Raw genomic sequence first — 57543 nt, forward strand, 5'->3', positions numbered from 1 at the left:
AGGTGCGGGTTGGGTGAGCGGCCGATGTCGAACGTGTCGGGCTCCGTGAACACCCCGGGATCCCGCGCGGCGGCGCCCAGCAGCGCCGCGATCTTCTGGCCCTTCGCCACCCGCTGCCCCGCGATCTCCACGTCGGCGGTGGCCGTGCGCTCGAAGAGCTGCAGCGGCGAGTCGAACCGGATCAGCTCCTCGGTGGCCGGCTCGACCAGCTCGGGGTCGGCTACCAGCCGCTCCCACTGCTCTCGGTGGGTCAGCAGCGCGGTGGTGCCGTTGCCGATCACGTTCACGGTCGCCTCGTGACCCGCCATGAGCAGCAGCACGCCCGTGGCCACCACCTCGTCGCCGGTCAGGTCGGCCGCGACCAGGTGGCTGAGCAGGTCGTCGCCGGGCCGCTCGGAGCGCTCGGCCGCGAGTCCCCTCAGGTACCCGGCGAACGACTCCGCGGCCTCCTCCGCCTCCCGGCGCCGCTGCTCCGGCAGGCCGTACTCGTACATCTTCACGATCTGGTTGCTCCAGCCCACCAGTTGCGGGCCCATGTCCTCGGGCACGCCCAGCAGCTCGGCGATCACGGCGACCGGCAGTGGCTGGGCGACGTGGTAGAGCAGGTCGGCCTCGCCGTTCGCGGTGAGCTCGTCGGCCAGCGTGCCCACCAGGCGTGCGGCGAGCGCCTCGACCGTGGGGCGCAGGCGCTGGACGTGACCGCGCGCGAACGCCGACGACACGCGCTTGCGCAGCCGGGTGTGCGCGGGTGGCTCGTTCTCCAGCAGCGAGTTCCGGTGCAGCAGGTTGAACGACGCGAACTGCTCCACCGGCGTCGCGTCGGTCCAGATCCGGCCGAGCGAGCGGTGCCGCAGCACCGCGCCCGCCGCGGCGTGGGAGACGGCGATGAACTGACCTAGTCCCTCGTGCCAGTGCACCTCACCCTTCTTGCGCAGCTCGGCGAAGACCGGGTAGGGATCGGCGAGAAAACCGGGGTCGCGAGGATCGAACACCCGCCGACCTTAGCGCCGGACGGAGTCGAGTAGCGTTTTCGCGAGACGTGACGCGGGAGGCGAGAACGTGGGCAAGGGTGCGCGGAAGAAGGGCCCCAAGAAGGACCGCAGGCCCAAGGTCAGGGACGTGTTCGTCGCGCGGCCGTTCGAGGGGCTCGCGGCGGAACCCGAGCTGATCGCGATGCGTGAGTTCGTGCCGTCGGCCACGGCGACGCTCCAGCTGGCGGGCGAGCCCGAGCGGAAGGTCACGCTCGGCACGGTCCTGCCGATGGCCGCAGCGGCGTTCGTGCGCTCCGACGGCGAGGTGTTCATCGGGATGCAGGTGCAGACCCGGTCCTCCGACATCAGCCGTGACCTCGGCCGTTCGCTGCGCTGGGCGCTCGATGCCAAGCCGGGCGACGTCCTCTCGGTGCCCGACACCACGAGCGAGCCCGCCGAGGGCGAGCGGCTGCAGGACCTCCTGGTCGCCGACGCCGAGCTCGAGGTGACCCTGCACAAGGACTTCTCGTGGTGGCTGCCCGAGGACAGCGACGCCACCGGCGACGTGGCGATGTCGCTGGAGCGGGCCAACGCCGCGATCATGCCGACCGAGCGGCTCAGCACGGGCGCCTACTGGGTGCTCGCCGGCGAGAAGGCGCACCTGCGCTGGGTGTGGCCCGCCGACGAGAACCGCCTGTTGCAAGCGCTTGCGCGGCTGTCTGCGGCGGGTGAGCTGTCGCTCGGCGAGGAGTCCCGCTACGCCGGTTCGTTCCGTGCCCACGGCCTGCTCGTGCCGGTGTGGGACCTCGATCCCGAGGCGCACGCGCGCGAGTGGATCGAGCCGGCGAAGGAACTCGGCACGCGCCTGCAGCGGGCGCTGGAGTCGCTGGACGACGAGCCGCTCAACGCCGCCGAGCGGCGGTCCCGTGACGGCCTGATCGGACGCCAGCTCACGCTTCGCTGATGATCCTCCACATCTGCCCCGAGGCCGAATGGGCGGTCGTGCCGGACGGCGGGGCGTACCACGCGGCGTCGCTCGACGACGTCGGGTTCGTGCACTGCTCCGATCCGGGCACCGTGCACTTCCCGGCGACGGCCCTCTACCGCGGCCGTACCGACCTGCTGTTGCTGCGCATCGACCCGGAGCGCCTCGACGTGCCGCTGCGCTGGGAGCCCGCCGTGCCGCCCTCGCCGGGTGCGCCCTGGTTCCCGCACGTCTACGGGCCGATCCGGAAGGACGCCGTGGTCTCCGTGCACCGTTTCCCGCCGGAGCAGGATGGTTCCTTCCGGCTGCCCGCCGAGCTGGCCGTGATCAACGCCTGAGCCTGCCGGGGCAACCTCGCGGGCCCCTGCGACGTGGACACGTCAGCCAGCTACGGGCGGCGCGGAGGGAGACGTTACGGTGACCGCAGTCTTGCCTGCCATCCTGAGGGGGGATGGCTGGGCGGCCACCGCGCGCCAGGAGAGGGGATCGGCCGTGCCGGGCGACCTCACGGACTTCGCTGAGTTCGTCGAGGCCAACCTGCCCGGGTTGCTCCGCTACGGCCACGCGCTGGCGGGCAACCCACACGACGCGGCCGACCTCGTGCAGACGGTGCTGGAGAAGATCGGCTCCCGCTGGTCGCACGTCCTGCACAAGACCGGAGACCCGCTCGCGTACGTGCGCCGATCGATGGCCAACGCGCACATCAGCCGGTGGCGGCGGCTGCGCAGGGAGAACCTCGTCGCGGACATCCCCGAGCCCAGCGCCTTCACGCCGGCCGACCCGTTCGAACACGAGCCGCTGTGGCAGGCGCTGCGGGACCTACCGCCGAGGCAACGCGCGGTCATCGTGCTGCGTTACTACGAAGGATTGTCCGAAGCCGAGATCGCCGCGTCCCTGGGCGTCAGCCCCGGCACGGTGAAGAGCCAGGCCAGCAAGGCCATCGCCTCGCTGCGCGGCAAGCTGCGCGGTGACGAGGAGACCGAAGGGAGGGAAGCGGTGTGAGCGACCGGAGTCCCGACGACGACGCAGTCGGCGCCGAGTTGCGCAGGCTGTTCGACGACGACCGGCTCGACGTGCGGCCTGTCGCGGGCGCGGGCGACGCGATCGTGGCCGGAGCGCGGAGGCGGCGCCGGCGCCGCGCGGCCGTGGCGTCCGGTGGCGGCACGCTGGCCGTGCTGGTGCTCGTCGGCGGCGGGCTCGCGCTGACCACCCTCCGCGGCGGCGACGACCAGCCGCAGCCGCCCGTCGCGGCCATGCCGCAGACCACCACCACGACCTCGGCTCTTGGCTCGCCCTCGGCGAGCTCAGCGTCCCCGGAAAGGTCCGAGCCGACGCTGGGTGAGTCACAGGCGCCGCCGAGTCCAGAGCAGCAGTCTCCGCAGTCCCCGCCGACGCGCTCGTCCACGAGCGCGGCGTCCACGAGCGCGAGCGTGTACATCGACCGCCCGATGCTGCGCCCGGACGGCTACCGCCAGCTCACACTGGGCATGAGCTATCAGGAAGCCGCCGCGACCGGGCTGCTCGGACCGGCGGAGAGCACCACCCCGCCCGCGGAGAACGCGTGCGCGACCTATGCGGTAACCGACGGCACCAATGCGATCGACGACGTCACGATCTCGCGTGCCAACGGAATCGTGCGCTTCCGTGCCGCCGACGCGGCCACACCCCAGGGAATAGGCGCCGGATCGTCACTCGATCAGTTGCGGTCCGCTTATTCGGATCTCGCTGTAGAGTCAAACGGCTACTCAGCGTCGGCGAGCGCCGGTGCGCGTTATTCGTTCGTGGTAGCCACCGAGACGGTCACCGAGCTGCAATTGGTCGCTCGCGACAGCGACTGCTGATTCGGTGACGCACGAGAAACCCGGGCTGCTCCACAGGGGGAGAGCCCGGGTTCTCCGTGTCCGCGCGCGTGGGTGGGTCAGAGCTTGCCGCCGGCCACCGGGGGCATGCCGGAGTCGTCGCCGTCTCCGGTGCCCTCGCGGTCCAGGAACTTCTCGACCTCGAACAGGTCACCCTTGGCCCGGTCGTAGATGTTGAGGAGCGTCGTCATCTTGGAGATCTCCTCGACCTGCTCCTTGAGGAACCACTGGATGAACTGCTCGCTCGTGTAGTCGTCCTCGTCGCGAGCGGCCTTGGCCAGCGCCTTGATGTCGGCGGCGACCTCCTTCTCCTGCTCCAGCGCGAGCTCGATGAGCTCGCGGGCGTCGGCGAAGTCGTTGCGGACGTCGCCCGTGCCGGGGATGTCCACGTGGTGGTCGGTGTCCATCATGTACTGGACGAGCGCCATGGCGTGGTTGCGCTCCTCGATGGCCTGAGCATAGAAGTACTTGGCCAGCTGGGGGAGGTCGTCGTTGTCGAACCACACGGCGAGCGCGACGTACTGCTGGGACGCGTTGAACTCGTTGCGAACCTGCTGCTGCAGCAATTCGTAGAACTTCGAGCGCGGATGCTTCTTGATGGTGGGCATGTATTCAGAATAGGTGATGCCCCGCCTATTTTTCCAGCCGGGGCTGGTGATCTGGACCCTATTTCTCTACAATTCATTAGCGAAGGTTTCACTTATTTCGATTAGCCTCACCTAAGAAATTCCCCATTCCTTAGGTGAGGCTTGCTTCGCTTATTGTCGATCGTGCATTGGTTGATTTGCCGGAATCGTGCTTCTCGCGATCGGGCAGGACATGCACCTCGGCCCGCCCCGACCGGAGCCCAGCTCCGAGCTGGCCAGCCGCAGCACCTCGATGCCCGCGTCCTCCAGCCGCGCGTTGGTCTCGACGTTGCGTTCGTAACCCACCACCACGCCCGGCGCGAGCGCCAGCGTGTTGTTCCCGTCGTCCCACTGCTCGCGCTCGGCGGTGACCGGGTCGAGGCCGGTGTCGATCACGTGCAGCCGGTCGATGTCCATGGCCCGCGCCGCGGCGGTGAGGAACGGCTCGGGTCCGTCGACGCGCAAGACGCCGTTGTCGCCGGGCCGCAGGGTGTAGGCGAGCAGCGAGTCCCTCGCGAGCGGGTACATCACCACGGCGTCAGGGCCGATCATCGTGCACACGGTGTCGAGGTGCATCGTGGCGCGCGTCTGCGCGATGGGCACGGCGAGCACGGTGTGCGCGATGCCGTCGGCGAACGCGGAGCGCGCCAGCGACTCGGCGCCCGCCGCGGTGGTGCGCTCACCGACTCCCACGGCCAGCACCCCAGGCGACAGCAGCAGCACGTCGCCGCCCTCGACGGGCGCCGAGTGGGCGCCGTACGCGCGCACGGTGCCGTGGAAGCGCGGGTGGTAGGCGTAGATGATGTCGAGCAGGGCCGTCTCCCTGCGCCGCGCGGGCATCGCCAGTGAGGAGACCGCGACGCGATCGGCGATCCACACCGACGAGTCCCTGGTGAACAGGAGGTTCGGCAGGGGGTCCACCGCGAAGTCGTGTGGATGGTTCATCTTCCGCACGAGCGAGGCGCCCTCCGAGGCCGGCAGCTCCTCGAACGTCATGCCCGACATGAGCACCTCGGCCATCGTGGCCGCCCCGACGCCCGAGAGGTGCGAGCGCAGCGAGTCGGCCAGGTCGGTGCCCAGCCGCCGGTCGTCAACGGCCGCGTGCAGCCCGGCGGCGTAGGCCCTCGGATCCGCCAGCGCCTCCCGGAGCAGGTCGGAGAGGAGCAGCACTTCGACGCCGCGTTCCTTCAGCACGCTCGCGAACGCGTCGTGTTCCTGCTGCGCGCGGTCCACCCAGGGGATCGAGTCGAAGAGGAGCTGGTCGTTGTTTCGCGGGGTGAGCCTTTTGAGCTCGTTGCCGGGGCGATGCAGCAGCACGGAGCGCAGCGGCCCGACCTCGCTGTCCACGCCCGGGTTGATGGTGTCTTCCACGGACGTGAGCGTAATGACTCGGCCAGGCCGCTACCCCTCACGCGCGAGGGATCAGCGCCGTGCCGCGCCTGGCGCCGCCGGCTTCGGAACGTGCGGCCACGCCGGAGCCGAAGTGGCGGGCACCGTGGCGAACTCCCAGTTCTCGACCCCTCCGCCCATGATCTCCGCGTACCGCTCGGCGGCGTCGCGGTTGGCGAACCGGATCTGCTGGTCGTTGAGCCGGTGAGTGATCTTGCAAGCCATGTGCCCCTCCTGGCCTCGTCCTGCGTCGTCGGGCCCGGCTCCTCCGCATCCCCTGCGAACCAGGCCCTCTCATTAGAACATGTGTTCGAACACTCCCGCAACCATCACGGGAGCCACGAGACATGATCACGCAGGAACGCGTATCCGACGAACGCAAACACGTCCAAGAGGGTGTGAGCTACGACCAATGGCCACAGCCGGTTGGTCCGCTGCCAGATCCGGCCGAAGACGAGGCCCATGACGAGGTTGCCGACGAAGCCGCCGATGCCCTGGTAGAGGTGGTACGAACCGCGCAGCACGGCAGCCACGAGCAGCCCGGAGTTCTCCCGGAGGCCGAGTTGGCGCAGCCGGGTGAGCAGGTAGCCGACGACGAGGACCTCCTCGGCGAAGGCGTTGCCGAACGCCGCGAGGGTGAGCGTGATCGGCCGCCACCACGACTCGCCGAGCGTCGAGGGCTGCACCGCGAGGTTGAGCCCGAGCTGCCACAGGGCGAAGTACAGGGCCAGCCCGGGGATGCCGATCAGCGCGGTCAGGCCGACGGCCCACTTGGCGTCCCTGCCCTTGCGCCTGCCGTCCAGCCCGATCTCGGCGAGCTTGATACCGCCCCGCCACAGCAGGTACAGCCCGAGCGCGCCCCAGCCGACGAGCTGTACGACGCTGAGCAGCTGTTTGAGCAGGTCGAGCACGCCGATCGCCGCCTGCGAGACGTTGATGGCCACCTGCTGCTCGTTGAGTGGCTCGGGTCGCAGCAGGGAGTCCAGCAGCGACAGCAGGCTGCGCGCGCCGGAGAGGCCCAGCGTGATGGAGAAGACGAGCACCAGCTCGAGTACGAGCGCGCGCCGCTCCGCGGGTTCGGCGACCACGGCGGGCCTCGCGGGCGCGGCCGGGTTCAGCCAGTCACGGCCTATCGACACCGGGGCACGCTACCCCAGCCGGTGAGAAGCGCTGGTCAAGCCTGAGGCAGGAAAGGGCAGCCCACGAGCCTGCGCAGTTCCATCGCGAGCTGCGGTTGGCTGTGGATCGCCTTGGAGAACGCGAGCCGGACGTCGTGGTCGCCGTAGCAGGACTCCACGCGCAGCCGCAGGCCGTAACGGTCGAGCCCGAGCGGGCGGATGCGGCCGTCGCGCAGCTCCTCGGGCAGATGCCTCGCGAGTTGCCCGACGACGTCGGCGTGCGCGGTCTCAAGGTGCCGCAGCCACTGCTCCTCGTACTGGCAGAACGGGTCGGCCTTGGCGGAGCTGAAGCTCGGCGCGCTCAGCGAGTGGGTGCCCTCGGAGTCGGCGAGCACGATGGAGGCCGGGTTGAGCCGGAGGACGGCGACGCCGTGGCCGACGTCGAGCAGACGCGGGTCCGGGCGCGTGCTGGCGATGGAGACCGCGCGGGCCCTCGCGGCGCGCTCGTCGAGCGGTCGCAGCCAGCCGGTGATCCAGAGCAGGCCCCTGATCGGCTCGCGCAGGTCGACCGGTGCCTGGTCGGCGAGCTCGATCATCATCGCGAGTTCGCCACTGTCGGCCGCGCGGGCCGAGGTGACGATCGGGTGGTCGTCGGGCAGCAGGATGCTCACGCTTCCGCTGGCGTGCACGTGCTGCAGGACGGGGACCACGCGCTCGTCGTCGCCGGCCCTGCGGTCGAGGGCGGGCATGAGGATCGCCGGCCCGTTGCGCAGCGCGATGGTCTTGGCTCGCTCGGCAGGCTGCGGGGTCTGCGGCCGGCGGGACTGTGTCTCGGTCACCACTCACCTCCAACTTAGGTGAGGCTAACCTGTTTTCCTGGTCGGGGGAAGCCGTTCTTCCGAGTAGGATCCTCACGTGCCCTGGTCACAGCTGCTTCCCTTCGCCGGTGTGGTGTTGCTCGGGGCCATGTCGCCGGGACCCGATTTCGCCGTCGTGCTGCGGCACTCGGCCGTCGGCGGGCGCGTCTCCGGCATGGGCGCCGCGCTCGGCGTCGCCACGGGAATCCTGGTGTGGTCGGTGGTCGCCGCCGTCGGTGTAGCCGGTCTGCTCGCCGCCTCGGCCGTGGCGTTCACGGTCGTCAAGCTGGCCGGCGCGGCCTACCTGCTCTACCTCGGCGGCAAGGCGCTGTGGGCGGCCCGCCGCGGTAGCGCCGGGCAGCCGGAGCAGCCCGCCGCGCCCCCGGATCCCCGGCGGGCCTTCCGCGACGGCCTGCTGTGCAACGTGCTCAACCCCAAGTGCGCGGTGTTCTTCGTCGCGCTCGTCCCGCAGTTCCTGCCCGCCGATCCGACGGTCGCGGACACGGTGCTGACGGCGGCGATCCCGGTGGTGCTCACGGCGCTGTGGTTCGGCGTCGTGGCCAACGTGGTCGGCGCGATGCGCAGGCTCCTGGCGATCCCGCGCGTGCGCAGGGCCCTCGACGCGGTCACCGGCACGCTGCTGGTCGCGGTCGGCGTGCGGCTCGCGGCACAGGCGCGCACGGTACCTTGACCGCGTTGAGGCGTCCGGTGGACGGCCACTGTCGTCCTTATTTCGGACGCTACTAGCGTGTGTCTCGTGTCAAGCGCTGTGGAACTCACGCCCCCCGGCCCTCGTGGAATCCCTCCGCTCTTCGCGAGGCTGGTCGACGACTCGGCACTGTTCCCTCCCGGCGACGCCACGATGCCGGAGGCACTGAAGGGCCACTTCGAGACGCGGGCCGGTGAGCACGCCGGTGTGCTCGGGGTGTTCCTGTGCCAGGCGTCCCGGTTGCCGGAGCTGATCACCGAGCTGATCAAGATCAGGCCGAAGGAGCCGCTGCCCCTCTCGCTGATCATCGACACCGGCCTCGGCGGGGTGCCCAAGGCGATCTCGATCGTCGAGTCCCGCAACGAGCTGCTCGCGCTGAGGATGGTGGAGATGCCGGCCCCGTCGGACGTCGACGAGGTGTGGCTCGAACGGGTGTCGGAGTTCGTGCCGGAGGACGTGGTCCGCGTCGTGGAGCCGCGCAGGGGCGTCGGCTGGCTCGACGGAGTCCGCAAGGTGATCGAGCACGGCAGCTGGCCGAAGATCAGGTGCGGGGGTCTGTCCAGGGAGAACTTCCCCAGCGTCGACGAGGTCGCGGACTTCCTCTCCGTGGTGAGCAGCTTCTCCGGAGCGGCGTTCAAGGCCACCAACAGCCTGCATCGCGCCGTTCGCCACGTGGACGCCGACAGCGGCTTCGAACACCACGGGTTCCTCAACCTGCTCGTGGCGTCGGCGAGGTGCCTTTCCGGCGGCAACGTGCGCGACGCGCTCGCGTCGACCGACGGCGAGGCGCTGGCGAGCGAGGCCGCCGAGCTGTCGGACGAGGCGGCGAAGGCCGTAAGGGCTGTGTTCGCGTCGTACGCCTCGGCCACCTTCGACGAGCCGATCGCGGACCTGAAGGGACTGGGCCTGCTGTGAGCAGGGAGAGCTCGCTGACACTGGATCGCGGGCTCGCCCTGTTGCAAGCCGTGGCCGACGCCGGGGGCGAGGCCGCCACCATCTCGGAGCTCGCCGCCACCATCGGCACGAGCAGGCCCGCCGTGTACCGGCTGCTCGTGCCGCTCGCGGAGCGCGGGCTGGTGTGGCGGGACGGCAGCAAGGTCCGGCTCGGCGCCGGGGTGCTGCGGCTGGCCGGGCAGATGCTGCCCCAGCTGAGGGAGGCCGCGCAGCCGGTACTGCGAGAGCTCGCCGAGGCGGGCGGCACGACAGCGCACCTTTCCGTGGCGGAGGGGGATCAGCTGCAGGTGATCGCCGTGGCGGAGCCGTCGTGGACGGCGCTGCACGTGGCGTACCGGATCGGCAGCAGGCATCCCGTCTCGCGTGGCGCCGCGGGCAAGGCGCTGGCACTGCGGGCAAGGGGGAGGGGCTGGGCGGTGGCCTCGGGGGAGCCGCAGCCTGGCACGTACGGGCTGGCCGCGCCGGTGCGCGGGGTGCTGGGCCTGCGGGCGAGCATCGGCGTGGTGTCGCTGGAGCCGCTCGAACACGCGACGGTCGGGCCGAGGGTCGTGGAGGCGGCCGCCGCTCTCGCGACGGTGCTCAAGGGCTAGTGCCCCCGCCGGAAGTTCGCCACATAATTCGGCGGCCCAGCTTCCCGCCGGCTGCGTTGCCGGTCCGCCCAAGTACGGCCCAGTACGAACCCGCGCCTTGCCAGCGGGAACCTGGATCCACCGGCTCAAGCAACAGACTTCCGGCGGAGGGCACTAGGTCGCGGCTGATGATCCTCTGCCGGGCGACCGGCAGCCGGGCGGTCGGATACGACCTAGCCCAGTAGCGCCGAGCCAAGGGCGAACACCGAGAACGCGGCGAACACGAACCCCGCGCAGCGCTGGATCAGGCGGGGCCGCAGCCTGCTGCGGATCTTGCCGCCGAGGAACACGGCGAGCGCGGCGACCGCGACCAGGCCGAGGAACGCGCCGAGGCCGACCGCGACCGGCTCGCTGTAGCGGGCGGCGAGGCCGGCGGTGGCGAGCTGGGAGGCGTCGCCCCACTCTGCCGCGAAGATCACCGCGAACGACGTGAGCGCGGCGCGGTGGAACGGCACCGGGGCTTTGCCGAGCCGGGCCGCGTCCTGCCCGGAGTCCTCGCCCTGGCGGTAGCCCTCGCGCAGCAGCATCGCGGCGCCGACACCGAAAAGGACGCCGACGAGGAGTGAGACGACCTGGTCGGGAAGCAGGGTGAGCACGCTGCCGAATGCGACCGCGATGACGGCCTGCATCGCGAACGCGACCGATACGCCCGTGAGCACCGCACGCGCCCGGTAACGCGTGGTCAGCACCAGCGTCGCCACCGTGGTCTTGTCTGGCAGCTCCACGGCCACGACCAGCGCGAACGTCGCGATGAAGGCCAGCAGTGCGGAAGACATCGGAAATTCTCACCCCTTTTCTTCTTCCACGATAAAGGGGAGGTAGCCAAATGCCTAGCTGATCGGGATTGCGAATCGCCTTTTTCGGTGGCGGACGAACAATTTCCAGGCGTGTCTCATCATTTTCTTCGGTGCACCGAAAAGCAATTCGCGGCGCGCCCTCGTCTCCGGGTGGGACCAACGTCCCATGCAGGTCAGGACCACGGGACCTGACAAGGAGGGGGTCAGCGGGAGGAGAGTCGGATACGTGGAGGTCCTGGATCTGGCGCGGTGGCAGTTCGGCATCACGACCGTCTACCACTTTCTTATGGTGCCGCTCACAATCGGTCTGTCGATTCTGGTCGCCGGCATGCAGACGGCGTGGGTTCGCACCGGTAACGAGCGCTATCTGAAGATGACGAAGTTCTGGGGCAAGTTGTTGCTCGTCAACTTCGCGATGGGCGTGGTCACCGGCATCGTCCAGGAGTTCCAGTTCGGCATGAACTGGAGCGCGTACTCACGCTTCGTCGGCGACGTGTTCGGGGCGCCGCTGGCGATGGAGGGCCTGGTCGCGTTCTTCGTCGAGTCGACGTTCCTCGGATTGTGGATCTTCGGCTGGGACCGGTTGCCGAAGCGGGTGCACCTGGCGTGCGTGTGGGCGTTCTCGCTGGCCACGGTGGCCTCGGCGTACTTCATCCTGGCCGCCAACTCGTGGATGCAGCACCCGGTGGGCGCCGAGTTCGTGGACGGCAGGCCCACGATGACCTCGATCTGGGCGGTGCTGACCAACAACACCGCGCTGGCCGCGATCCCGCACACGATCGCGGGCGCGTTCTCGGTGGTGGCCGCCTTCCTGGTGGGCATCGCGGCGTGGCGGCTGTGGCGCAAGCGGCGCGAGCAGGACGAGGACCGCCAGGTGTGGCGCTCGTCGCTGCGACTCGGCGCGTGGACCGGCGTGGTGGCCTTCGCAGCGCTGGCGGTCACCGGCGATGTGCAGGGCAAGCTGATGTTCGAGCAGCAGCCGATGAAGATGGCCTCGGCCGAGGCGTTGTGCCACACCGAGCGGCCAGCGAGTTTCTCGATCCTCGCGGTGGGGGACGTGCGGGACGCCAACTGCGAGAACGTGAAGACGTTCTCGGTGCCCGCGCTGCTGTCGTTCCTCGCGCACAACGACTTCGACACGGAGGTCAAGGGCATCGAGGACCTGGTGGGCGAGTATCAGGAGCGGTACGGCACGCACTACCCGGACGACCCGGCGCTCGGTGAGCTGGCCGGCCAGCCGATCGACTACGTGCCGAACCTGCCCGTGACGTACTGGGGCTTCCGGATCATGATCGGCTTCGGCGCCTTGTCGGCCGCCGTCGGAGTGTTCGCGCTGTGGCTGACGCGCAAGGGACAGATCCCGGACACGAAGTGGTTCCCCCGCGTGGCCCTGCTGAGCATCGCGACGCCGTTCATCGCCAACAGCGCGGGCTGGATCTTCACGGAGATGGGGCGGCAGCCGTTCGTGGTGGTGCCCAACCCGACGGGCGTGGACGGCGTGTGGATGTTCACCGCGCAGGCCGTGTCGAACGTGTCGATTGGCGAGGTGTGGACGTCGCTGATCTCGCTGACGGTGCTTTACGCGGTGCTCGCGGTGGTGGAGGTGTTCCTGATCGCCAAGTACGTCCGCGGCGGGGTCGAAGGAGTGATGCCGCCGAAGAAACCGGAGCCCGATGAGGGCGAGGGAGCCGACAAAACCGACGACGACGCGCTCGCGTTCGCCTACTGAGGAGGAGGGAAACGATGTTCGGGTTCCGTAGGCAACCCCCCACCCTCCCTGGGGGGCGACCCCGCTGCCAGCCTACCCAGTTCGAAGGTATCCACGGGGTCTTGCCAGCAATTTGTGGACAACTCGGGCTGTTGTGCACAACTTGGGGAAATCTGGTTTCACCTGAAACATCGGTCGGAGGGCCGCGCTGATGGACCTCGAGACGGTCTGGTTCTGCATCGTCGCCCTCTTCTTCGCCGGGTACCTCTTCCTCGAGGGGTTCGACTTCGGCGTCGGGATGCTGCTTCCGATCCTGGGCCGCGACAACACCGAGCGGCGCGTCATGATCAACACGATCGGCCCGGTGTGGGACGGCAACGAGGTCTGGATCATCGTGGCGGCCGGCGCGATGTTCGCCGCGTTCCCCGCCTGGTACGCGGGCCTGTTCTCGGCGGTCTACCTGCCGCTGTTGCTCGTCCTGCTCGCGTTGATCGGGCGAGGGGTCGCGTTCGAATACCGCGGCAAGGTCGACTCCGTTCGCTGGCGGCGCAACTGGGATCGCGTGATCATGATCGGCTCGTGGATCCCGCCGTTCGGCGTCGGACTGCTGCTCAGCACCTCGGTGCTCGGCCTGCCGCTGGACGCGGACGGCGACCGCGTCGGCACGGCGTTCGAGTCGGTCCGCTGGGACACCGTGCTCGGCGGGCTCGCCGTCGTCGGCTTCTCGCTCGTACACGGCGCCGCGTTCCTCGCGCTCAAGACCGACGGCGACATACGCCAGCGCGCTCGGCGCCTCGCCGTCCGTATCCTGCCCTTCGCGCTGCTGCCCGTGGTCGCCCTGATGCTGCTCGTGCAGTGGCGGGAAGGGTCGGCGTGGACCCTCGTCCCGCTCGCCGTCTCCGCCGCCGCCGCGTTCGTCGCGTGGTGGCGCCTCTCCCTCGGCAGGGAGGGGCAGGGCTTCGCGGCGCTCGGCGTGGTCATCGTGTCGGCCGCGGTCGTGTTGTTCGGCGCGCTGTACCCCGACGTGCTTCCGTCCACACTGGACGCCGCGAACTCGCTGACGGTCGACAACGCATCCTCCAGCCCCTACACGCTCACGATCATGAGCTGGGTCGCGTTGTTCGGCGCGCCGGCCGTGCTCGTCTACCAGGGCTGGACCTACTGGGTGTTCCGCAGGCGCATCGGCACCCAGCACATCCCGAAGGTGCACGTGCCCCGATGAACTTTCCCGTCCGCACACCCCTTTCCGCCTATGTGTCCAGAGTGGACGCACTGCGGACGGGAAGAGGTCCGCTCGGCGCGCTGCCGGCCCTCTCGGCCTCGGCGCGCCGGGCGCTGGCCTTAGCGGGGGTGCTCGCACTGCTCAACGCCACCGCACTCGTCGCGCAGGCGTTCCTGCTCGCCTCAGTGCTCGCGGCCGTCGTCGCCGGAAGGACCGGCGGCCACGCCGGCGCGCTCGCCGCACTGCTCGGCGTGGTACTCGCCCGCGCGCTCGTCGGCTGGGGCATCCGCGTGGTCGCCGCCCGCGCCGCCGCGGGCGCCAAGGAGGAACTGCGCTCCAAGGTCGTCGACCACGCGCTGCGCCTCGGTCCCGAATGGATCGCCCGCCGGGGGCCAGGCCAGCTCACGGCGCTCACCACCAAGGGCCTCGACGCGCTCGACGCCTACTTCACCGAGTACCTGCCCGCGCTCGTCACCGCGGCCGTGATCCCGGTCGGCGTCGGCGCCGCCGTGCTCGTCGCCGACTGGCCCTCGGCCGTCCTCATCGCACTGACCCTGCCGCTGCTGCCGATGTTCGCCATCCTGATCGGCAAGTACACCGCCGACCAGGTCTCCTCGGCCACCGACGCACTGCAGCGTCTCTCCGGTCACCTGCTCGAACTCGTGCGCGCGCTGCCCGTGCTCGCCGCCTTCCGTCGCGCCGAGGCACAGGCCGAGGCCGTGCGCCGGGTCAGCGACCGGCACCGCAGGACCACGCTGTCCACCCTGCGGGTCGCGTTCTCGTCGGCCTTCGCGCTCGAACTCGCCGCGACGCTGTCGGTGGCGCTCGTCGCCGTGGTCATCGGCGTCCGGCTGGTCTCCGGCGATCTGTCGCTCGCCATCGGCCTCGGCGTGCTTATCCTGGCGCCCGAGTGCTACCAGCCGCTGCGCACTGCAGGCGCCGCCTTCCACGCCAGCGAGGACGGTGTCGAAGCCGTCCGCAGGGTCGCGGACGTCCTCGCCGAACCCGCCGCACCCGAGGGAACTGAGCCGCCGCGCCGCGGGGAGGTCCGCGTCAGCGGCCTGCGCGTCCGCAGAAGGGACGACTACGCGCCAGACGGCGAGTCGTTCACCGTCCGGCCCGGCTCCACCCTCTGGCTCCGCTCGCCCAGCGGCGCGGGCAAGACCACCACGCTTTCCGTGCTCCTCGGCTTCACCAGGCCCGACGCGGGAACGGTCACGGTCGACGGCGTACCACTCGAAAATGTCGATATGTCGGCATGGCGTGACTCGGTCGCGTGGGTGCCACAGTCACCCGCGTTCGCAGGCGGCACCGTGCGCGACGAACTCGCGCTCGCCGCACCCCGCGCGGACGATCTCGACCGCGACGACGTGCTCGCCCGGCTCGGGTTGAGTGGTCTGGTGGCTGAGCCAGTGAGTCACCTGTCCACCGGACAGCGGCAACGCGTCGCCGTGGCCCGTGCGCTGCTGCGGGTGCGGGCCGGTGCGTGGCTGCTTCTGCTCGACGAGCCGACGGCCCACCTCGACGCGGTGAACGCCGAGCGCGTGCTCGCCGCGGTCCGGGAGGCCCAGCGCGACGGCGCCGCCGTGGTGATCGCCGCCCATGATCGCTCCGCCCTCGACGCGGGGGAGGAGCTCACCGACGTTCGCCAGGGCGGTCGTGGGGTGCCGAAGAACGACCGCCCTGGCGGGCATGCTCGGCTGCGGAACGTGGTCAGTCGCCGGTTCCTGGCCGGTGCCGCGCTCGGGGCCGCCGCGCTGATCGCCGGTGTCGCGCTCACGGCCACCTCTGGCTGGCTGATCGCCAAGGCGTCGCAGCAGCCGCCGATCCTCACGTTGACCGTCGCGGTGGTCGGCGTGCGCACGTTCGGCCTCGCCCGCGCGGGGCTCCGCTACGCCGAACGGCTCGTGACCCACGACGCCGCGTTCCGGGTCGCCGCGCGGCTGCGGGTCCGGCTGTGGCGGGCACTTGTGCGCCTCGGCCCCGCACACACGCTGGGGCTGCGCGAAGGCGAAGGCCAGCGCCGCCTCGTCGCCGACGTCGACACGGTGCGCGACCTGCTGCCCCGCGTGATCACGCCGCCGATCGTCGCGGCCGCGGTGGTGCTCGCCGCGTGTGCCGTGCAGACCGCGGTGCTGCCCGAGGCCGGGGTGGCGCTGGCTGTGGCGGCGCTCGTCGCGGCCGTGCTCGCTCCGGCGCTCGCGCTCGCGGTGGAACGGCGGGCGACCTCGACGCTGTCCTCGGGCCGTCGCACCGTCGCCACCCAGGTGCTCGGCCTGTTCGACGCGGCGGCCGAGCTGGTCGCGTTCGGCGCCCACCGGGCTCGGCGGACCGAACTCGCCGCGGCCGACGCGACGTTGGCGCGGGCGTCACGCAGGCAGGCGCTGGGCGCCGGTGCCGCCGACGCCGTGATCACGCTCGCCACCGGCAGCGCGGCTGTGGTCAGCACGTGGTTCGCCGCCCGCGCCGTCGCGGCCGGAACACTCGACCCCCTGGTGACGCCGCTGCTCGCGCTCGTGCCGCTCGCACTGGCCGAGGTGCTCGCACTCCTGCCGCCCGCCGCGCAGCACTGGGACTCGCTACGGCAGGCCGAGGCCCGGCTCGCGCGGGTCTGGGACCGCGAGGTTCCCGAGCCAGGCGACCGCGTGGTGCACGGCGGGGCCGCCATCACCCTGCGCGGCGTGGACGTGCGCTGGCCGGGCAGCCCGGAACCCGTGCTGCGGGACGTGGACCTCGACATCCCGGCCGGCAGCCACGTCGCCGTGATCGGTCCGTCGGGCGCCGGGAAGTCGACCCTGCTGGCGACGCTGCTGGGCTTCCTCCCACCCGAGCGCGGGCACGCGAGCCTGCCCGCCCGCGTCGCGTGGGCGCCGCAGGAGCCGCAGCTGGTGTCCACCACCGTCGCCGAGAACCTGCGGCTCGCCGACCCGCACGCCACCGACGAGCAGCTCACCACCGCACTGCTCGCCGCGGGGCTGCCGGGACTGCCGCTGTCGACCGTGCTGAGCAGTGCGGGCGCCGGGCTCTCGGGCGGGCAGGCACAGCGGCTTGCGCTCGCCAGGGCCCTGCTCGCCGTCGAGGACGCCGACCTGGTGCTGCTCGACGAGCCGACCGCGCACCTCGACGAGGCCACCACCGACGTCGTGCTGGCCAACCTGGACACCGCGCTCACGGGCAAGACCGTCGTGCACGTCACGCACCGGCCGGAGGAGGTGGCCGGCGCCGACCTGGTGCTCGAGGTCCGGGAAGGCCAGATCACAGTGCGGGAGGCGGCCATGGCTCACGGAGGCGCATAACCTTGATGCTGCTGATGGAACCAACCCTTGCCGCCCGAGCCCTGTCCGCGGCCACCGAGATCACGACGACGGCGCTGTCCGGCGACGACCCCGGCGCCGTGCTCGGCTCCGTCGTGCGCCACGCCGCCGAACTCGCCGACGCCGACCTCGGCGTCGTCATGGTGCGCGCCGATGACGGCAGGGTCACCGTCGAGTCCGCCCACGGCGCCGACACCGCGGGCCTGCTCGGGCTCGTGCTGCCCGCGGAGTCAGCGGCGGGCCGGGTCGCGGCCGGCGGGCAGCCGATCGTCGCAGAGGACGTCACCAGCGATCCGCGCACGTCCCGTTTCGTGCCGGAGGAACTCCGGTCGTACGGACCGTTCGCCGCGGCCCCGTTCGGCAAGGGCGGCCGCCTGCTCGGCGTGCTGACCGTCTACCGGCGCCGCGACGCCGAGCCCTTCTCCGCGAGCACGGTGGAGATGCTGACCGCGTTCGCCAGCCAGGCCGGGATCGTGCTCGCGCTCGCCGAGGGCGCCAACGCCCGCCACCGCGTGACGCTCTACCAGGAGCGCGAGCGCATCGCCCGCGAGTTGCACGACGTGATCGTGCAGCGCCTCTACGCGGCGGGCATGCAGCTCGACCGGGTCCGCAGGCGCATGCGCAGGCGGTTCGCCGGGGCCGACGGCACCAGGCTGGGCGAGGCCATCGACCAGCTCGACCAGACAATCGAGGAGATCAGGGGCACGGTGCGGGCGCTGCGCTCGCCGGAGCCCGAACCGCACGAGCCCCAGTCCGCCGCGACCGACCTCGCCGAGTCCGCACGCTCCGAGGTGCGCATCGCCGGTGAGCTGCTCGGCTACCCGCCGACCCTGGAACTGTCCGGCGAGCTCGCCGACATCCCCGCCGAGCGGGCCGACCACATTCGCGCCGCGCTGCGCGAAGCACTGTCCAATGTGGTCCGCCACTCCGGGGCGAGCGAGACGAGGGTGACTCTCCAACGAGACAAGGAAGGTGTGCGACTGCGGGTGCGCGACAACGGCTGCGGCGTACCTCGCGACGTCGCCCAGCGCGGACTGCGGCATCTCTCCGAGCGAGCCGAGGCGGCGGGCGGCAGGTTCTTCATCAACTCCTCGCCGAGCCTCGGCACGCTCGTGGCCTTCGACCTCCCGCTGGGTTAGGCCGTGTCCTGACAATCCCGTTGCCGCCTGCCCGGGGCCAGCGCGGCAGAGGATCGTCAGGACACGGCCTAGTCGCCCCTGCCCGCGTCGTGCCGGGCGACCCAGGCCGCCGCCTGGGTGCGGCGCTGCATGCCGAGCTTGGCGAGCAGGGACGTGACGTAGTTCTTCACGGTCTTCTCCGCAAGGAAGAGGCGCTCGGCGATCTCGCGGTTCGACATGCCGTGTCCGATCAGCTCCAGCACGCTGCGCTCGCGCTCGCTCAGCTCGGCGAGCCGATCGGGCTCGGGGTGGCGCATTTTGTCGAGGAGACGCGCCGTGGTCACCGGGTCGAGCAACGAGCGCCCGGCCGCGACCTCGCGCACGGCGTTGACCACGTCTTGCCCGCGCACCTGCTTGAGCAGGTAACCCGCGGCGCCCGCCATGATCGCGCCGATCATGGCCTCCTCGTCGTCGAACGCCGTCAGCACCAGGCAGTGCGGCGGGTTGGGCCGGGCGCGTAGCTCACGGCACAACTCCACGCCGTCGGTCTCGGTCTCGCCGAGCCGGACGTCCACAACGGCCACATCGGGCTCAACGTGCATGGCGACGGCGAGCGCCTCGTCGGCCGTGCTCGCCTCGGCGACGACCTCGATGTCGGGCTCGTCGGTCAGCAGGTCCCGCAGCCCGCGCCGGACCACCTCGTGATCGTCGACGAGCAACACCTCAATGGCCATACCCCGAGGTTACGCGCGTGCCGAGGTGATGAGGGACTCGCTCCAACCGCACTCGCGGGTGTGGCCTGCGTCCGTTTCGCGCCGGCGCAGTCCGATTCCTCGCAAGCGTCCTCGCATCCGCCACGACGACCGGAGTGATCGATTAGCGCTCCGTCTCGTGGCACGCTTGTTCGCATGGAGTCCTTCGCCGATGGCGTCTACGAGGCCCTCCGCACGGTCGGCGTCGATGACGCCATCCGCGGGCTCCGTGACCGGCTGCATCCGCATTTCGCGGGAGTCGACGCCGCGGACGTTCCCGAGGTCCTCGCGCGCCACGTCGCCGATGTCGTGCGCAGGGCACTCAACGAGCAGCCCCAGCTGCCGCGCCAGGTCGCGCTGATCAACGAGTTGCTGGCCCTGTTGCAGTCGCCTGAGGAGGCCGTCCCAGGATCCGTTGAGCAGCTGATCGCGCTCACGAGGGTCGACCGGCTCGACGGGGGTCCACCGGTGCGTCCGGTGACGCCGCTGGCCGAGGCGGCCCTGCTGACCAACGCCAAGGACGAGCCGTCGCTTTCGGCCGAACTGCGCGCCGAACTGGCCAGCGCGGATCGGGTCGACCTGCTCTGCGCCTTCATCCGCTGGCACGGCCTCCGGGTACTGGAAAACCCGCTGTGCGAACTGCGCGACCGTGGCGTTCCGTTTCGAGTGCTTACCACTACCTACGTCGGTGCCACGGAGCGCAGGGCCATCGATGAGCTGGTGCGCCGGTTCGGCGCCGAGGTGCGCATCAGCTACGAGCACCAGTCGACCCGGCTCCACGCCAAGGCGTGGCTCTTCCGCCGGGAGTCGGGCTATGACACGGCGTTCGTGGGTAGCTCCAACCTTTCGAGGTCGGCGCTCGTCGACGGTCTCGAGTGGAATGTGCGGCTGTCCGGAGTCGCGACTCCTGAGCTGCTCCGCAAGTTCGCCGCGACCTTCGACACGTACTGGGAGTCCAACGCCTTCACCGGCTACGACCCTTCGCGCGACGCCGACCGCCTCGATGACGCGCTGGCCCGAGCCGGCAACCGGACCACCACACCCACAACGATCAGCCTCGCCGGCCTCGAAGTGCGTCCGATGCCGCACCAGGAACGGATTCTCGAAGCGCTGGAGACCGAACGGCAAGTGCACGGTCGGCACCGCAACCTCGTGGTCGCGGCGACCGGAACCGGCAAGACGGTGGTGGCCGCACTCGACTACCGGCGACTCGTCCGCGAGTTCTACGGTCGCGATCTCAGCCTGCTCTTTGTCGCACACCGCAAGGAGATCCTCGAACAGTCGCTGCGGACCTATCGCGAAGCGCTGGCCGACGGGGCGTTCGGCGAGTACTACGTCGGAGGGGCTCGACCCGAGCGGTGGCGGCACGTGTTCGCGACGATCCAGTCGCTGTCGTCGTACGGCGTGCAGAACCTACCCGCCGAACACTTCGACGTCCTCGTCGTCGACGAGTTCCACCACGCCGAGGCCGCCACATATCGCCGTATGCTCGATCGCCTGCGCCCGAAGGAACTACTTGGACTAACCGCGACTCCGGAGCGCGCCGACGGAGTCGACGTTCGCGGCTTGTTCGGCGGCCGCGCGGCGTACGAGCTGCCGCTGTGGGACGCGTTGTCCGCCGATCTGCTGGTGCCGTTCCACTACTTCGGGGTTGCGGACGACGTCGACCTTTCCGGGGTTGAATGGTCGCGAGGCAACTACGATGTCGCCGGCCTGGAGCGGTTGTACACCGGCAACGACGCCCGCGCGGCCAAGGTGCTCACAGAGTTGCGCGACAAGGTGACCGACGTCGGGCGGATGCGGGGGCTTGGCTTCTGCGTCACGATCGCCCACGCCGAGTACATGGCCAGGGTGTTCCGCGAGGCGGGGATCTCCGCGCTCGCGGTGTCCGGCTCAACGAGCCCCGCCGAGCGCGAGCGCGCGATCAACGCGCTCGCCGGCGGTGACGTGAACGTGCTCTTCGCCGCGGACCTGTTCAACGAGGGCCTCGACATCCCGCAGGTGGACACTGTGCTTTTCCTGCGGCCGACCCAGAGTGCGACGATCTTCTTGCAGCAACTGGGCCGTGGACTGCGCCGCGCACCCGGCAAGGCGGTACTCACCGTGCTCGACTTCATCGGGCACCACCGCAAGGAGTTCCGCTTCGACGTGCGCTACCGGGCGCTGACCGGCGCGGGTCGCCGTGGCCTGCAAAGGCAGATCGAGCAGGGCTTTCCGTTCCTGCCGTCCGGATCGCAGGTCGTGCTCGACCGGGTGGCGCAGAAGATCGTGCTTGACAACGTGCGCACCCAGCTTCGGCTCAACCGCAAGGCGCTCGCAGCCGATGTCCGCTCGCACGGCGACCTTCCGCTCGCGGAGTACCTCGACGAGGCGGGACGGGAGCTCGTGGACGTCTACAAGAACAACGGCTCGTGGACCGGCCTTCGGCGCGAGGCCGGCTTTCCCACGGAGCAGGCCGGGCCTGACGAGGATGCACTCCTGCGCAGAATCGGCGCTTTCGTGCACGTCGACGATCGCGAGCGGGTCGAGGTGTACTCGGCGCTCGCCGATCCCGACGGTCCGCGCTATGGGGGCCTGAGCGAACGGGAGCAGCGGCTGGCCAGGATGCTGATGTTCACACTGTGGCCGAAGGGATTCAGCAGCTACGAGGCCGGACTGGCTCAGCTCCGGCGCCACCCGGCCGTCTGCGCCGAGCTCAGGGAGCTCGTCGCGCTGGGGCTGGACCGGGCGCGGCATCTACCTGGTTCCCTCGGCGCGGGACTGCAACACGTGCCGCTGGCCAGTCACGCTCGGTACCGGCGAGAAGAGATCCTGGCTGCGCTCGGCTACGCGACGCTGGAGCGCTCTGTTGCCAACCACGTGTCCGGCGTGGCCTGGGCGGACGAGACGAGCACCGACGCGCTGCTGATCAACCTGCACAAGAGCGAGAAGGACTTCTCGCCGACCACGATGTACCGCGATTACGCGATCAGTCCCGAGCTGTTCCACTGGGAGTCACAGAACGCGACCGCGGTCGACTCGCCTGTCGGCCAGCGGTACCTGCGGCACCGTGAACACGGCACGCACGTGGTGTTGTTCGTCCGCGACCACCGCACCGACGACCTCGGCCCCGCCCCATTTCTGTGCCTGGGTCAAGCATCGTACGTCTCGCATCGGGGCAGCAAGCCGATCGCCATCACGTGGCGGCTCCACCGGCCCATGCCCGCCGATACGTTCACCACGGCGAGCGTCGTGGCCGGCTGAGAACGCGGAAATAGGCGTGTCTTCGTTCACGTTCGACAACGTATGAGCACCGAGAGCCGTGGCCGGGTTCGGACCGAGCGGGGCGCCAAGCGGGTTCGCGCCGTTTTTGCCGGGAAGGTCGTCGCCGACACCACGCGACCGTTGCTGGTGTGGGAGGTGCCGTACTACCCCACGTACTACTTTCCGCGCGAGGACGTGCGCGCCGAGTTGATCGTCCCAACCGGACAGACGCGTCGGTCGCCGAGTCGCGGAGAGGGGCGGGTCTCCACGCTCAGCGTGGGCGAGCGGGAAGCCATCGACGCCGTCACCGACTACCCCGAGTCCCCGTTGGATGAGCTGCGCGACCACGTGCGCCTGGACTGGGACGCCATGGACGCCTGGTTCGAGGAGGACGAGGAGGTCTACGTCCACCCTCGCGATCCTCACACGCGTATCGACATCCTGCCCAGCTCCCGGCACGTCCGCATCGAGGTCAACGGCGTGACCGTGGCCGACTCCCGCTCGCCGAAGCTGCTGTTCGAGACCGGTCTGCCCACGCGGTACTACCTGCCGAAGGTCGACGTGCGCCTCGACCTGCTGGAGCCCAGTGACCGCGTGACGCGCTGCCCGTACAAGGGCGACACGCAGTACTTCTCGGTGCGTGCCGGTGAAGAGCTGGTGCCCGATCTGGCCTGGACCTACCGCACGCCGCTGCCGGAGAGCGAGCGCATCGCGGGCCTGATCGCCTTCACCGACGAGCTGGTGGACGTCTACGTGGACGGGAAGCTGCAGGAGCGCCCCAAGACCAAGTTCGCCTGACGGCTACTCACGGTCCCGGTCGCACGCCACGCCGTCGCCGTCGCGGTCCAGTTCCTCGCGGTAACCGGGCTCCCAGCGGTGCAGCGGAGCCGCGTCGGCCTCCCACACGTCCCGGCAGTTGGCGTAGTACGGCTCCGGCTCCCGTGACGGCTCCGGCTTGGGCTCCGGTTCGGGTTCGCGCGACGGCGACGGCGGGGGCGGAGCCGGTTCGGCCACCACCGGCGGCGGGGCGGGCGACGGCTCGGTCGTCGTGGTCGTCGGCCGGGACTCGGATGTGGGCGGGCTTTCCAGGTCGCCCTCGCACGGCGGGGCCCACACTCCCGAATTCCGCGTGCGGGCCGACGCTTCCGCGTCGCGCAGGATCCCCGCGTACGAGCTGTTGACGTCGGCGCCGGCGTGGATCGCGTAGCCGGCTTCCAGCGCGGCGACCGCGTAGTCGGTCCCGTCGGCGAGGATGAGCCTCCCGAGGGTGTTGCCGCCTCCGGTCCCCACCGATTCCACGATCGCCTCCTCGCCCTCGAGGAGACCGGAGGCCCACGCGAGGGTCTCCCTGCCGAGGCAGCCGTCGGCGCGGGCGGTGTCGATGCCCCGCACGCGCAGGGTGATCGCGGCTCCCGTCTCGGGCACGAGGCGCACCAGGTCGCCCTCGATCACGTCGGTGACGCGATAGGTCGGGGTGGGCGCGGGCGGCAGGTCGGTCGGCGCCGCGTACCGGTCGGAGGTGTCGTCCACGCTCGACCGCCCGACTAGCGTGCTGATGCCGAACAGCAGGGCGCACACGACGAGCGTGAGCCCGATCCACAGGAACGAGCGCTTTCCACGGGCAGCGTGCGCGGGCGGCTTGTGCGCCATGGACTCGCTTCCTCGGTGATCGGCCGGTTCGCCTGGTTCTCGCGGCGCGGACCGATTTCGTTACGGCGAATCCGGCGCATTGCGCTGATCGGCCGTTGGCAAGCGGGGAAAGCGCAGCTCGTTACGGTCGATCTTCGCGTTCGCCGCGTCGAGCAGGTCGACTCCGAGCACGTCGGCGAGGCGCGTCAGGTAGAGCAGCACGTCGGCCAGTTCGTCGAGAACGTCCGCTTTGAGCTGAGGATCGTCGAGCGCCTTCACCGACTCCTCCGGCGTGAGCCACTGGAAGAGCGCGGTCAGCTCACCGACCTCGCCCGACAACGCCATCACGAGGTTCTTGGGCGTGTGGAAGGGTTCCCAGTCGCGGGCGGCGGCGAACTCCCGCAGCCGGTGGTTGAGGTCGTCGAGCGTCACGGCACCCTGCCTATCACACTCTTGGATTACTTTCTGTACCCAAACCAGCACTCTTGGTTTACTCGGTCTGGATTGAGAGGGGTGGTATGGCCGATTGGCGGCAGGAGGCCGCTCGCGCGGTCGAGGCGGAGCTCGAGCACGTCCGGCAGAGCGGCGAGTGGACCGAGCTGGGACGGTACCGGCAGACCGGCGACGGCGAGTACGCCGTCGACGTACGGGGGCGGCGCGTCGATCCCATCGACGACGTCCGGCTCGCCGGACCGGAGGGACCTCGGCATGGTCCCGCCGTGCCCGCGAAGGCGCGGCTGAGGGGCGGCGTGCTGTGGCTCGGCGTACCCGGGCCGCTCCCACCCGACTGCGATCGCGTGTGGGTGCGGCAGGTGCGCGCGCACGAGTCGCTGCGAAGGCTGGCCCACGAGCTGCGCGGACTCGGGCACGCCCCGCTCGCCGACCAGCTCGCCGCCGGGGAACTGGACCGGGCCCGCGACGCCTACCGAGCGTGCTTCCGTCCCGGGCTGCGGCTGGTGTGGGGCGGGCCGGGCACGGGCAAGACCACGCTGATCGACAGCGCCGCCGCCGACCTGGCTCGCGCCGGCAAGCGGGTGCTTGTGGTGACCGCGGCCGACGAGGCGCCGATCGATCCCGGCCACGACGCGGAACGCCTGGTCATCCAGGAGCACCTCGCCGAGATCACCACCGTCGAGCAGCAGCTCGCCGAACTGGACGCCGAGCTCACCGGCTACGACCACGCCGCCTTCCTCGCCGTCTGCCAGCGCATCGAGAACCGCGAGCGCTCCGCGTCGCTGGAGGCCGAGTTCGCCGAGGCGCGCAGGCGGCACGACGAGGCTTCGGAGGAGTTGGCCGCGGCGCAGGCCGAACTGCGGGCGGCGCGCGAGGCCTGGCACGACTCGACCCACCAGCGCGCGCGGCTCGCCGAGGCCAGGGAGTTGTCCGCGCAGCTCGCGACGGTGTCCGACGCCGCGTCCGTGCTGAGTGACCGGCTGGAGAACCGCAGGCGGTTCTACCGTGGCAGGCGCGCCGACCGCAGGGCTCTGCGCGACGCCGACGCCGACTGGGCCCGGCTCGAGGAGCTGATCGCGGACTGCCGGGCGCAGGCGCACCCGCTAACCGACGACGACGCCATCGGCATCGAGGAGGGTCTGACCGCCGCGCACGACCGGCTCGACGCCGCCGCGCGCGAGGAGACCGAGGCGTACACGCGGCTGGAGCTCGTGCGCGGCCGGATCGCCCAGTTGCGTTCGGTGGGCGTCGCGTCCGATCAGGACCATCGCTTCCACGCCGAGTGCCTCCGGCTGGACCTGCCCGGTGTGCACGCGAAGCGGGAAGAGCTACGCGGCCGCAGCCCAGACCGCGCCGCCAGGCGCGGGCAGCTGGAGGAACGGCTGTGGTGGCTCGGCGAGCGGGCGTACGGGCGGCGCTACGAGACGGGCTTCACCGGCCGGGTCGTCAGGGCCTCCGCCGCGAGGCGCTTCGTCGCCGAGCAGCCCTTCGACGTGGTGCTCGTGGACGACGCGGGCTCCGCGCGGCTGTCCGATGTGCTCCTCGCGGTAGCACAGGCTCGCGAGACGGCGGTGCTGTTCGGTGACTTCCGCCGCCCCGGCCCGCGCGTGCGCCCGCAGGCCATCCGAAACCTGCCCGAGGTCCGCCGCTGGACGCTCACCACGCCGTTCGGCCACTGCGGCATCCGCACCCCCGAGGACGCCGAGGCCCATCCCGGCTGTGCCGTGCTCACGCGCCAGCACCGCTACGGCGCGAACGTGCGGGCGCTCGCCAACAGCACTGGTTACGACGTGCTGGAGGGCTCGGGCCGGATCGACACCGAGGTGGTGCTGCTCGACACCAGGGGCTCCTCGCCGGACTACGCTTCGATCGCCCGGTTCCTTGCCGGAGCCGAGCGCGAGAGCACCGCGGTGGTCGCCCCGAACCGCCTGCAGGCGGACGCGTGGCTCGCGGCCGTGCGCGACCGGCTGGCCGTCGCCGTCGGCACCGCGCGGACCCTGCCCGGCACCGATTTCGACACCGTGCTCGTGGATCTCACCGGTGACGACTGGGCCGAACGGGTACGTTCCTTCGGCGTCGCCGTCACCCGGGTGCGCAGGCGGCTGTATCTGCTCGGCGACCTCGACGCGATCAAGTCTGCGCCCATCGGCACCCCGCTGGGCTCCGTGAACGCTCTGCGCCTGCAGGGGTCGGTCGCCGTGCGCAGGCTCGACGAGGTGGTGATCCCGGCGCCGAGACGACCACAGCCCGCGATCGATCGGCACATCACGGTGACCAAAGAGAGTGCTTCGCATGACACGATGAGCGGGTGAGGAGCCAATCGGACCTGCGTGCGTACCTCCGTTCGCTGGACGCGCTGGTGCTCGCCGATCTCCTGTGCGAGCAGGCCGAGCGTGACCCGGAGCTGGCCAGGCGGTTGCTGGCTCGCGCGCAGGCGACCGAGAACGGCGAGCTGGCCCAGGTCAGCGACCTGCTCGACGACGCGGCTCCCGCTGCCGAGTCGGTACAGGTCGCTTCGGTGCTCGACACGCTCCAGCGGCTGCTCGATGGCGGCACACAGGCCGACGTGGCTCCACTGGCGCGCAGGGCCGTCGACAAGATAATCACGGCGCTCGGTGACCTGGACGAGCCGAGCGGGGCGGCGGCCGACCAGCTCGACCGCGCGGTGTCGCTCTACGCGCGGGCGTGCGAGGCCCACCCGCCGCCACCGGAGGAGCTCGCGGAGTGGATCCTGCGCCTGGCCTTCGGCCGACCCGGCTGGCCGGACATCGCGCTGACCCCGTTCGCGAAACCTCTGGGGGACAAGGGCCTCGCGCACGTGAAGTCCACTGTGGACGAGGTGCTGGCCGAGCCCGTCGCCGACGAGTCGGCGGGCCGGCGGCGCACCGCGCAGCGGCTCAACCAGGAGCACGCCGAGGTGACCGGTGACGTCGACACGGTCGTGCGCATGCTCTCCGAACAGCTTCCGCGGCTCGACGTCAGCCTCAAGATCGTGCGGGTGCTGCGCGCGGCAGGCAGGCATACCGAGGCCATCGCGCACGCGGCGAAGGCGCTCGGGAACGAGAACGGCAGTCGGATCAGGGGCCCGCTCGTCGCCGCGCTGGAACGAGCCCAGCGCGTCCCGGCGCCGGAACCCGGGCCCGAGTCCGAACCAGACGCTGTGGACGTGGCCGCGCTGCTCGCCGAGGATCGGGACGACGAGGCGTGGAAGGTCGCGGCCGGCCGCGCGCCCGGCGAGGTGGCCCCCGCCTACCGCGACCACGTCGAGCAGCTCATCGCGCAGAAGGACGCGCAGGCCTACGCCCGTGCCGCCGTGCAGCTGCGCAGGCTGCGCACACTGCACAAACGGGCTGGGACCTCCGAGGAGTTCGGGTCCTACCTCGCCGGGCTCGTGGAGACCCACCGGCGCAAGACGCGGCTGATCGAGGAGATCCGCAAGGCGAGAATCGCCTTGCCAAAAGCCGTCAGGCAGTGACGGCTCAGGTGGTGGGCGTGGTCGGTTCGCCGACGTCCGGCTGCGCTCGGCGGGCGCCGCCGCTGTCATCGAAGTCGAGCACGAACGCGCCGCAGGCCATGGCCAGCAGCACCGTGATGCCGAGTACGGCGCCCACCCAGGTCAGGATGATGTTGAGCATCGTGTGCCTCCCCCTGCTCCAGGGTTGCTTTCTTACTCACCAGGGTCGTCGCGGGGGAGAAGTTCTGCTATCGGCCAACTGGTTGGCGCTCAGGCCCCGGATCGGCCGATCGGCCGAGGGCCCCCTCAGCCGCCTGCCAGCTCCGCGACGGCGTCGACCACCTCCGGGCCGTCGAGCAGCACGAGGTCGTTGTGGTCCGCACCGGGCACGACGACGGCGCGGCCGTTCGCCGCGTCGGCAACGGCCCTGCTCAGCTCGGGCGGCACGATCGAGTCCGCCGCACCGTAGACCACGGTCACCGGCACGCGGAGCCGCTGTGCGTACTCGCTGACCGGGAAGCGGTCGCGGAGCAACAGGTTCACCGGCAGGAACGGATAGTGCCGCTTGCCGACGGCGGCCAGTTCGGTGAACGGCGAGCGCAGCACGAGCCCGTCGGGCGGGTGTTCGGTGGCCAGTTCCGTGACCACGGCGGCTCCGAGGCTCTCGCCGAAGTAGAGCAGCCGATCGGGTTTCTGCCGCACGAGGAAGTCCCGCGCCGCGCGCACGTCGAGGGCGAGCCCCTCCTCGCTCGGTGAGCCGGGATTGCCGCCGTAGGCCCGGTAGTCGAGCAGCAGCACCGACATCCCGCGCCGGTTGAGCGCCTCGGCCAGCGGCAGGCGCAGGGACCGGTTGCCGGCGTTGCCCGGTGCGACGAGCACGGCCGCCCGCGCGTCCTCGACGGGGAAGTACCAGGCGCCGAGCCGCAGGCCGTCACTCGTGGTGAGCGTGACGTCCTGCCCGGACGGCAGCACCTCGGCCGCACTCGGCAGCGGCCCGCCGGAGGGCAGGTAGATCAGCTTGCGCTGGAACGCGAACGCGGCACTGAACACCACAGTCACGATGATGACCACCACTGCGAGTCCGATCAACACCCGGCGTCGCATGGTCAGCGGGCGAGCGTGCCGACGAAGCGGCTCAGCGCCGGGATGACAGCCTCGGGTGACTCGCCCACGGCCGTGAGGATCTCCTGCGCCTGCCGGGTGGAGGCCTCCAGCTGGGCGGGCGCGCGGAGCCGTTGCCAGTGTTCGAGGCTGTGCAACAGCAGCTTCGCGGCCTCGGGCAGCCTGCCCAGCCGCAGCAGCGCCGTCACCTGCGCGGACGTGGCCTCCCCTTCGACCATCGGGGCGTCCGCCTGCTGCGCCAGTGCCCGCGCGTGCCCGAGCGCGGCGATACCGTCCTCGACATCGCGGGCCAGGCGCACCATCGCGTCCACATAGCACGCATACGCGCGGTGGGCGGACGGGACCGCCAGTGAGCGGGCAGCTTCCGCCGCCTCGCCACCGGTTCCGGCGTCGAGGAGTGAGAGCACGGCCAACGCGTCCACGCGGTGTGCGTCGGGAACCTCGCGCAACGCGAGGATCTCGTGGCAGGCGGCGCTGGCCGACTCCGTGTCGGGTGCGGTGAGCGCCAGCGTGTGCAGCGCGAGACAGCGTTCCTCGTCGGTCGTGGCGAGACCCGCCGCGCGCTCGGCGAGCCCACGGGCCGAGGCGATGTCGCCGTACCGCAGGGCCGCGCGGGCCGCCGCGCCCGCCGCGAGCGGATGTGCCAGTTCTCCCAGCGCGAGCTGCCACGCGAGGAAGTCCACTTCGGACCGATACGGCGAGAGCAGTCCCAGTCGTCCGGCCAGCTCGCCCGCGAGCCCCGGTTCCTCGGCGCGGGACCAGCGCAGCGCGGCGGTGACGTCGGCGGCGCTGCTGCGCAGCCGGGCGGCCGCCGCCCGGTCGTCCTCGCCGGTGGCCTCTGCCGCCGCACGGGTGGCGAGGTCGAGGCACCACCGTGCGTGCCGGTCCCGCGTCTTGTGCTCGGTCGGCGACCCCGCGAGCTGACGCGCGGCGACCTGCCGCACCAGCTCCGGAATCCGGAACCGGGCGCTCTTCGCGTCCTCCACCGTCAGCAGCGACAGCTCCGCGAGCCGCGTGATGCCGGCAGCGATCGCGCCGCCCGCGTCGGTGACAGCCTCCGCGGCACGCAGGTCGAACTCGCCCCGGAACACGGTCAGCGCGGACAGCAGCTCCGCGTCGGCCACGGCAAGCCGGTCGAAGGCCCACTCCACGACCTCGCGTGGCAGGTCCTTCAGCTCGTCGACCCCGTGGACGGCGGCGCGGGACGCGGTCAGCTCGATGTTCAGCGGGTGACATCGCATCGTCCGCAGCGCCCCGCGCACCAGACCGGTCTGTTCGGGGGTGATCACGAAGCCGGGCCGCACCCGGCGGGCGCGGGCGAGGAACAGGCGACCGCTGTCCGACGTGAGCGGTTCACCGCCGGAAGGCAGCGGGGCCAGCGGCAGCACCCGCTCGCCGCCGACGCCGAGCGGCACCCGGCTCGTGGCGATCAGCCGGACGCCGGGACACCGCGGCAGCACCCGCTTCGCCAGCGACCTGACCTCGGTGAGCACGTGCTCGCAGTTGTCGAGCGCCAGCAGCAGCCGCTGGGTGCTCAGGTAGTCGGTGAGTGCGCCGAGCACGTCGTCACCCGTGCCGCGCGCGTGCACCCCCAGTGCCGCGGCCACGGCGAGCGGAACCTCGTCGGGCTCCAGTGTGGACAGCTCCACCGTCGGCGAAGGACCGTCTATCGTGGACAGCGCTTCGAGCAGCAAGCGTGTCTTGCCCGTCCCGCCGCCGCCGGTGATCGTGACGAGGCGCTCGCGGCCCGCCAGCGCGGTGAGCCGTGCCAGCTCGCTGTCCCTGCCGAGGAACGACGTCGGCGGCGGGAGCCGGGGCGGGCGCACCGGCCAGCGACGGGTGAGCCGGTCGGGCTCCGCGCCTGCGATGGCGCGGTATGTCTCACGGAGCTCTTCCGACGGGTCGGCGCTCAGCTCGGCGAGCCGCGCGCGGACGTGCCGGAAGGTCTCCAGCGCCTCGGCGGTCCGGCCGGCCCGGTGCAGGGCCGTCATCGCGAGCGCGCACATCCGCTCGCGGAACGGCTCGACGGCGAGCAGCTCCAGCAGCCGGTCGGCGGCGGCGCCCGCGTGGCCCAGCGCCAGCTCGCAGCGTGCGAGGTGCTCGATCGCGCGGAACCGCAGCTCACCGAGCCGCAAGGCCTCGTCGTGCGCCCGGCCGCCCGGCGTCAGCTCGGGATAGGCGACGGGGCCACGCCAGAGCGCGAGCGCGCGGTTCAGCAGCCGCACGCCCTCGCGCGGGCCGGCCCGGAGCGACTTGTCGACCAGCCGTTCGAAGCGCACGGCGTCGATGCGGCCGGGGTCGACGCGCAGCAGGTAGCCGGTCTCGGACCACGTCACGTCGGCGGTCGGCGCGAGCAGCGTCCGCAGGCGCGAGATCCGGGTGCCGAGCGCGTCCTCCGCGTTGGCGCGGGGACTGGGCCCCCACGCGGCGGCGATCAGCTCGGCGGGCGGAACGGGCACGTTCGCCCGCACGGTGAGCGCCGCGAGTACCGTTCGCAGCGCAGGGTCGGCCAGCGCGTCCCTTGCGCCGCCGCGCTCGACCCACGCCTGCCCAAGGGCGCGCAGGAGAATGCCGCGCGGCCCGGTGCCCACGCAGGACATCATCGCCGGATTCGGCCGATTTGCCAGCACGCAGACGGGCGAGGTGTGCGCGACCACACCCACACTGAGTATCAACCGACCGCAGTGAAGGCCACCTTGCCTGCGTTGAACGCAGTGAAGGTGGCCTTCACTGCGGTCGGTCGGGCGGGGTGCTAGAGCTTGCGCAGGCGGACCCGGTTGATCGAATGGTCGGCGTCCTTGCGCAGCACGAGCGTCGCGCGCGGGCGCGTCGGGCGGATGTTCTCCATCAGGTTCGGCTCGTTGATGGTCTTCCACAGGTGCTTCGCCTCGGCCCGCGCCTCGTCGTCGGGCAGGCTCGCGAAGTGGTGGAAGTGCGACGTCGGGTCGGCGAACGCCGTGTGCCGCAGCTCGAGGAACCGCTCGATGTACCACCGCTCGATGTCGGCCGTGTGCGCGTCGACGTAGATGGAGAAGTCGAACAGGTCCGACACCGTCAGCCGGGGGCCGGGCTGCAGCACGTTGAGGCCCTCGAGGATGAGGATGTCCGGCCTTCGCACCACCTGCTCCTCGTCCGGGAGGATGTCGTAGGCGAGGTGCGAGTACACCGGTGCCCGCACCTCGTCGGCACCGGACTTCACGTCGGTGACGAACCGCAGCAGCGCCCTGCGGTCGTAGCTCTCCGGGAAGCCCTTGCGGTGCATGATCCCCCTGCGCACCAGTTCGGCACGCGGGTACAGGAATCCGTCCGTGGTCACGAGGTCCACGCGCGGGTGGTCCGGCCAGCGGGCCAGCAGCGTGCGCAGGATGCGTGCCGTGGTGGACTTGCCGACCGCGACGCTGCCCGCGACGCCGATGATGAACGGGACCTTGGTGCCCCGCGTGTCCTCACCGAGGAACGTGGTGGTGGCCTCGTACAGCCGTTGCCGTGCCGCCACCTGCAGGTTGATCATGCGGGACAGCGGCAGGTAGACCTCGGCCACCTCGGTCAGGTCGATCTGTTCGCCAAGCCCTCTCAGCCTCACCAGCTCGCCTGCGGTCAGCGGCAGCGGTGTCGAGCGGCGCAGCTCACGCCACTGGTCACGCTGCAACTCGACATAGGGGCTCAGCTCACGGACCCGTGGCATTCGCTCACTCCTCGCCCGTCGATGGGCCAGCGCCGTACACGTGTGTAACGCGCATCTAACGTTAGGGCTTACCGGCGTTCAACGGGCTGTGACGTTCTGCACGTCTGAGTGAACGGCCCAGGTCAGCGGGCGGAGAAGGCCTCTTCCCACGCGGCCGTGACCTGGCGGGCGCAGACCTCGGGCGGTACACCGCCGACCCCGGTGCCGAGCCCCGGCATCGCGATCGTGTCGATCACGCTGCGCAGAGCCGTGCCGTTGTCGAGCCTGCCGTCGCGCCAGAGCAGGAAGACGGCCCTGGCGGCCAGGTAGGGATGCACGGTGTCGCCGGGAAGCAGCTCGCCGGGCTCCCGCATGGTCGGCGAGCTGATCAGCCACGCCGGCGAGGGTTCACCGGTGGGAACCACCACCGCCTCGCCGATCGGCAGCTCACCGCCGTGGTAGGCGAGGACCGCGCTGCGCACGGCCTGCTCGATGCCGGGAAACGCCCGCGCGTACACGGCATCGATGCCACCGCGCATCCAGCCGAAGGAGTTGGCGGGGCTGACCACCGCCTGTGCGTGCACGTCGAGCACCGATCCGGAGTGGACTCTCACCGGGCCGTCGACGTTGTCCCGCACGGATTCCCATGCCTCGACGAGCGGTCGGTCGAGCGCGCACAGCACCAGTTCCGGGGTTCTGTGCGGCGCTTCGTGGGACGACCCGTTGCGAGCGATGTGGGTGCCTGATTCGGCGGTCACGCGTACAGCATGGCAAAAAACGTCAACCGGGAGAACCGGCCGACCTACCGGCTATGCGAGTGAAACTCGTCTCGCCGTAGCCTTGCCTCGTGCCACGGATCGCCTATTTCGGACCACAGGGGACTTTCACCGAGCAGGCCGCGCGCAGCCTCGCCGGTGACGAGGAGCTGACCCCCGTCGAGACCATCTCCGCAGCGCTCACCAGTGTCCGCAAGGGCGAGGCCGACGCCGCCTGCGTGCCGGTCGAGAACTCCGTGGAGGGGCCGGTGACGGCGACCCTCGACGGGCTCGCCGAGGAGGCCCCCCTCGTGGCGGTGGCCGAGGCGTTGCTGCCCGTTCACTTCAGCGTCCTCGCCCGAGAGGACGTCGAGACCGTGCGCACCGTCGCGAGCCACCCGCATGCGCTCGCCCAGGTGCGGCTGTGGCTCGAGCGCAACCTGCCCGAGGCGCGGACGGTGGTCGCGTCGTCGACCGCGGCGGCGGCCGTCGCCGTGCAGCGCGGAGAGTACGACGCCGCCGTCACCGCACCCGTGGCCGTCGAGCACTACCCGCTGCGCGTGCTGGCCACCGGTGTCGCCGACGTGCCCGACGCGCGCACGCGGTTTCTCCTGCTCAGGCCGCCGGGCAGGCTGCCGGAGCCGACCGGCGCCGACCGCACGTCGATCGTTGCCGCGGCGGCCAACCGCACCGGCGCGCTCGCCGAACTGCTCACCGAGCTCGCCACTCGCGGCATCAACCTGACGCGGCTCGACGCGCGCCCGATCAAGGGCAACTTCGGCATGTACCGGTTCTTCATCGACTTCGAGGGCCACGTTGCCGAGCCGCGCATCGGCGGCGCGCTCGCGGCCCTGCGCAGGCGGTGCAACAACGTGCGGTTCCTCGGCTCGCACCCGCGTGCCGACGGCGTCGCCGCGACGATCGAGCCCGGCGCGGCCAACGACGACTTCGTCAACGCGAAAGCGTGGGTGGACGCGGTGCGGAGAGGAGAACTGGCGTGAGGTTGTACCTGGTCAGGCACGCGCAGAGCGAGGCGAACGTGCTCAGGACGCTCAACACCGCACTGCCGGGGCCGCCGCTGACAGAGCTGGGCCGCAGGCAGGCCGAGGCGCTGGCCGAGCAGCTCGCGGGCGAGCCGGTCGCGGCAGTGTACGCGTCGCGGGCCACCCGCGCGCGGCAGACGGCGGCGCCGCTGGCCTCCTCGCTCGCCCTGGACGTGCAGGTGGTGGAGGGCATCCACGAGATCCAGGTCGGAGAGCTGGAGGACCGGGGCGACACCGAGGCGATCGAGCGGTACTTCGCGACCGTCAGCCCGTGGACGCGCGGCGACCTGAGCCCGGCGATGCCGGGCGGCGAGAGCGGCCGGGACGTGCACGACCGGTTCGTCACCGCGATCGGCGACCTGCGGGCCAAACACGCCGAGGTGGATCCCGACGGCGTGGTGGTCGTGGTCAGCCACGGCGGCGCCATCCGCCTCGGCGCCGAATGGCTCGCCGACAACGTGAAGCCCGAGGTCGCCGACAAGGGACTGCTGCCGAACACCGGCATCGTCCGGCTCGAGACCAGGGCCGACAACGGCTGGACCTGCCTCGACTGGGCCGGCGTGGGCATGGCTTGACGCACTTTCCGGCTTTCGGGTGAGAAAGTCACGCAACCCTCCGTGTGTGGCACACGTCCTCTGGGTAGTCACGCACACAGGGAGGCGACCATGACCGACAAGCGCGTTGACGTCTCACACGTGGCACTCGCCGCTGCCGGAGCGGCCCTGACCCTGCTGCTCGCCGCGTGCGGCGAGGGCACCCAGGACGCGGCCCAGAACGCGGGCGCGCCCACGTCGTCCAGCTCCTCGTCGGCACAGTCGACGACCCAGCCGACGACCGAGGAGCAGCAGCCGACCTCGGAGACCACCGAGCCCGGCACGTCGCAGGGCCAGCAGGCCCCTGCCGAAGCATCCGGCCTGTGCAAGGCCGGTGACCTGCGGCTTTCGCTCGGCCGGGGTGACGCGGCCGCAGGCACGCAGTACCGGCCGCTGCAGTTCACCAACGTCAGTGGGGACGCCTGTGTGATCCAGGGGTTCCCCGGCGTCTCGTATGTGGCGGGCGACGACGGCCACCAGGTCGGCGCCGCGGCGTTCCGCGAGGGCGCCAAGGGCGACCCGGTGACGCTGAACCCGGGCGACATGGCCTACGCCGAGGTCGGGTTCGTGCAGGTCCGCAACTACGACCCGGCGGCGTGCCGTCCCACCGACGTGCGTGGACTGCGCGTCTACGCACCGCAGGAGACCGAGTCGAAGTTCATCGAGGTGCCCGGCACCGGCTGTGCGGGTGAGAACATTCCCGGCAACCAGCTGACCGTGCAGACGATCCAGCCGGGCTCGGGCGACGCCTAACGAAACCGGACCGTCGCGAACGTCCCGGCGGCGAGCGCGAGCAGCAGCCCGCCCGACACCGCGAACGTGGCGGACGGGCTGCCGAGCGCGTCGGTGAGCACGCCGCCGAGCAGGGCGCCCACGGGCAGCGAGCCCCACACGACCGTCCGCCACGCGCCCAGTACCCGGCCGAGCAGCTCGCCGGGCACGAGCGTGTGGCGCGCGGTCGCCAGCAGGACGTTCACCGTCACCACGGCGGCCGCGAACAGGCCGAACAGGCTGGCCGAGAGCGCGGGCTCCGAGGTGAAGCCCATCCCGCCGAAGGCGAGCCCGCACACGACGATCCCGCCGGTGAGCACTGCCCGCCTGCCCATCCGGTCGAGCAGCCGGGACGCCACGGCGGCGCCGATGAGCCCGCCGATGCCGCCGACGAAAGCGAACAGGCCGAACGCGGCGGGGGACAGGCGCAGGTCTTCCAGCGCGTAGAGCACCAGCTGAGCCTGTGCCAGCTCGGTGAGCATGCTGAGCAGACCCGCCACGAGGACGAGCCGCAGCAGGAGCGGGTTGCGGCGGAGCCAGCGCAGGCCCTCGGCGAGGTCCGCGCGCAGCGAGGACTCAGGTTGCGCCGGTCCCCGTGGGCGGTAGCTGCCGGCCAGCGCGACGAGCAGGGCCGCTCCTAACGCGAAAGCCACCGAGTTGAGCAGGAACGGCAGCGCGGCGAACACGGCGAACGTGACGCTGCCGACGGGCCCGCCGAGGAACGTCTGGCCCACGATCTCGGTGGCCTGGAGCTTGCTGTTGGCCTTCGCGAGCCCGCCCTGGTGGACGACGGCGGGGATGAGCACGTTCGCGGCGCTGTCGGCCACCGTCTCGGCGGCCCCGATCAGCAGTGCCGCCGCGTACACCAGCCAGATCGAGACGGCGTCGAGGTACACGAGCATCGCGACCGCGCCGACGACCACGGCCCGCGCGGTGTTGGCGAGCACGATCGCGGTGCGCCGGTCGACGCGGTCCAGCAGCGCGCCCGCGACCAGCGCGAACAACAGCCACGGCAGGAACTGGGCCGCAGAGAGGCCCGCGATGAGTACGGGATCGCGGGTGACGGTGGCCGCCAGCAGCGGGAACGCGACCTTGCCGATACCGTCGCCGAGATTGCTGAACGCGCTCGACCCCAACAGCCACGTGAGCCGGCGCTCAACGCTACGAACCATCGCCGCCCACGCCTGGAGCAGACCTCGGCACAGGCGGGCTCGCAAGTGACATAACCCACCCGGGTGAACACGTCCCGCTGACCGCAGCAAACGCCGCCTTCACTGCGCCCGCCCGCCCGTCTGCCACCACCACCACGCGGACGCCCTACCCGCCGCTGAGTTGATTCGACGCAGGCATGGTGGCCTTCACTGCGGAGGTCAGCCCCAGCCGAGCTCGTGCAGGCGGGCGTCGTCGATGCCGAAGTGGTGGGCGATCTCGTGCACGACGGTGATCAGCACCTCCTCCACCACCTCCTCCTCGCTGGAGCAGATGGCGAGGATCGGCTCGCGGTAGATGGAGATCCGGTCGGGCAGCACGCCGCCGTAGTCGTGGCCGCGCTCGGTGAGCGCGATCCCGTGGTAGAGGCCGAGGATGTCGGGCTCCTCCTCGTTGCGCTCCTCCACCAGCACCACGACGTTGTCCATCGCCCGCGCGAATTCCTCGGGCACCTGGTCGAGCGCCTCCGCCACGAGCTCCTCGAAACGTCGCAGCGGCATGTCCACCGGCACGTCAGCCCCCGGTGCTCTGTTCGGAGCCACCCTGCTGTTCCCGCTCTCCCTGCTGGTTCTGGTTCGGCTGGTTCGACTCGCCCTGCCTCGGCTGTTGCTCGGTGGTCTTCGGCGGGGGCGCCTGCTTGGCGACACTGCCCCGCACCGGCGCCAGCCCGCTGTTGTCCTCGAGCGTCGCGCCCACCTTGCAGTTCACCAGCGTAGAACCCGCGTCCCAGCTCTCCTTCTCGCGCAGGTCCCAGCCGAGGATGAGCCCCTTGTCTCGCAGGTTGGCGCCACCGGTGTACTCACCGACGATGCGGTTGCACTCGGTGTCGAGCCACTTCTCCTGCTCGTCGGCGGAGGGGAAGGAGTCGAAGTGGTTGGCGAGGTTCACCAGGCCGACGATCTCGTAGGAGTGCTCCCGGGAGCAGTCGATCGGATCACCCACGGTCTTGTTGACGAGAGCCAGGCAGGTTCCCGGCTCCCAGACGTTCGACTGGTTCTCGTCCTTGGCCTTGCCGGTGAGGGGCTGCAGCTCACCGCCGGGAGACACCCACTGGATGCCGCAGTGCAGCTTCCGCTCGCCCTGCGCCCACTGCTCCCCGTCGGGCCGCAGCACGCCGAGCGACAGCTTGCCGAACGGGTCGATCGGCTTGCCGAGGTAGTCCCGCACGGTCTGCCCGCACCGCTGCTCGGTGATGGTCCGCCATGCGTCGGCGTTCGGCTGCCTCGCGCCCTTCGGATACTGCGCAGAGATGTCCACCACACCGGCGACCTCGAAGAGGTGTTCCTGGGCGCAGCCGACCCTCTTCACGTCGCTCGCGTCGGGCTTCGTCCACGTGAGGCAGCTGCCCGGCGGGGAGCTGAACGCCTCCCTTCGGGCGGTCAGCGCCTGCTCCTCCGCCGCCTGCACACGATCGGCCTCGGTCTCGACTCCCCAAGAGAAAACCCAGCTCAGCGACATGGCGACGATGGCGCCGACGAACACACCCGCCATGAGCACCCTGGTGCGCACGGCCGGCTTGTTCAGCGGGAACCGATTGGGCTCGTCGGACATCGGTTCCCATGATGCCTGTTCGCACCAGTGAGTGCCCGGGTGTCGATAGGGTGAGGGAGCGCAGGTCCCGCGGTTTACGGAGTGCTCGATGACGGATGACAACCCCTCCAACGAGGAGCAGCCACCCCGGCGTGGCTCCATGCGGTTCCAAGACGCCGAGAGCACCACGCCCAGGGAACCCACGCTGGCCGAACAGCGTGCCCGGCGCAGGGCCATCGCCGAGGAGGAGCAGCGAAGGGCCGAGGCCGAGCAGGCGCAGGCAGAGGCCGACCGCAAGGCCGAGACCCGGCGCAAGGTGCTGATCGGCAGCGGCGTCACCGTCGGCCTGGTCGGGCTCGTCGCGGGCTGGTACCTCGTGGCCACGCCGGAGCAGGTCACGGCCGTGTGCACCACCGAGGACGGCACGATCGTCGAGAACGACGACTACTGCGACGAGGATTACGTCCGCAGCCACAACGGCTACGTCTCCGGCGGGTTCATGTTCCTGCCCCTGCCCGGTGGTGGTTTCCAGCAGTACCGCTACAACTACGGCGGCACGGGCACGGTCGGCAGCACGGTCTCGGGCGGCTCCTACACAAAGCCGGCCAACGCGGACATCAGCACCAAGTCCGGCAAGACGGTCCAGCGCGGCGGCTTCGGCATCAGCAGCGGCGGCTTCGGCAAGAGCGGAGGCTCATAGGTGCACAGGGAGTCCCGCCCCGCTCGGCACGACTGGAAGCGCATCGTCGAGGAGCAGGGGCTGGTCTACGGCACGCCCGCGCGCTACGGCTCCGGACACGAGCGGCCCTACTGGGACGAGTCGGTGCACTACGTGCTGCCGATGGACGAGGTCCTTTCCGTCGAGGCCGACGTGGAGCTGCTGCACTCGATGTGCCTCGAGGCCGTCGACCACGTGGTGCTGACCGAGCGCTACGCCGAGTTCGGGCTGCCGGAGTGGGTGTGGCCGCACATCGCCGAGTCGTGGAAGCGCCGCGATCCGCACGTCTACGGCCGCTTCGACCTTCGCTACGACGGCCGCAGCCCGGCGAAGCTGCTGGAGTACAACGCCGACACCCCGACGTCGCTGCTCGAGGCCGCGGTGCTGCAGTGGCACTGGAAGACCGACGTGTTCCCCGACGACGACCAGTGGAACTCCATCCACGAGCGACTCGTCGAGCGCTGGGCGCAGGTGGGGGAGGCGCTGCCGTCGAAGGAGCTGCACTTCACGTGGTCGAGCGCCGACTCGACCGGCGAGGACCACATCACCACGTCGTACCTGCAGGAGACCGCCGCCGAGGCGGGGCTCGACACCGTGGGACTGGCGATCGAGGAGATCGGCTGGGACCCGCTGCTCAAGCGGTTCGTCGACCTCGAAGAGGCGCCGATGAGCACGGTCGTGAAGCTCTACCCGTGGGAATGGGTGGTGGAGGAGGAGTTCGGCCGCTACGCCGTCGAGTCGCTGCCGCAGACGCTCTGGGTGGAGCCGCTGTGGAAGATGCTGCTCTCCAACAAGGCGATCCTCGGTCTGCTCTGGGAGAACTACCCCGGCCACCCGAACCTGCTGCCCGCGTTCAACGACCAGCCCGGCCTGCTCACCGAGTACGTCCGCAAACCGAAGCTCGGCCGCGAGGGCGCGAACGTGCAGATCGTCGCGCCCGGCTACGAGACGCAGACGGGTGGCGTCTACGGCGCGGAGGGCTACGTGTACCAGGCGTTCGACCCGCTGCCCGACTTCGACGGCTTCCGGCCCGCGCTCGGCGCGTGGATCGTCGGCGACGAGGCCGCCGGGCTGGGCATCAGGGAGACCGCGGGGCTCGTCACCGACGACGGTGCCGCGTTCGTCCCCCACCGCATCCCCGAATCGTGATAAACCACGCGAAACGATCAGCCAATCTGGGAGAACTTCCGTGCTTGTAGCGCTGTCCGACACGTTCGGTTCCGACCTGGCCAGGGGCATCGGCGCGATCGCGCTCTACGCGGTCGTCGGCCTGCTGCTGATGCTCCTCGGGTTCTACGCGATCGACTTCACCACGCCCGGCAAGCTGTCGGAGCTGGTGCGGCGTGGCCTGCCGAACGCGGTGATCATCACCGCGTCGGGCCTGGTGTCGATGGCGTTCATCATCGTGGTCGCCATCTGGACGTCGGCGAGCGACCTCGCTGAGGGGCTGATCACATCGCTGGTCTACGGTCTGATCGGCATCGTCGCCCAGGTCGTCGCGGTGCGCCTGCTGGAGTGGGTCACCCGTATCGACGTGCGCTCCACGGTGGAGAGCGACAAGTTCGCCCCGGCGAGCTTCGTGGTCGCGGCCGCCCACGTCGCGCTCGGTCTCGTGGTAGCCGTCGCCATCTCGTAACCACTACGGTTGACGTCGTGCGGTTACTGCGAACGCCCGAAGACCGATTCGCCGACCTGCCCGACTTCGACTACCCGGCCTTGTACGCCGACGTGGACAACCCGGTGCACGGGATCGTCCGCGTCGGCTACGTCGAGGCCGGACCGCCCGATGGGCCCGTCGTGCTGCTCCTGCACGGGGAACCCAGCTGGTCGTTCCTGTACCGGAAGATGCTGCCCCTGCTGGCGGACGCGGGACTGCGGGCCATCGCGCCGGACCTGGTGGGCTTCGGCCGCTCAGACAAGCCCGCCGACCTCACCGACCACACCTACGCCAACCACGTCGAGTGGATGCGGGCGTTCGCCTTCGACGCGCTCGACCTGCGGGACGTGACGCTCGTCGGCCAGGACTGGGGCGGGCTGATCGGGCTGCGGCTCGTGGCGGAGAACCCCGGCCGCTTCGCGGGCGTCGTGGCCGCAAACACCGGGCTGCCCACCGGTGACCACGACATGCCCGCTGTGTGGTGGGCGTTCCACGACGCGGTGCAGAAGGCGCAGGTGCTCGACATCGCCCGGTTCGTGCAGTCCGGGTGCAGGACGAAGCTCACCGACGCCGAGCGCGACGCCTACGACGCCCCGTTCCCCAACGAGATGTACAAGGCGGGACCGAGGGCCATGCCGGGGCTCGTCCCGACCAGCCCCGACGACCCCGCGACCGAGGACAACCGGGCCGCGTGGGAGACCCTGACAAAGCTCGACCTGCCGTTCGTGTGCGCCTTCTCCGACGGCGACCCGATCACCGCGGGCATGCGCCCGATCCTGGAGCGGCGGATGCCGGGAGCCGAGGGCAGGGAGCACCCGACCATCACGGACGCGGGCCACTTCCTCCAGGAGGACGGCGCCGACCAGCTCTCGGCCGCGGTGATCAACCTGGTGCGAGCCCGCTAGCCAGCCCTCACCGACCGCAGTGAAGGCCACCATGCCTGCGTTGAGCGCAGTGAAGGTGGCCTTGCCTGCGCGCGCTCGTCTCTCGCCACGGCCCAAACGGAGGCGGTGCGCGCCGCTGTGTTCGGCCAACGCAGTGAAGGTGGCCTTGCCTGCGCCCACCCGTCTCCCGCCACCACCCAAACGGAGGCGGTGCGCGCCGCTGTGTTCGACCAGCGCAGTGAAGGTGGCCTTCACTGCGGTCGGCGTGGCTGGTCCTCGGCTTCGGCGGCCCGCTTGATGGCGTTGAGCCTGCGGTCCCATTCGCCTGCCAGCGAGGCCATCCAGCGCGCCGTGGCGTCGAGGGCCTGCGAACGCAGCGTGTAGCGCACCTCACGGCCGGCCCGCGCCGAAGACACGAGCTCCGCCTCCTCCAGGATCGTCAGGTGCTTGACGATCGCCTGCCGGGAGACGGGCAGGTCGGCCGCGAGCGCCGACGCGCTGGCCTGCCCGCGCGCGGCGAGCGCGTCCAGCAGCGCGCGCCGCGTGGGGTCTGCGAGCGCGCCGAGCACCGCGTCGACACCACTCATTCCTCGACGGAGTCCTTCAGCTCGCCCAGCACCGTGTCCCACCCTCCTCCGTTGGCCTCGGCGGCGGTCAGCAGCTCGTTCTCTGGCAGGGCAAGTGTGGCGAACCCGCTCTCGACCATCCGCAGCCGCGTCCCGTTGCCCTCGGGGACGAGCGTGAACTCCACGAGCGTCGAGTTGTTCTGGTCGGGCTCGGTCGAGGGGAACCGGTTGGCCCACCGGTAGGACAGGTGGCGTGGCGGGTCCACGCGCAGGATGTGGTGCGGCAGCGTGCCGAGTCCTGCGTGCTCGCCGACGATGCGTGCGCCTTCGGTGATCGCGAAGCCCTTGGGGTCGGCCTCGCCGAGCCAGAACTCCGGCGCGGTCAGCGCGGCCCATACGCGTTCGACGGGCGCGGCGATCACGATCTCGCGCTCGAACCGGTCGAGCGGCACGGCGCCCTGGACGCGCTCCCGCAGCACGCCGAGCTGGGCGGCCCAGCCACCGTCGTTGTCCTCGAAAGCCTGCCGCCGGGTGGCCTCCGGCAGCGACGCGAAGCCGGTCTCGACGACGGCCAGCCGTGTGCCGCCCTGCTCTTCGGTGAGCGTGAACTCCACGAGTGTCGAGTTGCCCTCCGCGGGCTCCGCTCCGGGGAACGCGCTGGCCCAGCGGTAGGCGAGGAAGCGGTGCGGGGCGGCCTGTTCGATGCGGATCGGGAAGTCGCCGTACTCCTTGCTCGTGGCGACGAAGGTCTCGCCAGTACGAGGCTCGGCGCCGCCTCTGCCCTCGTCGGCGACCCAGAAGAAGTCGGTCAGGTGTGCCCACACGCGCTCGGGGGGTGCGGCGATCAGGACGTCGCGTTCGATGCGGTCCGGGTTCATGGGGATCCTCCCTTGTAGGTGCAACTATATGGTTGCACAAGGGTCCAGCTTGGTGCAACCCGTCGGTTGCAGTTGGCTGCCGACTACCCTCGTCACCGTGATTGACCCAAGGACTCTGCGCGAAGACCCGGACGTGGTGCGCGCCTCGCAGCGTGCCCGCGGTGAAGACGAGGGCACCGTCGACAAGCTGCTCTCCCTCGACGCCGAGCGCAGGTCCTCCATCGCCACCGCCGACCAGCTCCGAGCCGAGCAGAAGGCGCTCGGCAAGCAGATCGGCAAGGCCAAGGGCGAGGAGCGCGACGCCCTGCTCGCCAAGGGCAAGGAGCTGGCCGCGAAGGTCAAGGCCGCCGAGTCCGAGCAGACGCGCGCGAGCGGCGAGTTCGACGAGCTGCACCGGCGCCTGCCCAACATCGTGCTGCCGGGCGTGCCCGAGGGCGGTGAGGACGACTACGTGGTCCTCAAGCACGTCGGCACTCCAAGGGAGTTCGGCTTCACCCCGCGCGACCACCTCGATCTCGGCGAGCGGCTCGGCGCGATCGACACCGAGCGCGGCGCGAAGGTGTCGGGAGCGCGGTTCTACTTCCTCACCGGCCTCGGCGCGCAGTTGCAGCTCGCGCTGCTCAACATGGCAGCCGCGCAGGCCACGGCCAACGGCTTCCAGCTCATGATCCCGCCCGTGCTCGTGCGGCCGGAGATCATGGCGGGCACCGGTTTTCTCGGCGCGCACTCGTCGGAGGTCTACCACCTGGAGGAGGACGACCTCTACCTGGTCGGCACGTCGGAGGTGCCGCTCGCCGGCTACCACTCCGACGAGATCATCGACCTCACCAAGGGGCCGCGCCGCTACGCGGGCTGGTCGACGTGCTTCCGCCGTGAGGCCGGCTCGTACGGCAAGGACACCCGCGGCATCATCCGCGTGCACCAGTTCGACAAGATCGAGATGTTCGTCTTCTGCCGCCCCGAGGAGGCCGAGGCCGAGCACGAGCGCCTGCTCGCGTGGGAAGAGGAGATGCTCGCCAAGATCGAGGTGCCCTACCGGGTGATCGACACCGCGGCGGGCGATCTCGGCACGAGTGCCGCGCGCAAGTACGACTGCGAGGCGTGGGTGCCGACGCAGGAGACCTACCGTGAGCTGACCTCCACGTCGAACTGCACGACGTTCCAGGCAAGGCGGCTCGGCGTGCGCTACCGCGACGAGAACGGCCGCCCGCAGACCGCCGCGACGCTCAACGGCACGCTCGCCACCACGCGGTGGATCGTGGCCATCCTGGAGAACCACCAGCTCGAGGACGGTTCGGTGCGGGTGCCTGAGGCGCTGCGGCCGTTCCTAGGCGGCCGGGACGTCCTCGTCCCTGCGGGCGAATAGCCTGCCAGGGGCGGCGGACCCGGTGACCCCGGCGGCGCGCAGCGCTGCCCACATGGTCACCTGGTTCGCCGTCAGCACCGGGATGCCGAGGTGGCGCTCCAACGGCTCGATCAGGTCGTAGGTCGGCACGTTGGTGCAGCTGACGAACAGTGCGTCGGCTCCGGTCGGGTCCACTCCGGCCACAGCCCGCAGAACGTCCGAATAGGACATCTTCCAGATGTCGCCGAGCAGGCCGAGGGCGAAGCTCGCGCACGTCGAGTAGCCGAACTCGCCGAGGTAGTCGAGCAGCCGGCCGGTCACATCGTCCACATAGGGCGTGATCACGGCGACCTTGCGCACGCGCAGCTCCTCCAGCGCCGCGACGAGCGCGCCGGAGGTAGTGACGGCCGCCGGTGCTCCCGCGTCGAGCATGGCGGCGACGAGCGAGGCCTCGCCCGCGGCCCCGTCGACGAAGCTGCCCGAGGTGCACGCGTAGGCCACCGCCTTGGGCTCGGGCGCCAGCACGTCGCGGGTCGCCCTGCGCACGCCGTGCGGGTTGCCGAGCGCGGAGGCCAGCTGCACGGTCACCGGCTCCGGCAGGTACGGCAGGCGGGTGGTGTGCAGGCCGACGTGGTCGGGAAGCCAGCGCCACAGCTCCCGGTCCAGCGCGAAGTCGAACGGGGCCACCAGCCCGATCCCCGCCGCTTCCGGCAGCAGGGCCACGTCGGATTCCTCGATCACGCGACCCAAGGTAGGTTCCGCGCGCGGGCGCGAAGGGTGCCTGTGGCGAAGCTTCACCGGCGGGAAACGCGATGTAACCCGCGTGCCGCGAACGGCTTGATTACGCTGACACGCGTTAATCGGGCGGCAACAAAGCCGCGGTCGAACGGGGGGAACCGATCTTGCGTGCGAAGGCCCTGGTCCTGCTGGCGGCGGGGGTCCTGCTCAGCTCGTGTGCCACGACGGTCGGCGGGACGGCGCAGCCACTGGCGAACCCGCCGACGAGCGAGGACAAGGCGGCGGCCGGGGAGCCGTGCTCGCTGCTGACGCCGGAAGAGTCGACCGCGCTGGGCCTGGTGGAGGAGGGTCAGTTCACCCCCGGCGAGCCCTCGCAGCTGCTGCCGCCGTCGTGCACGTGGGCACAGGCCGACCCGATGTCCGATCTGGACTCGCTGACGGCCGGGTTCGAGACGGCGGTCCCGCTGGTCGACTACGTGGACGGCGTCGAGCCGCAGCGCACGCTGGAGATCGGCGGGCTGGAGTGGGGCCACTACCCTGATCCGCTCACCGGCGGCTCGGTGTGCCTGCTCGCCACCGAGCTCTCCGAGACCTCCTTCGTGGTGCTCAGCACCAGTGACTTCAGCGACGAGTCCAAGGCGTGCGTGGTTGCCGAGGCGGCGGCGCCCTACGTTTCGGCGCACCTGCCCGGCGGAGAGCCCGCACCCGAGCCGACACCGGAGCCGGAGCCGGAGCCGAGCCCGCTCGCCTCGGTGGACGCGTGCACGCTGCTCAAGCCCGAGCAGGCCGAGCAGCTGGGCTTCAGCGGGGCCGCCGATCCGCTGGACGGCTCTGAGCAGGACGGTATCCCGCCGGGCTGCCAGTGGCAGGACACCGACGGCGAGCGGGGTGTCAAGGCGCTCGACCTGTACGCGGGCGATCGGCCCGCGCAGGAGTGGCCGTACGCCGACGGGCAGGGCGAGCCCGTCGAGGCGGGCGGCAAGACGTGGACCGTCTTCCCCGGTCCCGGCGGCATCGAGGTCAACTGCCAGGCGACACTGAGCTTCACCGAGACGTCGTCGGTGATGCTGACCAGCGGCAACCTCGACGACCCCGCGAAGGCGTGCGAGCGGGTGCGTGCGGCGATCCCGCTGGTCACCGGCAACCTCCCGGCGGCCTGAGGGTGCTGATCCGACCGCAGTGAAGGCCACCATGCCTGCGTTCAACGCAGTGAAGGTGGCCTTCACTGCGGTCTCAGGCGGCCACGTGGTCGTCGGCCGGTTCCTCCTTGGTCGTGGTCGGGGGGACGTGGCGCAGCAGCACGGCCGCGAACAGCGCGACCCCGCCGAGGATGAGGGCGCCGATGATCGACGTGGTGTGCATGCCCGACACGAACGCGTGGTGCGCGGTGTCCACCAGCCGCGCGCCCTCCTCGCCCGGCAACTGCCCCGCGACGGCGACCGCGCCGCCGAGGGTGTCCTGCGCCGCGTCGGCGACCTCCGGCGGCAGGCCCTCCGGCGCGGTGTCGGCGAACTCCGCACGGTAGGCCGCCACGCCGACGCTGCCGAGCACCGCGAGTCCGAGCGCACCGCCGAACTCGGTGCCCGTCTCCGATATCGCCGACGCGCTACCCGCCCGCTGCGGCGGGGCGCTCGCCACGACGAGGTCGGTCGCCAGCGCGGCCACGGAGCCCACACCGGCCGCGATGAGCCCGGCCCCGAGCACGATCGTCGCGAGCCCCGAATCCACGCCAGCCTGGGTCACGAGCGCGAACCCGCACGCGGCCACCAGCAGGCCCACCGGGATGATCACGCCCGGCCGGACGAAGCGCACCAGCACGGCGGCGAGCGTGGTGCCGATGATCATGCCCGCGAAGCTCGGCGCGGTCCACAGCGCGGCCTCCATCGGCTGCATGCCGAGCACGATCTGGAGGTACTGCGCCGCCACCATGCTGAGCCCCATCACGGAGAAGATCGCGAAGAGCGCGGTGACGATCGCCGCGCCGAACTCCTTGCGGCGGAACAGGCTCACGTCGATCATCGGATGCTCGATCCGCCGCTGCCGCAGCACGAAGAGCACGCCGACGAGCAGACCGGCCACAATGGACACAGCGGCGACCCAGTCCGCGCCGTGCTCGGCGATGCGCTTGACGCCGTTGACCACCGGGAGCACGGTCGCGAGCGAGAGCACCGCGCTCAGCAGGTCGAACCTGCCGGGCTGGTGGTCCCGGTACTCGGGCAGCAGGATCGGACCGAGCACCAGCAACAGCACCATCGCGGGCACGTTGATGAGGAACACCGAGCCCCACCAGAAGTGCTCGAGCAGGAAGCCGCCCAGGATCGGGCCGAGCACCCCGCCGCCCGCGAAACCGGCCGTCCACAGCGAGATCGCCAGCGTCCGCTGCTTGGCGTCGTGGAACATGTTGCGGATCAGGGACAGGGTAGACGGCGCCAGCGTCGCTCCCGCGACGCCGAGCAGCGCGCGGGCGGCGATCAGCAGCTCGGGGTTGGGCGCGTAGGCCGACAGGATCGACGCCGAACCGAACGCGAGCGCGCCGATCAGCAGCAGTCTGCGGCGGCCGATCCGGTCGCCGAGCGAACCCATGGTGATGAGCAGCCCGGCGAGCAGGAAGCCGTAGATGTCGACGATCCACAGCTGTTGCGCGCTGGTCGGTTCCAGGTCGGCGGACAGGAAGGGCAGCGCGAAGAACAGCACCGACAGATCCATCGACACCAGCAGGCTCGGTAGCAGCAGCACCGCGAGGCCAAGCCACTCGCGGGCGCCCGCTTTAGCGGAGATCTCGTTCATGCCGCCAGCGTGCGGGCCCGCGCTGACCGTTTCCGCACCGAACGCTGACAGTCAGCAAGGGAGCTTTGCTCTCGTTTTACGGGAGTAAAGCTCCCTCGCTCACCCGGACCGGGTCAGCGAGCGGGCGGTGCGGGCGGGGTCAGCCCCGCGAGCCTCAGTGCGTCGTCCTTGGTCAGCGCCTCACCCTCGGCATAGGCCGCTGCGTAGGCGTCCTCGCCGAGTGCGGCGCTCGCACCCGCCGCCACCCGCGCCACGTCGGGATCGCCCGCCATCGCCGTGCCCCGCACGGCCGCTCCCGCGCCCAGCAGCCGGGCCGCCGTTCCGGCTTCGCCCTCCAGCAGCGCGACACCCGCGAGCCCCTCGATCGCCAGCGCCGTCACCAGCAGGTCGGCACGGCCGAGTCCGGAGAGCGCGGCCTCGCGGTAGCGGCTGCGCGCCCCCTCGCCGTCGCCCTTCACCTCGGCGATCCGGCCCAGCGTCACGGCCACGTGCGCCCGCACCTCGTCGTAGCCGAACAGGCCGCTCGGGCACTCCGCCAGCGCCTGCTCGGCAAGGCGTTCGGCCTTGGCCAGGTCGCCGGAGAGCCGTGCCACGTCACCGAGCCCGCCCCACGCCGACGCCGTGATCTCACGCGTGCCGAGCCTGCGCCCGAGCAGCGCCGCCTCGGTGAAGTCCGCCTCGGCCGACTCCAGCGAGCCCGACCGCAGGTGGGCTTCCGCCCGCAGGCACAGCATCTCGCCGCGGTCTTCCAGCGCGTCGAGCTCACCGGCCAGCTCCAGCGCCTCGCCGAACAGCCGCACCGCTTCCGCGTGCTCACCCTGCCACCCCGTGAGCCTGGCGAGCTCGTTGAGCACGAGCGCCTGGCCCCAGCGCTCGCCGAGAGCGGCGAACTGCTCCCGCGCCGCCGCGAACTCGCGCCGGGCCTGCTCAGCCTTTCCCGAGTAGAGCCAGAGCATGCCCCAGCCGAACCGGTCGAGCGCCCGGCTCCAGCCGTCGGCGGAGCGGAAGATGCTCAGCCGCAGGTGATGGTCGATGGTGTCCTGGTGCGGGATGCCGTTCGCCGCGCCCCACAGCACCAGCAGGAACGGATGACCCGGCGGTTTGCCGATGAGATCGAAGCAGGCGAAGACCGCCTGCTGGTGCTCGGCCAGGCCCGGAGCGCCGGGGTCGTCGAAGGCGGCGGCGAACACACACAGCGCGTACTCCTCGGCCAGCCCGGCGGGCGGCCCCGGGTCGAGCACACCGAGCAGCTCGCCCGCCAGCGCCGTCGCCTCGGCGCGCCGTCCCCGCAACCAGAGGTAGGGCAGCAGCTCCGCGAGCAGCCGCAATGCCGTTGCGGTGTCGGCGTGGGTGGTCCAGCGCACAGCGGCGTGCAGGTCGTCGTGCTCGTCGTCCAGCTTGCGCAGCCACTCCAGCTGGGCCGCCGTCAGCAGGTGCCTGCCCGCCGCACCGGCCAGCCCGAGGAAGTAGGCCGCGTGCGCGTGGTGCAGGCGGTCCCGCTCGCCGGCCTCGGCCAGCCGCTCGGCGCCGAACGCGCGCATCGTCTCCAGCATCCGGTAGCGCCCGTCGCCGCCGAGTTCCACGAGCGACTTCTCGGTGAGGCTGCTCAGCACCTCCGGCACGACGGCGGGTTCGAGGCCGCACACCTGTCGTGCCGCCTCGATCGTCGCGCCGCCGGAGAAGACCGTGAGCCGCCGCGCCAACGCCCGTTCCTCGTCGTCGAGCAGATCCCAGCTCCACTCCACCACCGCGCGAAGCGTGCGGTGCCGGGGTGCCGCCGCCCTGCTTCCCCGCGACAGCAGCCGGAACCGGTCGTCCAGCCGCGCCGCGACCTCCTCGACCGGCAGCGACCGCACCCGCGCCGCCGCCAGCTCGATCGCCAGCGGCAACCCGTCGAGCGCGCGGCAGATCCGCACGACGGCTCCCACCCGCTCGGCGTCGACGGCGAAACCGGGGGAGACCGCCGCCGCCCGTTCGGCGAACAGCCGCACCGCGGGGTAGCCGAGGGCGTCGGCCGCTGTGGCCTCCGGCGGCGGCAGCCCCAGCTGCGGCACCGGGCACAGCGCCTCACCCGTGATGCCGAGCCCCTCGCGGCTCGTGGCGAGAATCCGCAGGTCCGGGCAGCCCTGGAGCAGCTCACCGGCGAGTGCCGCGGCCGCATCGACCAGGTGCTCGCAGTTGTCCAGCACGAGGAGCAGCTCCCGCTCCGCGAGCGCGTTGACCAGCCGCTCGGCGGCCGGGCTCCGGCCGCGCAAGCGCGTCGCGAGCGCGGCCTGGCGCAGGCCGAGCGCGTCCAGCACCGCCTGCGCGGGGTCGTCACCGTCGTCGAGCGGAGCCAGCTCGACGAAGCAGACCTCGCCCCGGTAGGCGCGGGCCGCCTCGATCGCGAGCCGGGTCTTGCCGGTTCCACCAGGGCCGGTGAGGGTGACCAGCCGTGACGTGCTGAACAGGCCGGTGAGCCGGTCGAGCTCTGCCGTGCGTCCGACGAAGCTCGTGAACGGCTCCGGCACTCCGATCCGCCTCGGCACGGGCGGCCGCTCGGCGCGCAGCACCGCGAGGTGCGCCTGTGCCAGCTCCGGCGAGGGGTCGACGCCGAGCTCGTCGGCCAGGTGACGGCGCGCGTCGTCGAACGCGGCGAGCGCCTCCGCCCGCCTGCCCGCCGCGTGCAGGGCGTGTACGAGCAAGACCCGCAGCCGCTCCCGCAGCGGATGGTCGGCCACGAGCCCGCGTAGCTCCGTCACCAGCGGCACGGGATCGCCCAGCCCGAGCTCGGCCTCGACCCTGTCCTCCACGGCCGTCAGCCGCAGCTCGGCCAGGCGCGCCGAGGGCCCCTCCGCGAGAACGGGCAGGTCCGCGAAGACGGGACCCCGCCACAACGCGAGCGCCTCATGCAGCAGCTTCGCCGCGGCGGCGTGCTCACCCGCGGCGAGTGCCTCGCCGCCCTCGCGCGCGAGCCGCTCGAACCTGGCCGCGTCCACGTCGTCCGGCGCCACCGCGAGCCGGTAACCGCCGGGGTGGCGTTCGACCAGACCGGGCAGCGCGTGCCGCAGGCGGGAGACCTGCGATTGCAGAGCGTTGGCGGTGTTCGGGGGCGGCGACTCGCCGTAGATGCCGTAGACCAGCCGCTCCGTGCCGACCACGCGGCCGGGGTCGAGCAGCAGCAGGCCAAGCAGGGCACGGACCTTCGGCCCGCCGACCGGGACCGGGGCATCGTCGGGACCACGCACGTCGAGTGGACCCAGGATGCCGAAGCGCATACGCCGAGTATCCCAAGCGTCGCTCGATCCTCAGCAGGCAACGGGATCGGGAAACGCGGCCAATCACGCGCCGAGTTCGTCCCTGACGACCTCGATGATCGTGTCCAGGTCGGTGTCGGTCAGCTCGGCGTGCACCGGCAGGGCCAGCGCCTCCTCGGTGACCTGCGACGCGACGCGGAAGTCGCGGGCGGAGACGGCGGGCACGAGCGGGTGTCCCGCGTAGCGGTCGTGGTCGAAGACGAGGCGGGGGTGGCAGACGGCGTTGGCCACGCCGCGCCCGGTGAGCGCCTCGGCCAGCTCGTCGCGCGAGAGCATCGCGTGCGGCCCGATCAGCACGGTGTAGCGCTGCCAGGTGTGTTCCCTGCCGGGCAGCCGCTTGGGCACGTCGAGGCCGGGGGTGCCGCGCAGGCCGTCGGTGAGCCGCTCCGCGTTGCGCTGCCTGGCCTCGGTGAGCGTCGCGTGCCGCACCAGCCTGCCGAGACACACCGCCGCGGAGAGCTCCGAGAGCGTCGCGTGCCGCGCCTCGTTCCGAACGCGCCCGGCCAGCTCGGCGTCGTCGGTGGTCACCACGCCGCACTCGGTGGCCGAGAAGCAGGCGAGCCCCGACGAGCCGGCCGGGCTGCCGGTGGCCTGCCCGGCGTCCTCCATCAGCCGCAGCCCGGCCTCCGCCGCCAGTGCCGCGTGCTTGCCGAGGTCGGCGGGCTGGCCGAAGAGGTGCGCGGGCAACAGCACCCGCGTCCGCCGGGTGATCCGGGAACCTGCCTCGTCGGGGTCGAGCGCGAAGTCGTCGCGGGCGATGTCCGCGAAGCACGCGGAGGCCCCGGCCTCGATGATCGCGTCGAGCGTCGCCACGGAGGTCAACGGTGACGTCAGCACCTCGTCGCCGGGCCGGAGATCGAGTGCCCGCAGGCTCGCGACCAGCGCCGCGAAGCCGCTCTGCACGGCGACGGCGTGCCGGGTGCCCGTCGCCGCGGCGAAGTCCCGCTCGAACCGCTCCACCATCGGACCCCGGGAAATCCGACCCGATCGGAGTACCTCTGCCACGAACGGCTCGGCCTCACGGAGGTCGATCACGGAGAGCGGGATCATGCGGTGCTTCTTCTTTCTCCGGTGCGGGGACGGGTAAGGTGATCGCCCGGCCATGAAAGCAGCAACTCGGTCATGGGCCAACGGAAGAGTTGCCGTGACAAACCGGATTCACCCGACCGCGCTCCCCCGACACGGCGCGGCGCACGGAGGTGTTGTGACCAGCCTGCTGGGCGCTGGCGCCCGACTCGTCGATGTCGCCGGCGACCGTTCCCTGACCGGTGCCGAGCTCCTCGCCGAGGTCGCTCGCGTCGGCGAGGAGATCGCAGCGCTGCCGGAGGGAGCGGTGTTCTCGCGCACGGCGGTCGACCTCGACAGCGTGCTGCGCTACCTCGGCGCCTTCGAGTCGGGACGGGCGGTCGCGCTGCTCGACCCCGTGCTCGACGGCGCGGCGCTCGGCCGGTACGTCTCCCGCTTCCGCCCGGCCGCGGTGCTCTCGGCTCCCGACGATCCGCCACCGCGCGGCTACACCGCCCGCGACGGGCACTGGGTGCGCGACGCTCGCGACGGTGTCGTCCCGCACCCCGACCTGGCCGTGCTGCTGTCCACCAGCGGCACCACCGGGGAGCCGAAGTTCGTGCGGCTGTCGAGGTCCGCGCTGCTCGCCAACGCCGAGGCGATCGCGGCCACGCTGGGCATCGAGTGCACCGACGTCGCGCCGACGAGCCTGCCGCTGCACTACAGCTTCGGCCTCTCCGTGCTGAACTCCCACCTGGTGCGCGGGGCGACGGTGGTGATCGAGCCGTCCGGCGTTTTCCGCAAGTCCTTCTGGGACGCCGTCTCCGAGCACAGGGTCACCTCGCTGGCCGGTGTGCCCTATCACTACGAGCGCCTGCGCCGGATGGACTTCGACCCGGCGCCGTACCCGAGCCTGCGCACCCTGACCCAGGCGGGCGGCAAGCTGCGCACCGAGCTGGTCACGCACTTCCACGACGCGGTTCGGGCCGTTGAGGGCAGGTTCTTCGTGATGTACGGGCAGACCGAGGCGAGCCCGCGCATGTCGACGGTGCCGCCCGAGCTGCTGGCCGAGAAGCTCGGCTCGGCAGGCCAGGCGCTGAACGGCGGCTCGTTCAGCATCCGTCGCGACGACGGCGAGGAGACCACCCACCCGAAGATCGTCGGCGAGGTCGTCTACCGGGGACCGAACGTGATGATGGGCTACGCGGGCACCGAGGCCGAGCTCGCGCACGGCGACGAGAACGGCGGCGTGCTGGCCACGGGCGACCTCGGCTACCTCGACGAGGACCGGTTCCTGTTCATCACCGGCAGGCTCAAGCGGATCGGCAAGGTCTTCGGCAACCGGGTCAACCTCGACGACCTCGAGCAGGCCGTGCGCGGGACGGGCGCCGGAATCGAGGTGGTCGCGGCTGTGGCCGCCGACGACAAGGTCGTGCTCTTCGCCGAGGGCGCCGCGAACGGAACGTGCCGGGACGTGTCGAGGGCGCTGGCCGATCTGATGCACCTGCACGCCAGCGGGTTCGACGTCCGCCCCATCGACCGGATGCCGGTGCTGGCGAGCGGCAAGATCGACTACGCGGTGCTGGAGACCGGCCTCTGACACCCCGGCGTGCCCGGCGGTGCGCACAGGGTTAGCTTTGCCCGAAGGGTCCAAAGGCTGGGGCTGGGGGTGCTCGGGTGGTCGCCGTCGCTGCAGGTCTCTGGCTCGCGCTCGGGATCTTCGTCGTCGCGGGCTGGAGCCGCGTCAACACCGACCGGGTGTGGCGCGCCGCCGCGCTCCTGCTCGCCCTCGCGTTCGCGCTCGCGCACCAGCTGCTGTTCGCCACGATCGCCGAGGACGCCTACCTGACCTTCCGCTACGCGCGCAACGTCGCCGACGGCTACGGCCCGGTGTTCAACCCCGGTGAGCGCGTCGAGGGCTACTCCAACTTCCTGTGGATGGTGCTGATCGCGCTGCCGAGGGCGATGTTCGGCGCCGACGTCGAACCGGCCGCGCCCGCGCTCGGCATCGCGTGCGCGCTCGGCTGTGTCCTCGCGGTGTACTTCCTGGTCAACCGCATCGTGCGCCTCGCGGAGGGCGAGGGGGGCGGCGGCCTGCCCGCGCTCGGTGTCGCCGCCGCCGTGGTGACCGCGGGCGCCAGCTCGCTCGCCGGCTACGGGCCCTCCGGGCTGGAGACGCCGCTGTTCCTGCTGCTCACCCTGTGCGTGGTGCACGCACTCGCGGCCGGTCGTCCCGTGGTCGCCGGTGTGCTCGTGGCACTGACGGTGATGACGCGGCCGGAGGGGCTGGTACTCGCCGTTCTCGCCGGGGCGTGGCTGCTGCTGGTCGCCCTGCGCAGCGGCACGACGAAGTGGGCGCCCGCCGGGTACGTGCTGGGCGCGCTCGTGCTGCTCGTGCCGTGGACCGCGTGGCGCGTCACCTACTACGGGCACCTGCTGCCCAACTCGCTCGTCGCGTCCTCCGGCGGTTCCGTCGGCTCGATGCTGCGGCGTGGCTGGGACTACCTCGCCGGGTTCGCGCTCGCCTACCAGGTCTTCCTGCTGCTGGCCGTCGCCGCGATCGCGTTCCTGCTGAGCCGCAGGAGCCTCCCGAGGGCGCGCTCGCTCGCGTGGCTGGTGCTGGCGGTCGCCGTGGCGTTCGCGGGCTACGCCGTCGCGGTCGGCGGGGACCGGCTGCCCTCGTGGCGCCTGCTCGCACCCGTGCCGCCGCTGCTGGCCGTGTTCGCGGCGGCCGCGTACGGCCTGTTCCTCGTCTCCCGCCCCTCCACCGTGCCGTCGCCGCAGCCGAGGGCCGAGCGGCTCGCCGGGCGGCGCACGGTTCCCGTCGTGGCCGTCGCGGTGTGCGGGCTCTCGCTCGTGGTCAGCACCACGCATCCGGGGATGGTGGCCGGCATGCACGACTGGCGTGCCTCGATCCGGCAGCTCGCCGAGACCGGCACCTGGCTCGGCGAGCGGCTTCCGCCGGGCACCGTCGTCAGCACCTACGCCAACGGCGCGCTGTCCTATCGCGCCGGACCCCAGCTCGTGGTGGTGGACGTGCTGGGGCTCACCGACGAGCACATCGCGCGCCAGGGCGAGCGCATACAGGCGGCGGGCATCGGCGGGCAGGTCGCCAGCGACTACGACTATGTGGTGAACGTCCGGATGCCCTCGGTGGCCGTCGACACCGCGGAGGGCTACACCGAGCGGCAGCACTGCGGCATCAACCCGGCCTACGCGGGGCTCTACGAGGTGGCGACCTTCCGCAGGGAAGGGCAGCGGAAGTGGGTCTCGCTCTACGTCCGCAGCGCGCAGGCCCCCGCGCTGATCCCCCTGCTCGACGCCGACCCGCGCTTCGACTACGTGAGGTGCGGCTAGAACCAGCGTTCGAGGACCTGCGCCACGCCGTCCTCGGAGTGCGGTGCGGTGACCTCGTCGGCGGCCTCCAGCACCACGGGGTGGGCGTTGGCCATCGCGACGCCGTGGCCCGCCCAGCGCAGCATCTCGATGTCGTTGGGCATGTCACCGAACGCGATGGTGCCGTCGGCGTCGGCGCGCAGCCGCTGCGCGACCTCCGCGAGCCCGGTGGCCTTGGTGATCCCGTGCGCGGCCAGCTCGATCAGCCCGCCGGCGGAGGAGAACGTGACGTCGACGGTGCCGTCGAGCACGGACCTGGCGGCCTCGGCCATCGCGTCCGAGGTCATCTTCGAGTGGCTGACCAGAAGTTTCACCGCCGCGTGCCCGAGCACCTCGGCCCTGGGCACCACCGTGCCCTCGCCGTCACCCCACGGGTTGTGGTACTCGGTCTCGATCACGAAGTTCTTCATGTCGCGGTCGATCGCGTGCGTGCCGATGCGCTCGGCGGCGAGCCGGCAGCCTGGGATCGCTCGATCGAGGGCATCGGCGACGTCGTTCAGCAGCACCGGGTCGAGCAGCCCGTGCACGTCGAGCACCCGGTCGGAGCCGATGTCGTAGAGGATCGCGCCGTTCGCGCACACCGCGTAGCCGGTGAGCCCGGCCTGCTCGGCCACCTGCGGAATCCACCTCGGCGGCCGCCCGCTGACGAGCACGACCGGCACCCCGTCGTCGACCGCCCTGCCGACCACGTCGACCGTGCGGTCGCTGAGGTGGGTGGCGTTCGAGAGCAGGGTTCCGTCGACGTCGGAAGCGATCAACCGGGGTCTCTCCACACCTCCAGTTTCCCAGAGCGATGCCCATGCACCCGCGTGTCGTACCCCACCGCTAGCGTGTGCGGCCGTGCGCGTTGGCATTGTGATTCTTCCCGAGGACCGGTGGTGGGCCGCTGAGCCCAAGTGGCGGGCGGCCGAGGAGTACGGCTTCGACCACGCCTGGACCTACGACCATCTCGGCTGGAGAAACCTCGTGGACGGCCCCTGGTTCGGCGCCGTGCCCACACTCAGCGCCGCCGCAATGGTCACGTCCCGTATCCGGCTGGGCACGTTCGTGGCCTCGCCGAACTTCCGCCACCCTGTGCCGTTCATGCGTGAGCTGATCACCCTCGACGATCTCTCCGACGGCCGGTTCCTGCTCGGCATCGGCGCAGGCGGCCTCGGCTACGACACGGTGGTGCTGGGCGAGCAGGAGCTGACCGCCCGGCAGCGGGCCGACCGGTTCATCGAGTTCACCGAGGCGCTCGACGGGCTGCTGCGCACCGACAACTACGAACACGAGGGCCACTTCTACGCGGCGAAGGGCGCCCGCAACCTGCCCGGGCCGGTCCAGCGGCCCCGCCCGCCGTTCCTCGTCGCCGCGAACGGGCCCCGCACGATGGAGCTCGCCGCCCGGATCGGTGACGGCTGGGTAACCACCGGCAAGGGCGCCGACAACCAGGACGAGTGGTGGCGCGGCGTCGGCGAGCTCAAGGCCCGGTTCGAGGAGGCCCTTCAGCTGCACGGGCGCGACGGCTCCCAGGTCGACCGCTACCTGAGCCTCGACTCGGCTCCGGTGTTCTCGCTGTCGAGCAAGGACGCCTTCGCCGACGCGGCAGGCCGCGCGAAGGAACTGGGCTTCACCGACATCGTCATCCACTGGCCGCGCAGCGGCAGCCCGTACCAGGGCAGGGAGACCGTCCTGGAAGAGGTCGTTGACGAGCTGCTCCCCGGGTTGCAAGGGCGTTAGCCCGAACGGGTGAGTCTCGTTCGGCTGGGAACCGATCATGGACCGGCTACGTCGGTCCTGTCGCATGGCGCGGGATG

General features: G+C 71.2%; 52 protein-coding genes (1 of these 52 running past the window's edge). 27 read left to right on the forward strand and 25 right to left on the reverse strand.

Features of this window, described 5'->3' with window-relative positions; translation table 11 throughout:
* Positions 1-992: the 5' portion of a cytochrome P450 gene (locus FCN18_RS02275; RefSeq protein ID WP_137092984.1), read on the reverse strand. 178 nt of this gene lie to the left of the window's left edge; 992 of the gene's 1170 nt are visible here — the first part of the coding sequence; it begins with the start codon at positions 990-992; its stop codon lies off the left edge, out of view.
* A gap of 67 nt (positions 993-1059) precedes the next feature.
* On the opposite strand from FCN18_RS02275, the gene FCN18_RS02280 reads away from it, so the two are divergent.
* The 4 genes from FCN18_RS02280 (at position 1060) to FCN18_RS02295 (ending at position 3797) form a co-directional block, all read left to right on the forward strand.
* On the forward strand, positions 1060-1935 hold the full coding sequence (locus tag FCN18_RS02280; RefSeq protein ID WP_113642743.1) for a DUF5926 family protein: 876 nt from the start codon (positions 1060-1062) through the stop codon (positions 1933-1935).
* Entirely contained in the window at positions 1935-2294 is a 360-nt protein-coding gene (locus tag FCN18_RS02285) for a DUF952 domain-containing protein (RefSeq protein ID WP_137092986.1), read from the forward strand. Before FCN18_RS02280 ends, FCN18_RS02285 begins: the two co-directional genes overlap by 1 nt.
* Positions 2295-2448: 154 nt before the next feature.
* Positions 2449-2958, forward strand: coding sequence for a SigE family RNA polymerase sigma factor (locus FCN18_RS02290; RefSeq protein ID WP_112266051.1), 510 nt, complete (start codon positions 2449-2451; stop codon positions 2956-2958).
* On the forward strand, positions 2955-3797 hold the full coding sequence (locus FCN18_RS02295) for a hypothetical protein (RefSeq protein ID WP_112266053.1): 843 nt from the start codon (positions 2955-2957) through the stop codon (positions 3795-3797). Before FCN18_RS02290 ends, FCN18_RS02295 begins: the two co-directional genes overlap by 4 nt.
* A gap of 77 nt (positions 3798-3874) precedes the next feature.
* Here the strand turns inward: FCN18_RS02295 and FCN18_RS02300 are convergent, their stop codons facing one another.
* From FCN18_RS02300 to FCN18_RS02320, 5 genes are all read right to left on the reverse strand, one after another.
* Positions 3875-4423 carry a ferritin gene (locus FCN18_RS02300; protein ID WP_112266055.1) on the reverse strand — a complete coding sequence of 183 codons (549 nt, stop codon included), beginning with the start codon at positions 4421-4423 and terminating at the stop codon, positions 3875-3877.
* 150 nt (positions 4424-4573) lie between these two features.
* Entirely contained in the window at positions 4574-5812 is a 1239-nt protein-coding gene (locus tag FCN18_RS02305; RefSeq protein ID WP_112266057.1) for an arginine deiminase, read from the reverse strand.
* Positions 5813-5863: 51 nt separating this feature from the next.
* The gene (locus FCN18_RS02310; RefSeq protein ID WP_112266059.1) at positions 5864-6055 is read right to left on the reverse strand and encodes a hypothetical protein; all 192 of its coding nucleotides are present in this window, start codon (positions 6053-6055) and stop codon (positions 5864-5866) included.
* A gap of 104 nt (positions 6056-6159) precedes the next feature.
* Positions 6160-6969, reverse strand: coding sequence for a CPBP family intramembrane glutamic endopeptidase (locus tag FCN18_RS02315; RefSeq protein ID WP_112266061.1), 810 nt, complete (start codon positions 6967-6969; stop codon positions 6160-6162).
* 35 nt (positions 6970-7004) lie between these two features.
* Entirely contained in the window at positions 7005-7787 is a 783-nt protein-coding gene (locus FCN18_RS02320) for a DUF2470 domain-containing protein (RefSeq protein WP_112266762.1), read from the reverse strand.
* A gap of 76 nt (positions 7788-7863) precedes the next feature.
* Here FCN18_RS02320 and FCN18_RS02325 point away from each other — a divergent pair, with 76 nt between their 5' ends.
* The 3 genes from FCN18_RS02325 (at position 7864) to FCN18_RS02335 (ending at position 10058) form a co-directional block, all read left to right on the forward strand.
* The gene (locus FCN18_RS02325) at positions 7864-8496 is read left to right on the forward strand and encodes a LysE family translocator (protein ID WP_228713584.1); all 633 of its coding nucleotides are present in this window, start codon (positions 7864-7866) and stop codon (positions 8494-8496) included.
* A 78-nt stretch (positions 8497-8574) separates the two neighbouring features.
* Complete coding sequence (locus FCN18_RS02330; protein ID WP_112266063.1) at positions 8575-9429, forward strand: hypothetical protein; 855 nt, start codon at positions 8575-8577, stop codon at positions 9427-9429.
* Positions 9426-10058, forward strand: coding sequence for an IclR family transcriptional regulator (locus tag FCN18_RS02335; RefSeq protein ID WP_113642740.1), 633 nt, complete (start codon positions 9426-9428; stop codon positions 10056-10058). Before FCN18_RS02330 ends, FCN18_RS02335 begins: the two co-directional genes overlap by 4 nt.
* A 212-nt stretch (positions 10059-10270) precedes the next feature.
* On the opposite strand, the gene FCN18_RS02340 is transcribed toward FCN18_RS02335, so the two are convergent.
* Positions 10271-10873, reverse strand: a complete 603-nt coding sequence (locus FCN18_RS02340; RefSeq protein WP_137092988.1) for a TMEM165/GDT1 family protein — start codon at positions 10871-10873, stop codon at positions 10271-10273.
* A 247-nt stretch (positions 10874-11120) separates the two neighbouring features.
* On the opposite strand from FCN18_RS02340, the gene FCN18_RS02345 reads away from it, so the two are divergent.
* The 4 genes from FCN18_RS02345 to FCN18_RS02360 all read left to right on the forward strand — a co-directional run bounded on the left by FCN18_RS02345 (position 11121) and on the right by FCN18_RS02360 (position 18277).
* Positions 11121-12623: a cytochrome ubiquinol oxidase subunit I gene (locus FCN18_RS02345; RefSeq protein ID WP_137092990.1), complete on the forward strand. Its 1503-nt coding sequence runs from the start codon at positions 11121-11123 to the stop codon at positions 12621-12623.
* A gap of 190 nt (positions 12624-12813) precedes the next feature.
* A complete protein-coding gene (gene cydB, locus FCN18_RS02350; RefSeq protein ID WP_112266071.1) occupies positions 12814-13824 on the forward strand; it encodes a cytochrome d ubiquinol oxidase subunit II in 1011 nt (336 codons plus the stop codon).
* Positions 13821-17120, forward strand: coding sequence for a thiol reductant ABC exporter subunit CydD (gene cydD / locus FCN18_RS02355; protein ID WP_137092992.1), 3300 nt, complete (start codon positions 13821-13823; stop codon positions 17118-17120). The genes cydB and cydD overlap by 4 nt, the downstream gene beginning before the upstream one ends.
* A 14-nt stretch (positions 17121-17134) precedes the next feature.
* Positions 17135-18277 carry a GAF domain-containing sensor histidine kinase gene (locus FCN18_RS02360; protein ID WP_113642786.1) on the forward strand — a complete coding sequence of 381 codons (1143 nt, stop codon included), beginning with the start codon at positions 17135-17137 and terminating at the stop codon, positions 18275-18277.
* A gap of 68 nt (positions 18278-18345) precedes the next feature.
* On the opposite strand, the gene FCN18_RS02365 is transcribed toward FCN18_RS02360, so the two are convergent.
* Positions 18346-18990 carry a response regulator gene (locus tag FCN18_RS02365; protein WP_112266075.1) on the reverse strand — a complete coding sequence of 215 codons (645 nt, stop codon included), beginning with the start codon at positions 18988-18990 and terminating at the stop codon, positions 18346-18348.
* A gap of 174 nt (positions 18991-19164) precedes the next feature.
* Between FCN18_RS02365 and FCN18_RS02370 the strand changes: the two genes are divergently transcribed.
* Both FCN18_RS02370 and FCN18_RS02375 read left to right on the forward strand, forming a co-directional pair.
* Positions 19165-22251, forward strand: coding sequence for a DUF3427 domain-containing protein (locus FCN18_RS02370; RefSeq protein ID WP_112266077.1), 3087 nt, complete (start codon positions 19165-19167; stop codon positions 22249-22251).
* Between the two features lie 42 nt (positions 22252-22293).
* On the forward strand, positions 22294-23049 hold the full coding sequence (locus FCN18_RS02375; RefSeq protein ID WP_137092994.1) for a DUF427 domain-containing protein: 756 nt from the start codon (positions 22294-22296) through the stop codon (positions 23047-23049).
* 3 nt (positions 23050-23052) lie between these two features.
* Here the strand turns inward: FCN18_RS02375 and FCN18_RS39640 are convergent, their stop codons facing one another.
* Positions 23053-23901 carry a thermonuclease family protein gene (locus FCN18_RS39640; protein ID WP_137092996.1) on the reverse strand — a complete coding sequence of 283 codons (849 nt, stop codon included), beginning with the start codon at positions 23899-23901 and terminating at the stop codon, positions 23053-23055.
* Positions 23902-23961: 60 nt separating this feature from the next.
* Positions 23962-24312 carry a nucleotide pyrophosphohydrolase gene (locus FCN18_RS02385; RefSeq protein ID WP_112266083.1) on the reverse strand — a complete coding sequence of 117 codons (351 nt, stop codon included), beginning with the start codon at positions 24310-24312 and terminating at the stop codon, positions 23962-23964.
* Between the two features lie 86 nt (positions 24313-24398).
* Here FCN18_RS02385 and FCN18_RS02390 point away from each other — a divergent pair, with 86 nt between their 5' ends.
* Positions 24399-26645 (forward strand): AAA domain-containing protein, encoded by a 2247-nt coding sequence (locus tag FCN18_RS02390; RefSeq protein ID WP_112266085.1) that lies wholly within the window; start codon positions 24399-24401, stop codon positions 26643-26645.
* Complete coding sequence (locus tag FCN18_RS02395) at positions 26642-27808, forward strand: hypothetical protein (RefSeq protein WP_137092999.1); 1167 nt, start codon at positions 26642-26644, stop codon at positions 27806-27808. Before FCN18_RS02390 ends, FCN18_RS02395 begins: the two co-directional genes overlap by 4 nt.
* Positions 27809-27812: 4 nt before the next feature.
* Here the strand turns inward: FCN18_RS02395 and FCN18_RS39445 are convergent, their stop codons facing one another.
* The 5 genes from FCN18_RS39445 to FCN18_RS02415 form a co-directional block, all read right to left on the reverse strand.
* Positions 27813-27968, reverse strand: a complete 156-nt coding sequence (locus tag FCN18_RS39445) for a hypothetical protein (RefSeq protein ID WP_170200496.1) — start codon at positions 27966-27968, stop codon at positions 27813-27815.
* Between the two features lie 125 nt (positions 27969-28093).
* Positions 28094-28846, reverse strand: coding sequence for an alpha/beta hydrolase (locus FCN18_RS02400; protein ID WP_323808343.1), 753 nt, complete (start codon positions 28844-28846; stop codon positions 28094-28096).
* A 47-nt stretch (positions 28847-28893) separates the two neighbouring features.
* Entirely contained in the window at positions 28894-31500 is a 2607-nt protein-coding gene (locus FCN18_RS02405) for an ATP-binding protein (RefSeq protein ID WP_158303024.1), read from the reverse strand.
* A 161-nt stretch (positions 31501-31661) separates the two neighbouring features.
* Positions 31662-32594: a type I pantothenate kinase gene (coaA, locus tag FCN18_RS02410; protein WP_112266091.1), complete on the reverse strand. Its 933-nt coding sequence runs from the start codon at positions 32592-32594 to the stop codon at positions 31662-31664.
* A 122-nt stretch (positions 32595-32716) separates the two neighbouring features.
* Complete coding sequence (locus FCN18_RS02415) at positions 32717-33331, reverse strand: macro domain-containing protein (protein WP_137093003.1); 615 nt, start codon at positions 33329-33331, stop codon at positions 32717-32719.
* A gap of 89 nt (positions 33332-33420) precedes the next feature.
* Between FCN18_RS02415 and pheA the strand changes: the two genes are divergently transcribed.
* The 3 genes from pheA to FCN18_RS02430 all read left to right on the forward strand — a co-directional run bounded on the left by pheA (position 33421) and on the right by FCN18_RS02430 (position 35717).
* Entirely contained in the window at positions 33421-34329 is a 909-nt protein-coding gene (gene pheA / locus FCN18_RS02420) for a prephenate dehydratase (protein WP_137093006.1), read from the forward strand.
* A complete protein-coding gene (locus FCN18_RS02425) occupies positions 34326-34946 on the forward strand; it encodes a histidine phosphatase family protein (protein ID WP_113642731.1) in 621 nt (206 codons plus the stop codon). Before pheA ends, FCN18_RS02425 begins: the two co-directional genes overlap by 4 nt.
* 90 nt (positions 34947-35036) lie before the next feature.
* Positions 35037-35717, forward strand: coding sequence for a DUF4232 domain-containing protein (locus FCN18_RS02430; protein WP_112266098.1), 681 nt, complete (start codon positions 35037-35039; stop codon positions 35715-35717).
* On the opposite strand, the gene FCN18_RS02435 is transcribed toward FCN18_RS02430, so the two are convergent.
* The 3 genes from FCN18_RS02435 to FCN18_RS02445 all read right to left on the reverse strand — a co-directional run bounded on the left by FCN18_RS02435 (position 35714) and on the right by FCN18_RS02445 (position 38495).
* Positions 35714-36907, reverse strand: a complete 1194-nt coding sequence (locus tag FCN18_RS02435) for an MFS transporter (protein ID WP_137093008.1) — start codon at positions 36905-36907, stop codon at positions 35714-35716. The two genes, FCN18_RS02430 and FCN18_RS02435, sit on opposite strands and share 4 nt — an antisense overlap.
* 198 nt (positions 36908-37105) lie before the next feature.
* Positions 37106-37456: a metallopeptidase family protein gene (locus FCN18_RS02440; protein ID WP_112266101.1), complete on the reverse strand. Its 351-nt coding sequence runs from the start codon at positions 37454-37456 to the stop codon at positions 37106-37108.
* A gap of 1 nt (position 37457) precedes the next feature.
* Positions 37458-38495, reverse strand: coding sequence for a septum formation family protein (locus FCN18_RS02445; protein WP_112266102.1), 1038 nt, complete (start codon positions 38493-38495; stop codon positions 37458-37460).
* A gap of 88 nt (positions 38496-38583) precedes the next feature.
* Here FCN18_RS02445 and FCN18_RS02450 point away from each other — a divergent pair, with 88 nt between their 5' ends.
* Genes FCN18_RS02450 through FCN18_RS02465 form a run of 4 tightly spaced genes read left to right on the forward strand, consistent with a single transcriptional unit; the run spans position 38584 to position 41754 of the window.
* A complete protein-coding gene (locus FCN18_RS02450; protein WP_112266103.1) occupies positions 38584-39174 on the forward strand; it encodes a hypothetical protein in 591 nt (196 codons plus the stop codon).
* Positions 39175-40341 carry a glutathionylspermidine synthase family protein gene (locus FCN18_RS02455; RefSeq protein ID WP_112266104.1) on the forward strand — a complete coding sequence of 389 codons (1167 nt, stop codon included), beginning with the start codon at positions 39175-39177 and terminating at the stop codon, positions 40339-40341.
* Positions 40342-40381: 40 nt separating this feature from the next.
* Complete coding sequence (locus FCN18_RS02460; RefSeq protein ID WP_112266105.1) at positions 40382-40828, forward strand: DUF350 domain-containing protein; 447 nt, start codon at positions 40382-40384, stop codon at positions 40826-40828.
* Positions 40829-40845: 17 nt separating this feature from the next.
* A complete protein-coding gene (locus FCN18_RS02465; protein ID WP_137093010.1) occupies positions 40846-41754 on the forward strand; it encodes a haloalkane dehalogenase in 909 nt (302 codons plus the stop codon).
* 230 nt (positions 41755-41984) lie between these two features.
* Here FCN18_RS02465 and FCN18_RS02470 read toward each other — a convergent pair whose 3' ends face one another.
* Positions 41985-42320 carry an ArsR/SmtB family transcription factor gene (locus FCN18_RS02470; protein ID WP_112266107.1) on the reverse strand — a complete coding sequence of 112 codons (336 nt, stop codon included), beginning with the start codon at positions 42318-42320 and terminating at the stop codon, positions 41985-41987.
* On the reverse strand, positions 42317-43177 hold the full coding sequence (locus FCN18_RS40010) for an SRPBCC domain-containing protein (RefSeq protein WP_112266108.1): 861 nt from the start codon (positions 43175-43177) through the stop codon (positions 42317-42319). The genes FCN18_RS02470 and FCN18_RS40010 overlap by 4 nt, the downstream gene beginning before the upstream one ends.
* Positions 43178-43274: 97 nt before the next feature.
* Here FCN18_RS40010 and serS point away from each other — a divergent pair, with 97 nt between their 5' ends.
* Positions 43275-44543 (forward strand): serine--tRNA ligase, encoded by a 1269-nt coding sequence (gene serS / locus FCN18_RS02480; protein WP_137093012.1) that lies wholly within the window; start codon positions 43275-43277, stop codon positions 44541-44543.
* On the opposite strand, the gene FCN18_RS02485 is transcribed toward serS, so the two are convergent.
* Positions 44505-45263, reverse strand: a complete 759-nt coding sequence (locus tag FCN18_RS02485; protein ID WP_137093014.1) for a maleate cis-trans isomerase family protein — start codon at positions 45261-45263, stop codon at positions 44505-44507. The genes serS and FCN18_RS02485 overlap by 39 nt on opposite strands.
* Positions 45264-45424: 161 nt before the next feature.
* Here FCN18_RS02485 and FCN18_RS02490 point away from each other — a divergent pair, with 161 nt between their 5' ends.
* Positions 45425-46420, forward strand: coding sequence for a DUF3558 family protein (locus tag FCN18_RS02490; RefSeq protein WP_228713586.1), 996 nt, complete (start codon positions 45425-45427; stop codon positions 46418-46420).
* A 73-nt stretch (positions 46421-46493) separates the two neighbouring features.
* On the opposite strand, the gene FCN18_RS02495 is transcribed toward FCN18_RS02490, so the two are convergent.
* The 3 genes from FCN18_RS02495 to FCN18_RS02505 all read right to left on the reverse strand — a co-directional run bounded on the left by FCN18_RS02495 (position 46494) and on the right by FCN18_RS02505 (position 52393).
* Positions 46494-48047, reverse strand: coding sequence for an MFS transporter (locus tag FCN18_RS02495; protein WP_137093018.1), 1554 nt, complete (start codon positions 48045-48047; stop codon positions 46494-46496).
* Positions 48048-48160: 113 nt separating this feature from the next.
* Positions 48161-51304, reverse strand: a complete 3144-nt coding sequence (locus tag FCN18_RS02500; protein WP_137093021.1) for a BTAD domain-containing putative transcriptional regulator — start codon at positions 51302-51304, stop codon at positions 48161-48163.
* Between the two features lie 63 nt (positions 51305-51367).
* Positions 51368-52393: a DegT/DnrJ/EryC1/StrS family aminotransferase gene (locus tag FCN18_RS02505; protein WP_137093024.1), complete on the reverse strand. Its 1026-nt coding sequence runs from the start codon at positions 52391-52393 to the stop codon at positions 51368-51370.
* Positions 52394-52547: 154 nt separating this feature from the next.
* Here FCN18_RS02505 and FCN18_RS02510 point away from each other — a divergent pair, with 154 nt between their 5' ends.
* Entirely contained in the window at positions 52548-53948 is a 1401-nt protein-coding gene (locus tag FCN18_RS02510) for an AMP-binding protein (protein WP_228713588.1), read from the forward strand.
* Positions 53949-54025: 77 nt separating this feature from the next.
* Positions 54026-55705: a hypothetical protein gene (locus FCN18_RS02515; RefSeq protein WP_113642722.1), complete on the forward strand. Its 1680-nt coding sequence runs from the start codon at positions 54026-54028 to the stop codon at positions 55703-55705.
* Here FCN18_RS02515 and FCN18_RS02520 read toward each other — a convergent pair.
* Complete coding sequence (locus FCN18_RS02520; protein ID WP_112266124.1) at positions 55702-56517, reverse strand: HAD family hydrolase; 816 nt, start codon at positions 56515-56517, stop codon at positions 55702-55704. The genes FCN18_RS02515 and FCN18_RS02520 overlap by 4 nt on opposite strands.
* Positions 56518-56584: 67 nt before the next feature.
* On the opposite strand from FCN18_RS02520, the gene FCN18_RS02525 reads away from it, so the two are divergent.
* The gene (locus FCN18_RS02525) at positions 56585-57466 is read left to right on the forward strand and encodes an LLM class flavin-dependent oxidoreductase (protein WP_112266126.1); all 882 of its coding nucleotides are present in this window, start codon (positions 56585-56587) and stop codon (positions 57464-57466) included.
* Positions 57467-57543 lie beyond the last annotated feature (77 nt).

Source organism: Prauserella endophytica, assembly GCF_005146945.1.
In the GTDB taxonomy this organism is placed as follows: Bacteria; Actinomycetota; Actinomycetes; order Mycobacteriales; family Pseudonocardiaceae; genus Prauserella_A; species Prauserella_A endophytica.

Excerpts from the sequence above, each read along its gene's own strand:
- FCN18_RS02285 (WP_137092986.1), top strand. The coding sequence starts at position 1,935 with ATGATCCTCCACATCTGCCCCGAGGCCGAATGGGCGGTCGTGCCGGAC.
- FCN18_RS02300 (WP_112266055.1), bottom strand. The coding sequence starts at position 4,423 with ATGCCCACCATCAAGAAGCATCCGCGCTCGAAGTTCTACGAATTGCTG.
- FCN18_RS02310 (WP_112266059.1), bottom strand. The coding sequence starts at position 6,055 with ATGGCTTGCAAGATCACTCACCGGCTCAACGACCAGCAGATCCGGTTC.
- FCN18_RS02340 (WP_137092988.1), bottom strand. The coding sequence starts at position 10,873 with ATGTCTTCCGCACTGCTGGCCTTCATCGCGACGTTCGCGCTGGTCGTG.
- cydB (WP_112266071.1), top strand. The coding sequence starts at position 12,814 with ATGGACCTCGAGACGGTCTGGTTCTGCATCGTCGCCCTCTTCTTCGCC.
- cydD (WP_137092992.1), top strand. The coding sequence starts at position 13,821 with ATGAACTTTCCCGTCCGCACACCCCTTTCCGCCTATGTGTCCAGAGTG.
- FCN18_RS02360 (WP_113642786.1), top strand. The coding sequence starts at position 17,135 with ATGGAACCAACCCTTGCCGCCCGAGCCCTGTCCGCGGCCACCGAGATC.
- FCN18_RS02365 (WP_112266075.1), bottom strand. The coding sequence starts at position 18,990 with ATGGCCATTGAGGTGTTGCTCGTCGACGATCACGAGGTGGTCCGGCGC.
- FCN18_RS02370 (WP_112266077.1), top strand. The coding sequence starts at position 19,165 with ATGGAGTCCTTCGCCGATGGCGTCTACGAGGCCCTCCGCACGGTCGGC.
- FCN18_RS02375 (WP_137092994.1), top strand. The coding sequence starts at position 22,294 with ATGAGCACCGAGAGCCGTGGCCGGGTTCGGACCGAGCGGGGCGCCAAG.
- FCN18_RS39640 (WP_137092996.1), bottom strand. The coding sequence starts at position 23,901 with ATGGCGCACAAGCCGCCCGCGCACGCTGCCCGTGGAAAGCGCTCGTTC.
- FCN18_RS02390 (WP_112266085.1), top strand. The coding sequence starts at position 24,399 with ATGGCCGATTGGCGGCAGGAGGCCGCTCGCGCGGTCGAGGCGGAGCTC.
- FCN18_RS39445 (WP_170200496.1), bottom strand. The coding sequence starts at position 27,968 with ATGCTCAACATCATCCTGACCTGGGTGGGCGCCGTACTCGGCATCACG.
- coaA (WP_112266091.1), bottom strand. The coding sequence starts at position 32,594 with ATGCCACGGGTCCGTGAGCTGAGCCCCTATGTCGAGTTGCAGCGTGAC.
- FCN18_RS02430 (WP_112266098.1), top strand. The coding sequence starts at position 35,037 with ATGACCGACAAGCGCGTTGACGTCTCACACGTGGCACTCGCCGCTGCC.
- FCN18_RS02435 (WP_137093008.1), bottom strand. The coding sequence starts at position 36,907 with ATGGTTCGTAGCGTTGAGCGCCGGCTCACGTGGCTGTTGGGGTCGAGC.
- FCN18_RS02445 (WP_112266102.1), bottom strand. The coding sequence starts at position 38,495 with ATGTCCGACGAGCCCAATCGGTTCCCGCTGAACAAGCCGGCCGTGCGC.
- FCN18_RS02450 (WP_112266103.1), top strand. The coding sequence starts at position 38,584 with ATGACGGATGACAACCCCTCCAACGAGGAGCAGCCACCCCGGCGTGGC.
- FCN18_RS02470 (WP_112266107.1), bottom strand. The coding sequence starts at position 42,320 with ATGAGTGGTGTCGACGCGGTGCTCGGCGCGCTCGCAGACCCCACGCGG.
- FCN18_RS40010 (WP_112266108.1), bottom strand. The coding sequence starts at position 43,177 with ATGAACCCGGACCGCATCGAACGCGACGTCCTGATCGCCGCACCCCCC.
- FCN18_RS02495 (WP_137093018.1), bottom strand. The coding sequence starts at position 48,047 with ATGAACGAGATCTCCGCTAAAGCGGGCGCCCGCGAGTGGCTTGGCCTC.
- FCN18_RS02500 (WP_137093021.1), bottom strand. The coding sequence starts at position 51,304 with ATGCGCTTCGGCATCCTGGGTCCACTCGACGTGCGTGGTCCCGACGAT.
- FCN18_RS02505 (WP_137093024.1), bottom strand. The coding sequence starts at position 52,393 with ATGATCCCGCTCTCCGTGATCGACCTCCGTGAGGCCGAGCCGTTCGTG.